A 57,671-nucleotide genomic window follows, 5' to 3' on the forward strand; every position below is an offset into this window, starting at 1 on the left:
AACCTTTGGGGGAGGGGCCGTACTTTTGGTTCTTTTTCTATTTATACATATTAATCAAGGAAGTGTAGAGCTTGCACCTTCTGTTATAGTGGATGCGATTTTTCAACCACAAGATATTTTGCAGCACCATACCGTTCGTTATTTACGATTACCTCGGGCAGTTATAGGGATGTTAGCTGGCGGAGCTCTAGCTGTTTCAGGGGTAATTTTACAAACAATAGCTAAGAACCCATTAGCTTCAGCAAGTACACTTGGCATTCATTCTGGTTCTTATTTTGCGGTAGTATTATCAACAGTTTTTATCCCATCTACTGTAACTTATAATGGCTTAATTATAGCCTTTTTAGGTGGAATACTTACTGCTGGTATTGCATATGTACTAGCTGGGACAGCTTCAGGTAATCAAGTGAAACTAGTACTTGCTGGTATGGTTATTACCATGATGTTTTCTGCATTCACTTCATTGCTACAATTGTTTTATGAAAATGAAACAGCAGGATTGTTTTTATGGGGATCAGGAACGTTAGTACAAAACAATTGGGATGGTGTTCAATTTGCCTTTCCGTTTATTCTTATAGGACTCTTATTTGCATTATTATTAGCGAAGTCTTTGGATATTTTTCGACTTGGTGAAGACGTTGCAAAATCGCTAGGTCAACGTGTTACAGGTATTCGATTAGCTGCTTTAATTATATCGGTATTTTTAACTGCTGTAACGGTAAGTGTGGTTGGACCAATTGGTTTTGTTGGCTTGATTGCACCACATTTAATTAAATTATTAGGCTATCAAAATCATTTCCTGCTAATCATTGGATCATTTATTTGGGGGGCTAATGTATTATTAGGTGCTGACATACTTGCGCGTATCATTGATCCTTCTTTTTCTGAATTACCAGTTGGGGCAATTACAGCGTTCATTGGCGCACCGTGGTTAATATGGCTTGTTTTACAGAAAAGAAAAGATACAATAGGAAACGATAAAACAAGTGCAATGTTAGTTGGTAAAATGAAGATACCTTTCTCACCAATGTTTATTCTTCTTTTTCTTGTTACTTGTTTAATTATCTTAATTACCATTGGTATGTCAACAGGCAATAATGGTATCCAACTAATGGAAAGTTTCCGCGCTCTAACAGGAGTTGAAAATACATTTATTAAGAATATCATTATAAATTTGCGGTTACCAAGGTTATTAGTAGCAGCTGTTAGTGGCGCACTCTTAGCAATTAGTGGCTTTATTTTTCAAGGTGTATTACGTAATCCTTTAGCAGACCCGTCCGTAATAGGAATTACTTCAGGAGCGGGGGTTGGTGCATTACTCGTACTTTACGTTTCAGGAATATCAGCAGTTTTTGTTCCGCTTGGAGCGTTCGGTGGGGCTCTACTAGCATTTTTAATTGTTATGTTGTTATCTTACCGGGCGAAATTCCAACCGACATTACTTGCTTTATTAGGAATAGGTGTTTCAGCTTTTGGTTCAGCTATTATTCAAATGTTAGTGGTAAATGCTGATATGGGTGTTGCTTCTGCCTTAACATGGTTAGCAGGGAGTACTTATGCCAAGAGTTGGTCAGAGTTATTCACTTATTTAGTTGGACCATTTCTATTGGTCATACCTATTTTACTTATTCAGATGAGGCAAATGGCTACATTGGCTTTAGGGGATGATACTGCAAAAGGGTTAGGAATGAGAGTAACACAAACAAGATTTTTATTAGCATTATGGGCCTCATTATTAGCTGCAGCAAGTGTAGCAGCAGTTGGATCTATTGGCTTTGTAGGGCTAATAGCACCTCATTTAGCTCGTATTGTATTAGGGCCTAATCAAAAGTATTTATTGCCGATTGTAGCCCTATTAGGAGCTGTAGTATTAATGTTTGCTGATATTTTAAGCAGAACATTGTTTGTACCTAAAGAAATCCCTTCTGGTATACTTGTTGCGTTAATTGGTGCACCGTATTTTTTATTTTTAATGTACCGTTCCAATCGCATTCGAGGGGCATAATCAAATTCGTTGGATTTCATATAGTGCAATTTAAAGAATTAAAAAAGGCTTCATTTCTAAAAATATAGAAGTGAAGCCTTTTTGTTATTATTGATTTGTTTTTTCGCGAATAAATGATTCTACTTCATCAGCTGTGTTCATGCTAAGTAATTGATCTTTGTATGATGCAAGTTCCTCTTTTGATAGGTCCTTGATTTGTGTGCGTGCTGGTAAAATAGATGTTGCACTCATACTGAATTCATCTAATCCAAGTCCAAGAAGAATTGGAATAGCAATGGAGTCTCCAGCCATTTCTCCACACATACCAGCCCATTTACCTTCAGCGTGTGCTGCTTCAATCACATTGTTTACAAGGTTTAAAATAGCAGGGTGGTATGGTTGATATAAGTATGATACTCGTTCGTTCATACGGTCAGCCGCCATCGTATATTGAATTAAATCATTTGTACCAATACTGAAGAAGTCAACTTCTTTAGCAAATTGACGAGCAATAACTGCTGTTGAAGGAATTTCTACCATGATACCAACTTCGATATCGTCAGAAACTTCTATGCCTTCTTTTTGCAGGTTGTCTTTTTCTTCAAGTAAAATTGCTTTTGCTTCACGGAATTCATTCAGTGTTGCAATCATTGGGAACATAATTTTTAAGTTACCATACGTACTTGCACGTAATAAGGCACGTAGTTGAACACGGAAAATATCATCACGCTCTAAGCAAAGACGAATTGCACGGAATCCTAAAAATGGATTCATTTCTTTTGGCAAGTCAAGATAGCTTAACTCTTTATCTCCACCAATATCTAATGTACGAACAACAACAGGTTTGTCCCCCATTTGTTCTAGTACAGACTTATAAGCTTCAAACTGCTCTTCTTCTGTCGGTAATTCACTTTTACCCATGTAAAGAAACTCTGTACGATATAATCCGACACCTTCACCACCATTATTGATCACACCAGTAACATCTTCAGGTGTACCAATATTGGCAACTAATTCCACATGTGAGCCTTCAGACGAAACGGTTGGCTCATCTTTTAATTGTGCCCATATTTCTTTTTGTTTCTCAAAGTCAGCTTGTTTTTGTTCATATTGCTTAATAACATCATCAGTAGGGTTAATAATTACTTGTCCATCAATACCATCTACAATCACAACATCATTTTCTTTAGCATCATTTGTAATTGTTTTTGTACCTACAACAGCAGGAATCTCCAGTGACCGGGCCATAATAGCAGAGTGAGATGTGCGGCCACCAATGTTTGTTGTAAAGCCTTTTACAAATTGCTTGTTTAATTGAGCTGTGTCAGATGGCGTTAAGTCTTCCGCAATAACAACAACTTCTTCATCAATAAGTGCTGGGTCAGGGAACGATACATTTAAAAGATGTGCCATTACACGCTTGGTTACATCTTGAATATCAGCAGCACGTTCACGCATATATTCGTTATCCATTGATTTAAACATATTGACAAACATGGTTGCTGTTTCATTTAAAGCAGATTCAGCATTTACTTTATCTGTTTTAATTTTTTCTTCAATTGGATTGATTAATTCTGGATCACCTAATACTAGCAAGTGAGCTGAGAAGATTTCAGCATGCTCATCACCTAAGGTTTTACGCGCATTTTCTTTAATTATTTCTAGTTCCTTTTTAGAAATGTCAAGCGCATCATTTAAGCGTTTTACTTCTGCTTCTACATCATCAACGACCTTTTCTTCAAACGAAAGGTCAGGAGCTTCTAACTTATATGCTTTGGCAATAGCAACTCCATTTGATGCTGCAATCCCTTTAATAGTAGTCATTAAAAATTACTCCCCTAGTCCTTCTTTTTTAATTACTTCATAAATAGCATCAATTGCTTCTTGTTCATCAGAGCCTTCTGCAATAATTTTAATTTCTGCATCTTTAGGAATACCGAGTGACATAACACCCATAATTGATTTTAAGTTAACTGATTTACCGTTGTATTCAACGTTAACATCTGAGGAAAAACTACCTGCTTTGTTAACTAGCACTGTTGCTGGTCGTGCATGAACACCTGTTGAATCTGTAATTGTAACAACTTTTTCTGCTGCCATAAAAAAAACCTCCTAAATGAATATAATTTTTATAGGTATACACTTCAGTACAATTTTACTCTGTTTTAAGGTGTAATTTCAAGAATTACACGAAAAACGATACATAATTGTACGATTTCATAAAAAGAAGGGATCATAGTTGCCTTTCTTTACATTATACCGCTACTACAATACCATTATATTAAGATGAAGTCTACTTCCATTTCATGAACAAAATAGTACAAATAGTTTTTAGTATAATCTTATTTATCTCTATTAGTTTAAGCATGTATATGTATATTTATTCTCATGTTATTCCATGGACATATCACTCATTGTTTTTGATGGTAAAAAAATTTGGTTGTATCCGTTGTCATAACTTTTAAAATAAACTTGCGTAGTAATGGGTATTTATGCTACATTATCTTTATGTATTAGTGCGTCTTAGGAGGTGTGCGCAACCATGCAAGGAGTTGCGATTACGTTATTAATTGTTGATGCAGTAGCACTTATTGTTTTAGTTTTATTACAATCAGGAAAAAGTGCCGGTTTGTCAGGTGCAATCTCTGGTGGTGCAGAACAACTATTTGGTAAACAAAAGGCACGTGGAATTGATGCAGTATTGCACCGTGCAACAGTTGTTACAGGAGTATTATTATTCCTATTAACATTTGCAGTTGCTTATATTTTATAATGTATGCAAAAACCCTCTTATTATTAAAATAATAAGAGGGTTTTTGATATATTTGAGAACAGAGTTTCCAATTCAGATATTAGGAGTGTATCCTTATTTTTGATAAGATATATAAATAAATTAATGGTAGAATTGGTAAGTTAGAAAGGAAGAACTAATAATGAAAATAAAAAAACCCCAGCCTTTTACGTTTGAAGAAGGTGAAAGAGCGGTATTATTATTACATGGATTTACTGGGCATACGGCAGATGTTCGTATATTAGCAAGATTTTTACAAAAAAAAGGTTATACCACACATGCACCTATCTATCGTGGACATGGCGGTTCTCCTGAAGATTTAATACATGTTCAAGCTTCTGAGTGGTGGGAGGATGTGAAAACAGCATATACCCATTTAAAAGAGTTAGGCTATAAAAAAATTGCTGTAGCAGGTCTCTCACTAGGCGGTGTACTTGGACTGAAGCTTTCTTATTCGGAACCGATTACAGGTGTTGTTCCAATGTGTGCACCGATGTTTTTTGATCATACATCTCAACTTACTAAAGGGTTTCAATTATATGCAAGACAGTATAAACAAGCAGAAGGGAAGGATCATCAAACAATTGATACGGAAATTAAACAATTATTAGATCAATCCAGTATGTTATTCCAAGAACTAGGCGAGACAATCACAGAGGTACAGAAACATGTAGATCAAATCTATACACCAACATTTGTTGTACAAGCTGAAGATGATCAAATGATTAATACAGATAGTGCACATTACATTTATGAGAATGTAGAATGTGATCAAAAATCAATTAAATGGTATCAAGATGCTGGACATGCGATTACATTAGGACAGAAAAAAGATGAAGTTCATGAAGATATTTATCAATTTTTAGAATCATTAGATTGGTCTTAATCCATAATATAATTAGACCTGTCTAGTAGAAAGAAGGTGAAAGAATGGAATTAAAAGAAATGCAACAAGCATTAATCGATTATTTTAAAACAGAAGCAACAAAGCCATTAACCGTACAGGAGCTTGAAGAAGGCTTACCGTTAGAAAACGCTGATGAGTTTAAAATGCTAATGAAGGTACTTAATGAATTGGAGGAAAAAGGGGAGTTAGTGCGCACGCGTAAAAATCGTTATGGCTTACCTGAACGAATGAATCTAATTCGAGGACGTATTCAAATGCATGCAAAAGGTTTTGCATTTTTAATCCCGGATGATGAGGAGCAAGATGATGTGTATATTAATCATTCTGACTTACAATCAGCGATGAATAATGATATCGTTCTTGTGCGTGTTGATGGGAGAGATGAATTAGGCCGTCGTCCAGAAGGTGTTGTTATTCGTATCGTTGAACGTGCGACAACACGTATTATTGGTACCTATGAAGATAATGGTAACTTTGGTTTTGTCATTGCAGACGATAAACGTATTCCAAATGATATTTTTATACCAAAAAATGCGTCAAATGGTGCGGTTACGGGACATAAGGTTATTGTCGATATAACTAAATTTCCAGAAGAACGAATGAGTGCTGAAGGTGAAGTATTAGAGATACTTGGTCACAAAAATGATCCGGGTATGGACATTATATCAATCATTTACAAGCATGGCATTCAAGTGGATTTTCCTGAAGATGTATTAGAACATGCAAAACAGATACCTGATCAAATTCATCCGTCCGAATTAAACAATAGACGTGATTTACGTGATGAAATGATTGTGACGATTGATGGTGCGGATGCTAAAGATTTAGATGATGCTGTAACCGTAAAAAAATTACCTAACGGAAATTATAAGCTTGGTGTGTATATTGCAGATGTCTCTTATTATGTCGAAGAAAATTCACCAATTGATAAGGAAGCTATTGATCGGGCAACGAGTGTTTATTTAGTAGACCGTGTGATTCCAATGATTCCGCATCGTTTATCTAATGGGATTTGTTCTTTAAATCCACAAGTAGATCGATTGACTTTAGGGTGTGAAATGGAAATTGACAAGAGCGGTGAAGTCGTACATCATGATATTTTTCAAAGTGTTATTCGTACAAATGAGCGAATGACTTATTCGGATGTAAATAGCATACTTGTCGATCAAGATGAAGCGTTAAGAGATCGTTATCGAGAGCTTGTTCCAATGTTTGAGGAAATGGAAGAATTGGCAGAAGTATTACGTAGAAAACGTTTCGGACGTGGAGCCATTGATTTTGATTTTAAAGAAGCACAAGTATTAGTGGATGCTAACGGGAAAGCGGAGGATGTGGTTATTAGAGAACGTTCGGTTGCTGAGCGACTAATTGAAGAATTTATGCTCGCAGCAAATGAAACAGTAGCTGAACATTTTCATTGGATGGACGTGCCATTTATTCATCGTATTCACGAGGATCCAGATCCTGATAAATTACAAAAGTTCTTTGAATTTATTGGTCAGTTAGGATACTCGGTAAAAGGAACAGCGAATGAGATTCATCCACAATCCCTACAAAAAGTGCTTGAAATGGTTCAAGGTGAACAAGAAGAAATGATCATTTCTAAATTAATGTTACGTTCCATGAAACAAGCAAAATATGATCCGCAAAGCATTGGACATTTTGGATTAGCGACAAATTTCTATACACATTTTACATCTCCGATACGACGTTATCCTGACTTAATTGTGCATCGGCTAATTCGAACATATTTAGTTAACAAGCAAATGGATGAAAAAACACAACATCACTGGAAAGACCGAATGCCAGAGATTGCAAAGCATGCTTCGGAGAAAGAACGTGCAGCAGTCGATGCAGAACGAGAAACAGACGACTTGAAAAAGGCAGAATACATGCAAGATAAAATCGGGGAAGAATTTGATGGTGTGATTAGCTCAGTAACAAATTTTGGTTTGTTTGTTGAACTGCCAAATACAGTAGAAGGGCTTGTTCATGTCAGCTATTTAACGGATGATTATTATCATTTTGATGAACGTGCATATGCGATGATTGGGGAGAGAACAGGAAACATTTTCCGTATTGGTGATGAAATTACTGTTAAAGTAGCAAATGTAAATATTGAAGAGCGTGCAGTGGACTTTGAAATTGTTGGGATGAAGCCTAGACGTGTTCGTTCAGCAGGAAATAATGAAACTTCTAATAGAGAAGAGAGAAGAAAAAAAGACAAACCTGCTAAGGAAAGAAAGAACAAGGGAAAAATGAAACCACCAAAAGCATCTAAAAAGAAAAAAGCTAAAAAGAAAAAGTAATAAAAATAGGAATGCACAATCAACGTGTTGTGCATTCTTTTCGTGTAAGACGTATTCGACCTAGCAATATTTCGTTATCTTAAAGTTGAACATTAATCCATTTACCATATAGGATCCATCCATCTGAGACATCAAACAGTTTTATATTGGGAATATTAGCTACACCTTCTTTTGAAAAGTCGAACCAAGGTCGAGGGTGTAGTCCGTCATGATTCACATGATGATTTATAGTATTCCAAAAGCCAGCTTGCTCAAAATGGTCATTCCAAAAATATTTCACGTGAGCGAACCATTCTCTTTTTTGATCATTTTTAATAATCATGAAACGGTCGTTTGTCGGATTAAGATAAAAAGTAGAGTGTGCTAATTCTTCATCCGTAAGCAATGCATCAGAGTATGGCATTGGATAGTAACATTCAAACGGATAAACGTGTAGTGCATTTTCTATCTTTAATTGCTTTATTAACTTGCGCTTGTCTGTTAAAGAAGTTATTTTCGTCCAAATCTCTCCTTCTTTACCTTTTATAATAGTGTTAGCTTTTACAGGAAAGGAATAAAGTGTGGTGAGCTCATCTAAATGGAGTTTTTTCAATACTTTTCTAGCTCTGTAATTATGTATATTAGTATTGGCGCCAATCCAATTCACACTAGAAGTATGTATAAGCATGTCAATTATATATGCAAGAAGACTTGTTGCATGTCCATTTTCACGAAATCGAATATCGCTACGCAAGCGACCTAACATAGCATATCCACCTGGGAATATCGAATAACCAGCAATCGATACTAATCTATTCTTATCAAACCAGCCAAATAAAGCTTGGGTTTTTGATTGGATTAAATCGGGGAAAATGTGTAGTACATAATCATCTTGTATACCTGTTTGCATATTTCTTACTAAATCATAATCATCTATGGTTAATGGACGGAAAGGTAATAATGGTTCATTCATTGTCTATACCTCCTAAGAAATCATGCATATAGTATATTTTCTATCATCGCATATAGAAAACTTTATTGTCTATGAATAAGCGTTGTCACTTTAGATTGAACCTGTTAGAATAAATGTCATGTAGGAAGAGGAGGAAGTTGCTTATGCCAAAAGGTCAAGGACAACTGATAGCTCAGAACAAGAAAGCAAGTCATGACTTTTTTATTGAAGATACGTTTGAAGCTGGCCTTGTTTTACAAGGAACAGAAATAAAATCGATTCGTGCCCGCAGAGTAAATATGAAGGATAGTTTTGCGCGTATAGATTATAAGGGAGAAGCTTACTTGCATAATATGCATATTTCTCCTTATGAACAAGGAAATCGTTACAATCATGAACCAACAAGAGCAAGAAAGTTATTGTTACACCGAAAAGAAATTGATAAATTGATTGGTGAAACACAACAAGCTGGTTACTCGCTTGTCCCATTAAAAATTTATATTAAAAATGGTGTGGCAAAAGTACTTATTGGATTAGGTAAAGGGAAGAAAAAATACGATAAAAGAGAAGACTTGAAACGAAAGCAAGCAAAACGTGATATGGATCGAGCAATTAAAAATAATTATTAGATCTGTCGTTTGGGGAGATGAATATTTCATCCCCCATAGTGCCACCAATTGCAGTCATAACAGCGCCAATCGCTTGGATCCAACTCCCGAGCGTATTTATTAATGTAGCATTTGTTTTACTTTGTGAAGAAAGGGCTTGTAGACTGTTACCAATTACTTGTAATAAGTTTCCGATCCCATTGTACAATACATCCCGACTATTTTTTTCTTTCCAATTTTCCGAAAAACAAACAGCCCCTCCAAGTGCTTGTAGTAGATTTCCTTTTGTATCTAATCCCTCTTTAGTAGTTTGATCAACAGGTAGGAGGAAGGATGCAACTACTGTAGTGTTTCCTATAGCTTGTATTTCGTTTCCGATACTATTAAGGTCTTCAAGGGTGATTGTTTCAACTTGGATTGCGTTTCCAGTTGCTTGAAGTACATTTCCAATTAGATCAAAATCTTCCTTTATTTTAGATGGAATAGGGATGTTAGGAGTATTACCTAATGCTGATAGGACTGTACCGATTGCTTGCACCCATCCACCAAAAACGATATTCTCTTGTTTGCTCATAAAGTAATCACATCCAACAACTATTTAATTAGTATAGTTTATGAAGAAAGTGTGTATTACGCGTTGGCGGTTATTCTATGGGATAATTTAACACGGCTCATTTACTTGAAATTAGAAATAGATTTGTTATAATAAATAATGTAATAGTAAAACAAACAATTTTATATGATATAGGCTTTTTCTAGCCATATCCGTTTGTTCCTTTATTTTATGGGGACGTTACGGATTCGACAGGGGTAGATTGAGCTCAGGTTGCGTGTCGAGGTTACGTCTCGTTAAACGTTACACGCCAATAATAACTGGCAAAGAAAACAATTTCTCTTTAGCAGCTGCGTAAGTAGCACTAAAGGATCCTTCCTACCATCGCCCGTGTGGTAGATTGAAGGGTCTCAACTGAAGCGGGATACGCTGGCGTCCACCGTCTGAGGATGTCCAGAAGAGATGAATCAGACTAGCTTCTAGGAAGCCTGTTGGTAGGCTGAATAGTTAGTGAATTAGAGTATACCAACTACGCATGTAGACGCCTGAGTGGCGATATCTCTGGACGTGGGTTCGATTCCCACCGTCTCCACCAATACATACTTGGTGGTTTTTTATTTTAGTGATAATATTTTTATTGAATTGAATAGAACCATGTAAGTTTTGAAGTTGCCTCCAAATCTGGAGTGCGGCTTTTTTTTATGGAATTTCACATTAATTGTTAGGCTTATATTCGCCTTTTTTTATACCTAATCTATAACTTGTAGGTCAGTGTAATTATTCAATAACTCACGATGCTCGAATCATAGATAATATTGTTTTATTAAAGGTAGATTAATTGTTGAGATTAGGTATTCTTTTAATCAACAAACACAAATGGAGGTTGCAAAAAGAACCGTTACTTATGCAGTATGTGTTTTTTTATTCTCAAAAAGCTAATATTCAGCAGATTGAAATCGAATAAGAGAATACATTTAGTTTCATATTGGGCATGCATGCCATAAGCTATATTTGACATAATTTTTAAATTATGTTAATTTACTCTACGTTGGAAAATGTATGTAATTTAAGAAAAAATATTAAAGAAAGAGGTGAAATATAATATAATTATAAGTTTATTAGATTTTAGTGGCGAGAGGCTAGAGTCTAGCGTCCAGATACCCACTTAGTTTATAGTATGTGTACGCAAAAAAATGATAGAGGGAGAGTATTAACTTGAGAAAAATTACAGTAAGTATTTTGTCATTCTTAATGATTTTTTCCACATTAGCAATTCCGATTTCCGCAAATGAGTCAAATGAAACGAATGAGGAATTAGCTAGTCTAGCATTACCAATTGTTCAATCCTACGAAACTACCTCAAACGCTTCAACATGGGAAATGGGTGAATCAACTAGATTTGTCATACCAACTACAGATGAATACATAAATAATCCAAGGCTTAAAGAAGTTGTGGAGCTTGTAGCGGCAGAATTTTTAGAGAAAGAAATTCCAACAGCATCAGAAATTGAAAAAGTATATGCCGATGAATCTCAAACAACCTCTAAAGATATCGTTGTCACTTTAGAAAAAAATAAATCGATTACAGAGGAAAGTAATAGTGAAGACGCCTATAAAATTGAAATTGGATCGGATGGAATAAACATTGTTGCTGCATCAGAAAATGCTGTGCTTTATGCATTACGTACCATACAACATTTCATGATTACAAACAATAATCAATTAGTTTATGGAACGATTATTGATTATCCTGATTTAGCAGAACGTCGTGTTCACGTGGATACAGGTAGGAAGTATTTTACAAAAGAATGGATTATTCAACATATAAGAGAATTATCTTATTTGAAGATGAACACTTTACAGCTTCATTTTTCAGAAAATTTAGGATTTAGAATTGAAAGTGATTTTGACCAAGAAATAGTTTCTCAAGATGGCTATTTGAAGAAGTCAGAAGTAAAGGAAATTTTAGCTGAAGCTAAGAAATATGGCATTAATGTTATACCTTCTTTAGATACTCCTGGACATGTAGAGCATATTTTAAAAGTTCATCCAGAATATGGTCAAGTAGATGTGAATGGTAATAAAAGTGATATTGCATTAGATGTCACAAACCCTGAAGCGGTAGAATATATCAAAGGGCTTTATAGTGAATACATGGAATTGTTTGAAGGTTCTACTGATTTTCACATTGGTGGAGACGAATATATGGAGTTCGATAGAGACCCATTTATCTCTGATTATAAGCCCGTATTAAATGATTATGCAAAAGAAGCACTTGGCGAAGAATATATATGGAAAGATGTATTGGCAAATTATATTAATGAGATAGCAGCTCATGTATATGAAGGCGGATTCAAACCAAGAATTTGGAACGATGGTATTTATTATGGAGAAACAAATAAAAATTCATGGGAGCCAGTGGAACCAAAGCAAAAAATAGTCATGCATGATTATATTGGAATAGATTTCTGGTCACAAATGGGCTGGAATAAAAGTATTGCAAGACTTGATACATTTGTAGAGAAGGGTCACAAAGATATTTACAATGTAAATGCCAGTTTCTTTTATTATGTATTAAGGCCTACTAAGCCAGATGATGGAAGAGAGCAACATTCATTTGATTATTTAAATCAAGATGAGCGAATCTATAATGACTGGACACCGGGAACATTCCAAGATAATACTGTCCCTGATGATTCAGATTATATTAGAGGTGCATCTTTAGCTATCTGGAACGATAAACCAGACTTAGTAGGAGAAGATGTGATCACTCAAGATATCGCAAAAGAATTACGTTCTCTAGCATCTAAATCTTGGAATACCGCAAGTGCTGATTTAGCTAAATATGATGTATTTAAAAATAACTATGAAATGCTTGGTAATGTTGCTGGTTTTGCAAAAGGTAGCGAGTTACCTAATGTTCAACCAGTAAAACAGTTAGAGACAAATGAAGATGTTGATAAATCAAAGTTAGAGCAGGCCATTTCAAATGCAAATAATAAAGAAGAATCAAATTTCACCAAAGACAGTTGGAAAGATTTCTCTGAAGCACTAAAGCATGCGAAAAAATTGGTTGATAATGAAAAAGCAACACAAGAAGAAGTAAATCAAGCAGTTGATACCCTAAAAGAAGCGACTAAGCATCTAGTAGAAATTCCAGCAAAAGCCGTAGATAAATCAGAGTTAGAACAGGTTATATCAAAAGCTGATAAAAAGACTAAGGATGATTATACAGTTGAAAGTTGGAAAGCTTTCACAAAAGTCCTGAAAGATTCAAAAAAAGTTTATGAAAACGAATTAGTTTCTCAAAAAGAAGTAGATGAAGCAGTGAAGAATCTTAATAAAGCAGAAGAAGCATTAGAACGTTTGGCAGATAGGCATGAATTGCCAAATACGGCTACTAGTATGTTTAACTTTTTACTAATAGGTTCCTTATTGATTCTATCTGGCGTTTTCGTATTTATTCTTAAACGCAAAAAAACAAAAATGCTTTAATATCATATAGTGAGCGACCTTGCTAATACATGCAAGGTCGTTTATTTTATTTCTTTTTCAAGTGCCTGAGATAGGCCATTGATGAGGCAAATGCTGCTGTTCTTGCAGGGACGCCTTTTTTCATCAGGTTCTCTGTCGTTTCTTCAATTTTTTCGCCAGCGCCTTTGATTTTCAAATTAAGACCTCCTTTCCTTCTTATTATGTGTGGGGAAAGATATATCAATACGGCTTAAGCCTTTACTTAAGTAGTGGGGGGGGGACCGCTTGAGAAAGTTGACCTAATATCCTTTTCAATCAACTTTTATTCCTATCCATAAGCAGAACTTTAATACTAACATCACTGATCGCATTTCTAATATAAAAAGGTCATACATATGATAAATCCTTTATGGGAAAAATATAGTCTCGTGATAAAGGAGTGAACTTGAATGGGAAATGGAAAATTATCTTTTGATAATCTTAGTATTATTGTAACTGCTATCATCATGGGGACTTTTAGCTAGGGTATGTTTATTAAAAGAAAATTAATTGTCATTGCAAGCTGATGTTGTTCAATTGACAAATGGAGACTATATGATCATAAGAATTTAAACATTTATTCTTTTATCTTTTTGTTAGAAACAATATATATCATCTATAAGAGGATAGTGATATAATAATGACAGAATTTTTAAACAAAGGATTGGGGTAAATTGAAACGAATTATTCGAGTGAAGAACATTATTATCGGTCAAGGTAAACCAAAGATCTGTGTACCTATTGTAGGAAAAACAAGAGAAGAGATAGATGAAGCGGTGGAAGCGATAAAAGAGCATGAAGTTGATCTAGTAGAATGGCGAGTTGATTACTTTGAAGAGGTAACATCCATTCCTACTGTTATTCATGTGCTAAAACAAATTAGAAAAAAATTAGAACAAATCCCTATTATTTTTACCTTTCGAACAGTAAATGAAGGTGGAAATAAACCACTCGATCTACATACATATAAAGCATTGTATCAAGCTGTGATAAACACAAAGGATATTGACCTAATTGATGTCGAATTGTTTATAGGAGATAACACTCGAAATGATTTGATGGAAGAGGCAAAGCAAAATAATCTCATCGTTATTTTATCTAATCATGATTTTCATAAAACACCTTCTAAACAAGAAATTATTAACAGATTAACATCAGCTCAACAGTCTGGTGCGGATATTGCTAAAATTGCAGTAATGCCAAAAACTCCGAAAGACGTTTTGGTCCTACTAGATGCAACTTATACAATGATAGAAACAGATGCGAAAATCCCTATTATTACGATGGCAATGGATCAACTAGGTATATTAACACGAACGTCTGGAGAGATATTTGGTTCGTCCGTCACATTTGCTTCTGTTACCGAAGCATCGGCTCCTGGTCAAGTGAATATAACACAATTAAAAAAAATACTAACACTTTTTCATTAAATAATAGACAAGTGGGAAGATAATTTACTCGCTTGTCTTTTTTTAATAAGGTGTGTAATATATTCAATTAGGCAAAACAGAGATTATAAAATTAATCTATTCTACCTAATTTTTAAAATATATTGTAAGAGAATATGAAAACGAATTCAATGTTACACTATTTGAAATATAATTGTAATATTGATATAACACAATTGTTATCTATAGATGTTATACTATCCTTGTTGGAAAAAAGTACAGGTACTTTATTCCTACAAGATTTCTATTAGTTTATAACTGACACTATAATACTAACCTTATTCCTAAAAAATTAGATAATTATATACATAGAAAGAGAGTGTGGAAGCGAGTGAACAGTAAAAAAGTCTTAGCGGGTATAACAATTGCATTCGGATTAATGGTAAGTTCCCCATTAGCTAAAGAAATGGTACACGCCGAAACACAGACAGAAGTGACAGCAGAACGTTCTGAAATTCAAACCGAATTACAAAGTAAGAAACAAGAACTACAATCTATTCAAGCAGAGTTAATTCAATTAAATAATGATATTGAACGTGTTGACGAAGCAATTAAAGCAAATGAAGAAAAAATGGAAGAAACAAAAGAACAAATTAAAAAAGAAGAAAACGAAGTACATAAACTAGAAAAAGAAGTTAAAGCGTTAGAAAAGGACATTTCAAAGCGTTATGAAATTTTAAGAAATCGAGCTTCATCCTTACAAAAAAATGGAGGGTCGATTCAATATTTAGATGTTTTATTTGGTTCAACTAGTTTTAGTGACTTTATTGATCGAGTTGCAATTATTACTAAAATTGCGAAAGCTGATAATAGCTTAATAGAACAATATGAAGCAGACAAAAAAGAGGTTGAAGAACAAAAAGAAGTGATTGAGAAAAAACTAACAGAGTTAAATACGATGCAAGCAGAACTTGAAGCAATGCAGGATGATATTTTACTACAAAAGGAACAAAATGAAGCGAAAAAAGAAGAACTAGAAGAAAAAGAATCAGAAAGTTTAGCAATGATCAGTGAACTTGAGTTGGAAGATTTTGAATTAGCACAACTAGAAACGAATGCCCAGGCTCAAGTAGAATCAAATAATGAAGAGACAATTAAAGAGCATAGTGAACAAATTGATTCAGAACTGTTTAGTGGTGATGCTAAAAAGATTATTTCTGCAGGGTATAAATATATCGGGAATTCTAGTTATAAATGGGGAGGCGGACGTTCGGCTTCTGATATAGCGAGAGGATTATTTGACTGTTCAGGATATGTTTCATGGGCTTTCAAACAAAACGGTATATATTTACCACCAAGTACAAGATCCCTAGTTAATGTTGGAGAAAGAATATCACCAAGTCAAATGAAACCGGGTGATTTAGTGTTTTTTAACACGAATAGAGTGAATGGCCATGTTGGAATTTATGTAGGTGGGAATAAATTTATCGGTTCACAAAGCTCTTCAGGTGTTGATATTGCAAATATGGCAAGCGGCTATTGGGCACGCAATTTTACCGGACATGTACGTCGCGTCCTAAATTAATACGATAGTACTGCATTCACTTTTGCTTTAAATTTTAAATATTTGTTATAAAGAGATAACATAAAGGAGTTTGGATAACCAACCAAGCTCCTTTTTATGTTAAAAAAACCGTTCTACGTCAAATGACGTTGGTGAGTCTGAATAGTCAACTGAATAATTTTTGTTCACGTCCTAAAGTAGCTAAGCTGCTTTAGGACGTGTTTTGCTTTTCGTTCTACTGGTTTGAATTTAAAGTGCACCAGTATTCGGTTCTTGTAATTGGTGAAATTCGATAGCCATATGCGACTCGATTTAACACTTTTAGTTTATTAATCATTGTTAGAGGTTTTAAACTGATTCATGATCATGACGCGTGTTTTATTCATTGCTCTGGAAATGAGCTGGACAAGATGAAAGCGATCAATGATAATCTCCGCATTGGGAAATAGCTCTTTGATGACAGTAACGTAGCCAGCGTTCATCCTTCTTTTTCGATATGACAATGCGGACAATGTACTGCTTCATACGTTAATGTAGCGTGGATAAACTTACAGGTACGCCCTTTATATTCGTCAATCATGATGCCTTCTCCGTCGATATGAATATTTTCATCTTAAATATCTAACAGTTTTCTTGTAAAGTTTGTAATAGACAAGTGCATTCTTATAGCAAACATTTAAAAATGAAAGGCGCAGAGCGGAGGAAATAGGCGCGACTCCTGCAGGAACAGCGCGAGCTGAAGATCCACTCCTTTTACTTAAAAGGAATGTTAGACTAAGATCGTCACGTCCTGTGACAACGTCTAACTGACCCACTTCATGTGGCCCCGAAGCCGTGCCTGCGGAAAGCAAGCTTATTTCCGCAGCGCAACAAACATTATTCCTCGTCTTTTATAGATGTTCAAATAAAAATGACACCATCACTTAAAAGATAAATTTAAAAATGACGTTCGTGAGTTTTTTTGCTCACCAACGTCATTTATTGTACAACCAAAAAAACGGCTTGAATCAATCGATTTAAGCCGTTTTTTAATGTGCGCCCGGCATGGGTTATAACTTGGTGGTGAAAGTCCACTACAGGCTTGGCAGTAGGAACTGTTAGCCAATGGCAAGGGTGTCTATCGTGAGATAGAATCTGAAGGAAGTCGGAGGCAAAATCCCGAACTGACGAACAGAAATTGCATATAAGGCTGGCTTGGAACGGACGAGTTTGCATTACATAACGAAGTCCAATACTGCACGAATTCCATACAGTAAATGCAGCAGTTACATGGGAGGAAGGTTATAGCCCTTACCCGGGGAGGTCTTACAAGGGTCCCCGACAAGAGGAAAGGAACTTTCCACAGGGACAATCATGGCAGTGATGTTGTGATGAATTGTAAGAAGTCAGCAGAAGCCATAGTAGTCCTAAATGGATGAAGGGCTGAACAATAGTAATCTTGGAAACAGTGGAGGTGTGAGAAATGCAAAAACCACAGACAACGTTTAAAGACGGCTGCCCACAAGAGAATAGGATGGAATCCAAAGGTATAGTGGAAGTGTGCAGTATTTCTTGCGGTGAAACTGATAGAAGAGATGGTGTGTACAATCTTATTCATAAAATCGTTGGTCAAAATAATCTAAATAGAGCTTACAAGAAAGTAAAAGCCAACAAAGGTTCAGCAGGTGTTGATGGAATGGAAGTTGAAGAATTATACTCTTACTTAGTCCTAAATAAGGAGTTACTCATTTCCCGAATTACTAATGGCTCATACGAGCCACAACCTGTTAAACGTGTGGAGATAGACAAAGATGATGGTTCTAAAAGGAAATTAGGTATACCAACGGTTATTGACCGTTTTGTCCAACAAGCAATCCTCCAAGTTATAGAAGTAGATATTGACCCATCGTTCTCAGAATCTAGCTTCGGTTTTAGACCAAATCGTAGTGCACACGATGCAATGAAACAGGCAAAGCAACTCTACGAAAATGGCTACCGCACTGTAGTGGATATTGATATGAAACAATACTTCGACACCGTCAATCACGATAAACTTATGTATCACGTTGAAGAACATATCAAGGACTCAAAAGTCCTCCGTCTCATCAGAAAATTCTTGATGAGTGGAGTCTCCATCAATGGAGAAGTTTACCCAACGGAAGTGGGATGCCCTCAAGGTGGAAACCTTTCACCAATTTTGAGTAACATCTACCTTGACCAGCTGGATAAAGAACTAGAGAAGCGAGGGCACAGATTCATTCGTTATGCGGATGATTGTAATATCTATGTAAAAACGAGGAAGGCAGGAAATCGAGTGATGAATAGTATCACAAATTTCCTTGAAAATAGCCTAAAGCTGGTAGTGAACCGACAGAAGAGTGAAGTGGGAAGTCCAACGAAACGGAAGTTCCTGGGGTTTTGCATACATTCAACAAAAGCAGGTGTAGGCTTCCGACCACATCATAAATCTAAGAATAAATTTAAGAAGAAACTTAAACAATTAACCAAACGAAACCGTAGTGGTAGTATTCGTCAAATCATTAAAGAAATTAATGAAGTAACCACTGGATGGATTAACTACTATGGTATCAGCTATATGAAAGGCTATATCCAAAGCATCAATAAATGGATTAAGCGAAGAATTAGACAAATCATATGGAAGCGATGGAAGAAAGTTAGGACACGATACAAAAGTCTTATCAAATTAAAAATTCCCAAACAGAAAGCTTGGGAATGGGCTAACACACGAAAGGGATACTGGCACATAGCTTGTAGCCATATCCTACACAGAGCTATCAAGAATGAAATTCTCGAGAAAGTTGGCTTGAAAGACCTTAACCAACTCCTCGAGAAAACACACTCAAACTATTGAACCGCCGTGTACGGAACCGTACGCACGGTGGTGTGAGAGGTCGGATAATCAACTAATGATTATCCTCCTACTCGATTGTTCCTTTGAAAAGCTAGAAACATGAAAAGTAGTCATGATTATTCAATTCTATATTGCCTGAAATCCTTTCATTACATTATTCTTAATTGACTCTAAGTCAAATCCTTCAATTTCTTCTCTTGGAATGAAATGAGCTACTTTATCACCTGATAAAATGGCAATAGAAGGAGAAGAGGCTTCGATTCCTACAAAGTATTCACGCATCTTTTCTGTAGCTTCACGATCTTGTCCGGCAAATACTGTGACGAGATGATCTGGTTTTACCCCTTCTTCTAATGCAGCCAAAACGGCAGGTCTAGCTAATCCAGCTGCACAGCCACAGACTGAGTTCACTACTACTAAAGAGGTCCCTTCTATATTTGTCATAAAAGCTTCTGCTTCTTCTGCAGTTGTTAATTCCTTAAAGCCGGCACTAGTTAATTCATCCCGCATTGGTTGACTCATTTCCTTCATATATGCTTGAAATGGATTCATACGTTAAACTCCTTTATATTGAAGATTTCAATTAATCATTACCATAATCACACCATAATATAAATGGGGTTGTCAAGTATTGCTGATATCTTAAGAAAGTTTATAAAACATTAAATAAAAAATACTTCATTATTTCTTTATTTTGTCGAAAATAAAAGTAGTAATAAAGATGTGTTTTAAGATGCAGCTTATTGAATGGTTTATTAGCATAAAGATGTTACAACAGGAAGGATGAACCGTCATGCAGACAAAGAATATGAATGAAATAATTAAAGAGGTTTATAATGGCACCATTTTGACAGTGAAGAAGGTCATTCCTCTTAGCCCAAATATAGGTTCACCAGAACTTATTTCTCCTCCTCTGACAGTCAGCTTTGGAGTTTTAATTGGATTTACAGGAGATCTAAAGGGAGAATTAGTATTACAAGCAGACTCTTTTGTTTTTAATCATATTGGAGAGAAAATGTTTGGAATGCCACTATCAGAGGATATGTTAGATTCTTTTGCAGGAGAGTTGGGAAATATGATGGCTGGTAGTTTATCAACTTACTTGGCTAGTATTAAAATTAAAACAGATATAACTTATCCAACGGTATTAAAGGGAGACGCTCAGTTAACAGGATTTAAACGTTCTTTCTTCGTGACTATTCAATATGACACAGTAGGAAATCTAGATGTATATTTATTATTAAATCAATAATTATTCATTCATCTATTCTATTTATCTAGTAAGTAAAAAGCCTTCGATTATTTTGATGAAACATGGTATTATTTTCATAGGAAACATTATGCATATTAAATGAATAAAGGAGATAGCTGATGAGTATCGAAAAGTATATTGTATTTCAATTAAAAGGACAAGCTTATGCTGCCAGTATTCAACAAATTATTTCTATTGAATTGTTGCAAGAAGTAGTGGCATTGCCACAGGCTTCTGACTTTATTGATGGTATTACAACACTTCGTGGTGAAGTGGTTCCAATAATTGATTTAAAAACTCGAATGGGCCTATCCCGGTCGCAAAAAACAGATCAAACTAGAATACTACTATCCCATGTTAATAATGTGCAAGTTGGATTTGTAGTTGACGAAGCTAATGATGTGATTGATATCGATGCTTCTACTATTGAAGAAGCACCTACAACAATAAAAGGAGTAAATGGTGATTTCTTGAAAGGAGTTGCTAAATTTACTGATCGTTTATTACTGATTCTAGATTTAGAACACGTATTAAATTATGAAGAAGTAAGTAAAGTAAAACAGGTAATAGAAAAGTAATAGTAAAGGGAAGTGTTATTCATGGCAAGGATTTTAATTACAGATGATGCAGCGTTTATGCGTATGCAATTAAAAAATATCTTTACTTCATTAGGGCATGAAGTAGTGGGAGAAGCTGAAAATGGTAAGGTAGCTATTGATCTATATAATGAATTAAAACCTGATTTAGTTTCCATGGATATTACCATGCCAGAAATGAATGGTGTGGATGCAGTAAAAGCAATAAAAAAGAATGATCCTAATGCAACCATTGTCATGTGTTCTGCAATGGGGCAACAACAAATGGTACTGGAAGCGATTCAGTCTGGAGCGAAGGACTTTATTGTAAAACCATTTGATCAAGAGCGTATTCAACAAGCATTAAGTAAAATTTTTTCATAAATAAGAAAAGAATTCTTACTTTTCTTTCCTCAAATAATTTGTTATTAAGTTAATTTATATCTTTTTGTTCTTCTAAGAATAATTAAATAAAAGATGGAGTGGTACATATGAAGTTAAGAATAAATTTGTTTTTTAGCTTTCTACTCGTTGTTGTGTTACATAGTCTAGTAATGGTTTATACGATGTTTCAATTAAATAGTTTTTCTGTTCCAATTATTATAGGTCTATCGTTAGCGATAATTCTTAGTTTAACCATCGCACATTTTACCGCTCGCAGAATAGTTAAACAAGTTAGCCAATTAAAAAATAGATTAGAAATGATATCAAAAGATAATAGTACAGTACTACCAGAAGCTTATACAAAAAACAAAGAATTTTTTCAAATAAACGAACTAATTGATACGACATATGAAAAAGCACAACAAAAGCGTACATTTGTATCAAACGTATCTGATCAGATAGATAGTCAAAGTAAGTCCTTAGATCAAAGCAGAGATGTCTTAGAAAGAGACAGCCACAATATTACAACAATCTTGCATGAAATCTCTAGTGGTTCTGAAGAACAAGCCAACTCTGCTTCCTCATTAACAGAAACAATGCAGCAATTTACCAATACAATTATGAATGTTGTTCTAAATGGCGAAAATATTAAAGAGGAATCTAAATCAATGTTATCCATTACTGATGAAGGGACAAACTTAATGCATCAGTCCGTCGAAAAAATGGAGGTCATTGATCAAACCATTAAACAATCTTTGGATAAAGTAAAAGGATTAGACAGTATGACTGAAAAGATTACTAGCTTAGTAACAGTTATCCAGGGCATTGCAGAACAAACGAATATCTTAGCTCTGAATGCAGCGATTGAAGCAGCTCGTGCAGGGGAGCATGGACAGAGTTTTGCTGTCGTTGCAGATGAAGTCAGAAAACTAGCTGAACAAGTTAGTCATTCTATTACGGATATCACATACACAACAAATGGTATACAAGAAGAATCAAAGGCAGCAGTAGGGGTGTTAGAAAAAGGATATCAAGCAGTAAATGAAGGTTCATCCCAGCTTCAAACGACTGGATCTACGTTTGACCAACTCAAAAAGATTATTACGAATATAGGAACGGAAATTGAAGATATTTCTAACAATCTTTATGATGTGTTAGATAATACGAAAGTTATTAATGATTCCATTACGAATATAGCTTCTGTATCAGAAGAGTCAGCTGCTGGAATTGAGGAAGCTACAACATCTTCAGAGAACTTATCAAAATCAGTTAATAATATTAGAATTAGCCAACAAGAACTAGATAAAAAAATAAGCGAATTACTCTCACATTTTTAACGTGAAAGGCAGTCATTACCCATTGCTAATGACTGCCTTTTCGCTTTCTTTTCTGTTCAATTAATATGCATTGTAATCATATAAAACATGGTAATAACCTTCCCTCTCTTACATAAAGTTAAGAAGGGAGGGTGTATCTATGGAAAGAATTATTCAGCCAAAGCAGGTATATACGTATGAACAAATGTGTCTAGATTGTAATCGACTAATGGATAGGTATCCAAGTCTAATCTCTATGAAAACCATTGGCTATTCAGTCGGAAAACGAAAGCTCATTGCAATTAAACTCGGGAAGGGAGAAGATAAGATATTCATTAATGGTGCCCATCATGCTAGAGAATGGCTAACAACAACATTATTAATGGATATAATAGAAACATATGCAGAAGCAACTAATTCAACTTCCGCTTTTGAAACAGATAAAATTAAAGAAATACTGAATCAATGTTCTTTTTGGTTTGTTCCAATGGTAAACCCAGATGGCGTTACACTTGCTCAAAGTGGTTATCGATCTTTTAAACATAAAGATTTGTTAATCGAATGGAATAAAGGGTCCTATGATTTCTCCTCTTGGAAAGCAAATATAAGAGGTGTGGATTTAAATCGGCAATATCCCGCCGATTGGGAAACCATTCAGTCTGATCCAGGAATTCGATCTTGTGAAAATTTCAAAGGATATGAACCTTTATCTGAACCTGAGAGCTTAGCGATTTATCAATTTGTACAATCCCAATCAATTAAGCTAGCAGCCGCCTATCATTCATCGGGAGAAGAAATTTTTTGGAAATATAAAAGTGAAACTGAATTAGAAAAACGGTCTAAAGAGATTGCTCTACAACTAGCAAATGTAACTGGTTATAAGCTGATATATCCAAGTGAAAATCCAAGTGGTGGTGGTTTTACGGATTGGTTTATTAGCTATTATCAACGACCAAGCTTTACGATTGAAATCGCCCCTTATATTGGACCGAACCCTGTTCCATTGGATTATTACGCGTCTATTTATCAGCAAAATAAATATGTGCCGTTATTATTAGCTGAGAATAGAAATCTCTAGTTTTAAAAAATAAAGAAATGATTTTAAGCTGATCAAATATATTTGATTTCAGCTTTTTTTATATGTGTAAAATACATGATCATCTAATAATTGTCTTCATTTCTTTTATTAATTGATAACAAATAATAAATAACAATAGTTTCATTTTGCGTAGTATTTAATTGAAAAACAGCGATATTAAGAGAAAATAACGAATGACTGACGCTTACATGCGATTTTGTATTTTTTGTGACATATGGTATCATCCAATCTGTTCACAACGGTCCCGACTTTTATGAGAGTTAAAAGTCATAAAAAAATTAGAGAGAGGTGTCTTATTGACTATTTCAAACATAAAACAGGAATGGTTTAGTAATGTAAAAGGCGATATATTAGCAGGTATGGTTGTAGCTCTTGCTTTAATTCCAGAAGCAATAGCTTTCTCCATTATAGCTGGTGTGGATCCAATGGTAGGCTTATACGCTTCATTTTGTATAGCTGTTGTCATCGCATTTACTGGAGGAAGGCCAGGAATGATTTCAGCTGCTACAGCTGCAATGGCTTTACTAATGGGTACATTAGTAGCTGATCATGGTATACAATATTTATTTGCAACAACAATTTTAACTGGAATTATTCAATTTTTGCTAGGCATCGGTGGCGTAGCACGATTTATGAAGTTTATTCCACGATCCGTGATGATGGGTTTTGTTAATGCGTTAGCTATCTTAATTTTTGTTGCTCAGTTACAACACTTTGTAGGTGAAACATGGGTGATGTATGCAATGGTTGCAGGTGCATTGGGGATTATTTATATTCTACCGAGGCTTACTACTATTGTACCTTCACCATTAATCGCAATTATTGTTATTAGTGCAATTGCAATTTTTACAGGTAGTGGTGTTCGTACAGTTGGTGATATGGGAGAAGTAACACAAACATTACCGATGTTCTTGATACCTGATATACCTTTAACCTTTGGAACCTTGTCAATTATTTTCCCGTATGCTTTAGCGTTAGCAATTGTTGGTCTATTAGAATCGTTTTTAACTGCGCAAATTGTGGACGATATGACAGATACAAATAGTAACAAAAATAAAGAGGCAAAAGGGCAAGGATTTGCCAATGTGATTACAGGATTTTTCGGTGGAATGGCTGGTTGTGCTATGATTGGACAATCTGTTATTAATGTAAAATCCGGTGGGAAGGGAAGATTATCGTCTTTAACTGCTGGTATATTTTTAATGATACTCATTTTAGTATTTAATGATCTACTGCTTCAAATTCCTATGGCAGCACTTGTAGGTGTGATGATTATGGTATCCATTGGAACATTTGATTGGAGCTCATTGATCACGATACACAAGATGCCAGTAACCGATGCAGTAGTAATGGTTGTAACTGTTGGGACGGTTGTTTATACACATAATTTAGCTATAGGTGTATTAGCTGGGGTTGTATTAAGTGCTATTTTCTTTGCGGCAAAAATTTCAAAAGTACATGTCAATGCGATGATGGTTGAAGGTGGTAAGAAAAAAATCTATAAAATATCTGGACAACTTTTCTTTGCATCTGTTACAGAGTTGGTTGAACAATTCGATTTCAAGGAGAGTGTCGAATACATTGAATTAGATTTAAGTCAAACGCACCTTTGGGATGATTCTGCTGTTGGTGCTATTGATAAAATTGTTCTGAAATACAAAGAGAATGGCCAAAAAGTAAACATCGTTGGTTTAAATCAGGAAAGTAATGCATTAGTCGAAAGGCGTGCAATATTTGATAAAGTGAATGCGAAAGTAGCAAATCATTAAAGATATGATAGCTCAGTTTTTATTTGCAATAGTTATGCAATAAAAGCTGGGCTGTTTCTGTTGAAATTTAAACGGATAGATTGTCTTCTTTTTAGTACGAAGTAACAAATGGTAAAAGAAACAATGATATAAAAATGGATCAACGGAGAAGGAAGGCAAAGACGATAAAACATGTTATAATTAGAGAAAATAAAAAGCGGATTGGAGAATGTGAGATGTATAATCATATCTTATTAGCTTCTGATGGTTCGGAACACGCTATTCGTGCATGTGAAAATGCAATTATGTTAGCCGGCAAGAATCCAAATGCAACAATTACTATTGTTTATGTAGTAGATGGAGCTACTTCAAAGACAGATGTATTACATCATTGGAATGCAATTGACCTTGATCAAAGCAGAAAAGAGAAATTAACAATCACAGAACGAAAATTAAAACAACAAAACATTCCATATGAGATAAAGATTTTACATGGAGAACCGGGGCCAGCAATTGTTAAGTTTGCCAATGAAAACAAAGTAGATATTTGTGTGATTGGTAGCCGAGGATTAAATAGTCTTCAAGAAATGGTATTAGGAAGTGTTAGTCATAAAGTAGCTAAGCGCGTAGAGTGTCCTGTTTTAATTGTAAAATAATCATTTCTCAAAGGGAGATGAAAAAGCGTGATGTGCAATTAATTGTACGTCACGCTTTTTCATCTGTTTATGATCTAGTAAAAACCATAAATTTCATTAATAAGAAACTCGTAGCTGAAGACAAAAACATTGCAGCTCCTTTAGCAATATTTTGTATAATAAATTTAGAAAACGGCATTAGAGTTTGATCTTCTAATAATTCGAAAACCCCTAAAAATACTAAATTACTTACACCAAGTGCAATAATTGCTTGGGTAATAAATAAAATTAATTCTTTTCTACTAAAAAATGCGCGGTGTCGAAAGGTGTACTTCGTATTCCATATATAACTATTTAAGATAGCTAATACATAAGAAATCGTATTAAATAATAATAAAATGGTATGGTTAGTGGATGGCCAAATAGCTAATAGAATATTAAGTGAAATAATATCTACTATCGCATTACTTCCCCCAATCGCACTAAATTGAATTACTTGCCATTTAAGTTTTTTTGCCATTGCTTCTGTCGTCCTTCATTAATTGGATTGGATAGAAAGAGGTTTGACTAATCTGCATTTAGGATACACTTTACTAAGTAAGATTTCAAATCCATTCTAAAGGAGGACTTATAAAGCATGCAAATAAATAAACAGTGGAACAAATTGCAAGCATTGGAGTTAACGAAGCCAGATAGTGTGTTGACGATGTATGTAAACACAGATCCGGCTGATCCAGACCAACAAGGTGGAGAATGGAAGATCCAGTTAAAAAACGGATTGAATAGTTTTGAAAATTACTTAAAACAAGATAAAGACAAAGACGAATTGAAAAAATACCAGGTCATTCGTGAAAAAATAGAAGCGTTCTTTGATGAGAATCAAAAAGAGTTAAAAAAAGGTGTCGTTATAATTGCTGCATCAGATAACTCTTTTTGGTTAGCGGAAATATTGCAAGTACCTGTTGAAACTAATTTTTATTGGCAAGAGACACCAGTTATTGACCAATTAGAGCACATATATAGTAAATATCCAAGATCAGGTATTGTCTTAGTACAGCAAAATCAAGTAAAGACAATAGAAACAGAGTTAGGGGAAGTTAGAGAGATTAAACAATTTGAATTGGATCTTGATACGGAAGATTGGCGTCCATATGCTGGCCCACATCGTGCAGATGCAAGCATGGGCAAAGGCGGTAGAAATACACAAACAGATCAATTTCAAAAAAGGTTTAAGGCAAATCAAAAACGATGGTATAAAAGCATTGCTCCATCATTAGATAAACAAGCAAAAGATAAACAATGGGAAAAAATATTTATTGCTGGTGAGAAAGAAGAAGCAAATGATCTTGCTGAATATATGCAAAAGAATATTGAAAAAGTATCCCATCAAAATATCTTAGACCATGAGGAACATCATGTAATAGAAAAAATCGTTGGATGAAGACAAAAAGAGGCTGGGACAATATAACATTTCTCTTTTTAAAACACGAACAATTAAGTTCTGCAACAAAACGAACACCGCTGTGGAAATAAGCTCCCTTTCCGCAGGCACGGCTTCAGCTAACTCCTTAAAGCACAAAACGCTTTAAGGAGTGGATCTTCAGCTCGTGCTGTTCCTGCAGGAGTGTCGCATATTTCCACAGCTAATCATTAATTCTACCTAAATTAACGAACCTTAATTCACGTCTTCAGAGTTAAGGTTCGTTTTTTTGATAATCACTATTTAGTTTTGTCCCAAGCTCTTTTAATTTAAAAGAAGAATAATAGAAACAGCAACAAGGCTTACACCAATAGAACTTAAACAGTAGAAAGAGGCTTGCAAATATTTTTTTTCTATTAGCATGGATAATATCTCTGTACCAAAGGTAGAAAACGTAGTAAAGGCTCCACAAAATCCAGTACCAAATAATAACCATATGGAAGGAGAAATCATATGGTTCTCCAAAAAGATAAATAAGATACCTAAAAGGAAGGAACCCGTAATGTTGGCAATCCAAGTGCCAAATGGACGCAATGGATTCACTCGATTAAGAGCAACTCCTAAAAAATACCGAGCATTAGCACCAATGAATCCTCCACAAGCAATATATAAAAGGTTCATTCGACCGTCTCCTTACTGGAATCCATACGACTTGCTAGCAAATAACCAATAAAGCATGCAATGAGTCCAAAGATAATACTCCCGAACATATAAGCCACACCAATAAGTAAATGATCAGTAAGTAGAACAAGCGATTCCACAGTAAAAGTAGAGAATGTTGTAAAAGAACCAATTACCCCTGTATGGATAGCTAATATCATATATTTTGGTAGCTTCTTTTTAATAAGGGTATGATTAGATAGGAAAGCGAGTAAAAAGCACCCCAAGATGTTAACTAAAATCGTTCCAAACGGAAGAGAATTATTTGGGAACAACTGTGCTACACCGTATCGTGCTATCGATCCAATTGCTCCACCAAAACCGATAAAAATGATTACTATATACGTGCTTGTTCTTGACAATCTGGACACATCCCATAGATTTCAAACTTATGATCATCAATCATACAGTCCTTAAGTTCATCTTGAATATCGTCCATTGGACATTGATGAATTTCCTTTGTGATACCACAATTTTTGCAAATGAAATGATGGTGATGGTGATGGTCACACTTCATTCGGAAATGTTTCTCACCATTTAATTCTGTAGACTCCAAAATATCTAATTGATTAAATAAATGTAAGTTGCGATAAATAGTATCAAAACTAATTCCTTCAAAATTTGGCTCCATATGTTTTAATAAATCTTTTGCAGTACGATATCGATCTTCATTACAAAAAAATGACAAGATCACTTCTCTTTTATCTGTATATTTATATCCTTTTTCTTTAAGGACAGCTAAAGCCTCTTCTAATTTCATTTGATCACCGTCCTTCTAGTAAAGTAATTCCAGACCTTTTTTCCGAAAATAGTTAGAATTAAAATGAAGATAGAAGTCATTACAATGGTACCACCTGGTGGTATTTCAAAGTAATATCCAGTTATTAAACCAATAATAACAGATATTTCACCAAAGATAACAGAAAAAAGAATGGTTTGTTTAAATCCTCTTGCTATTCTAATGCTTGCTGCTACTGGAAGTGTCATTAATGCAGAGACAAGTAAAACGCCAACGATCCGAATCGAAGCAGATATAACTAGTGCAGTTAATACAATAAATAAAAAATGGATTCGCTTTGCATGGATTCCCGAAACAACTGCATGTTCTTCATCGAATGATAGCATAAAAAGTTCTTTATAAAATGAAAAAAGTACAGTTAAGACAATAATGGTTATAATAACGATACTCCATAAATCATTTCGACTAACAGCGGAAACAGATCCAAATAAATAATTATATAAATCTGTATTAAAGCCATTGGCTAATGAAATAAAAATAACGCTAAGGCCAACACCACCAGATAAAATAATGGGGATTGCTAATTCTTGATATGCCTTATATACACTGCGCAATCGTTCAATAAATACCGAACCGATAACGGAAAAGCCCATTCCTGTATAAAAAGGGGTTAAAAAAAACAAGCCGTATTTTTTCTCCATAAATAAACCAAATGCAATCCCACCAAGTGTGACATGCGATAAGGCATCCGCAATGAGTGAAAGCCTTCTAACAACAACAAATGTTCCTAATAATGGCCCGATTAAACCAATTAATAATCCGGTATAGAATGTATTTTGTAAAAATTCATAAGTGAAAAATTGATTAAGCATTTCTGACACTTCCTTTATTATTCGTGCTGATGAGTCACCACTTGTAGTGGATGCCCATAAAAATTTGATAATTGATTCTCTGATAGATTTGCAAACGAATGCGTGTCTCCATGAAAATGTAACTCTTTATTCAAGCAAGCAATCCCATTTGCATGCTTTGTCATGGTTCCGATATCATGAGAAACAAGTAACAAACTAATATTATTTTCTTCATTTAATTGATGGAGCAAATCATAGAATTTTTGTACGTTTTCCGTATCAATTCCGACCGTTGGTTCATCAAGAATAAGTAATGCAGGATTGCTAACTAATGAACGAGCAATAAATATACGTTGTTGTTGTCCACCAGAAAGTGAGCCAATATTTGTATTTAAATAGTCTTTCATCCCAACCAAATCTACTGCATATTCGACTTTTTGTTTATGTTGTTTAGTGAAAAATCGAAAATACCCAATGTTAGGGGTTAATCCAGTAGAAACCACTTCTTTAACTGTAGCTGGAAATCCACGATTGAATGAATTGGCTTTTTGTGAAACAAAACCAATTTTATTCCAATTTTTAAAATGCTCGATTCTTTCACCAAATAACTCAATGGATCCTTTTTGCGGTTTTAATAATCCAAGTAGTAATTTTATCAGTGTGGTTTTCCCACCACCATTTGGTCCAACAAGTCCTAAAAATGCACCAGTTGGTATCTCAAGGTTAATATCGTGTAATGCGTGTTTTGACTCATATGCATAGCTTACATGCTGCATACGAACAATAGGGGATGTCATAAAGTACACCAATCTTTCTGTGTTAAATTTCCTTCATCATTGTACCCTAATAAAATTTTTTTGTAAATAAGAATAATTACGTTTTAAAATCGGATATAAGAGTTGACATATAATACTATACAGGGGTATAGTATAGTTAAAGATTACAAAAGGATGTGTGTGGATATGGAACATATAGACGATATAGCATTAAATCCTGACCATAAAGTGCATCATCGAACAGATGAACAAAAGCAACAAGTAATGAATCGGCTTAAACGAATTGAAGGCCAGGTTCGAGGTATTCAAAAAATGGTTGAGGAAGATCGATATTGTGTAGATGTACTTGTTCAAATTTCAGCCATTGATGCTGCGTTGAAAAAGGTTGGGTTTTCTTTAATGGAAGACCATACAAAGCACTGTGTTACAAATGCGATTCAATCAGGTAAGGGTGAAGCATCCATTGAAGAATTGATGAAAGTGATTAAACAGTTTACAAAATAAGGAGTGTTTCTATGCCTGAAAATAAAACAATCCATGTTGATATTACCGGGATGACTTGTGCTTCATGCTCCTCTAGAATAGAGAAAGTTTTAAATAAATCGGAAGACATTGATGCTAAAGTCAATCTGGCATTAGAAAGTGCAAGTATTCAATATAATTCTTCTAATATAGAACCAGATCAAATCTTTGGAAAAATTCAGAAACTCGGTTATGGTGTTACACCAAAAAAAGTAGCGTTTGATGTCACAGGAATGACCTGTGCTGCTTGTTCTAATCGAATAGAAAAAGTGTTGAATAAAATGGATGGTGTAGCTGAAGCATCCGTTAATTTAACCAGTGAAGTTGCAAATATTTCATATTATCCAGGTTTAGTAAATGAAGACCAAATGATTAAGCGAATCGATCAACTGGGTTACGGTGCGAAGAAAAAAGTCGATCGAAATCAAAAACAAGACGACAAACAAAAACAAATTAAAAAAATGAAGTGGAAACTAATCATATCTGCCCTCTTATCGTTTCCTTTACTTTTCACAATGGGGGTACATTTGTTTAACTTACCAATGCCAGATATCCTTATGAATCCTTGGTTTCAAATGGCACTTGCAACTCCGGTACAATTTATTATTGGTTGGCAATTCTATGTAGGTTCTTATAAAAATTTAAGAAATCGCTCAGCTAATATGGATGTGTTAGTGGCATTAGGAACAAGCGCTGCTTATTTTTATAGTGTATATGAAGCTTTTCAAACAATTGGAAATGCTAACTATGAGCCACATCTATATTTCGAAACAAGTGCTATATTAATTACATTAATTTTACTTGGAAAGTATTTCGAAACATTAGCTAAAGGGAGAACAACGCAGGCGCTCTCTAAATTATTAGATCTACAAGCGAAAGAAGCTAGAGTTATAACAAATGGCGAAGAAAAAATGGTGCCTGTGGGTCAAGTGCAAGTAGGTGATCTACTAGTTGTTAAACCTGGGGAAAAGATACCTGTAGACGGTGTGATTACCAAAGGAACTACTGCATTGGACGAATCGATGATTACTGGTGAGTCGATCCCTGTTGAGAAAAAAGTGGATGATGCTGTTATTGGGGCGACAATTAACAAAAATGGAACCATTCAATTTGAAGCTACAAAAGTAGGAAAAGATACCGCATTATCAAACATCGTAAAAATAGTTGAAGAAGCCCAAGGTTCCAAAGCACCAATTCAACGAATGGCTGATGTTATTTCAGGAATATTCGTTCCTATTGTTGTAGGAATTGCTATTCTAACATTTATTGTTTGGATTACTTTGGTCAATCCTGGAGTGATTGCTGATGCATTAGTTGCAGCTATTGCAGTTTTAGTCATTGCTTGTCCTTGTGCGCTTGGTCTAGCTACACCAACATCTATTATGGTTGGGACAGGAAAAGCGGCAGAAGCTGGTATTCTATTTAAAGGTGGGGAACACTTAGAACAAACAGGGAAAATTGATACCATTATTTTGGATAAAACTGGGACGATCACAAAAGGGCAACCATCTGTAACTAATTATGTAGGAGATAAAGATGTGCTATCTTTTGTAGTTAGTGCAGAAAATAGTTCTGAGCATCCACTGGCAGAGGCGATTGTCAGCTATGGTAAACAAGAGCAAGTTGATATAAAAGAGACAGAAAAATTTGAAGCAATACCCGGATATGGTATTAAAGCGGTAATTGATGGGCACCAAGTATTAGTTGGTACAAAGAAACTATTAGAAAAACATCATATTTTTGACTCTGATTTTCTTCAAGATATGAACAAACTAGAGCAAGAAGGAAAAACGGTCATGCTTATAGCAATTGATGAGAACTATCAAGGTATGATTGCTGTAGCCGATACAGTAAAACCAACAGCAAAAGCTGCATTAAAGCAGTTAAGAGATGTAGGGATAGAGTTAGTGATGCTAACTGGCGATAACCCGACAACAGCAAAAGCAATAGCTAGTGAAGTGGGAATTGACAAGGTAATCGCAGAAGTAATCCCTGAACAAAAAGCAGATCAAGTGAAGAAAATACAAGAAGAAGGAAAAAAGGTTGCTATGGTCGGAGATGGCATTAATGATGCTCCAGCATTAGTAGTTGCGGATATTGGTATTGCTATCGGTACTGGAACCGATGTAGCAATTGAAGCGGCGGATGTTACGATTCTTGGCGGAGAGCTAACTTTACTTCCAAAAGCTTTAAAAATGAGTAAAGCTACAATGAGAAATATTAGACAGAATTTATTCTGGGCTTTAGCTTATAATAGTGCAGGAATTCCAATTGCCGCGGTTGGACTACTTGCACCATGGGTTGCAGGAGCGGCTATGGCATTTAGTTCTGTAAGTGTAGTCTCTAATGCATTACGATTAAAAAGAGTAAAGCTATAAATGGCTTTAACTATAAATATGAAAGGTGAGATAAAATGAAGGAATTAACATTAGAAGTAACAGGAATGTCATGCGGACATTGCAAAGCAAGTGTAGAAGGTGCACTGAATGAATTGAAAGCTGTAACGGAAGCAACAGTGAATTTAGACGAAGGAATGGTTAAGATAACCTTCGATGAGGATCAAGTAACGAAATCTCAATTAATAGAAGCTATTGAAGAACAAGGTTATGACGTTGCATCATAAATAAGAAAAAGGCGTACATTTTTATAAATGGTACGCCTTTTTTTGATATCTGCTATTTATGAAGGATATAATAATCATTTTACTAAAGAAGTTAATGATATTAGTGTACAGGAAATTGATTGGTGTAGCCACTAAATTGCTGATTCGTTTGCTGAATATTATTTTGATCAGCTTTATCTAGACTATACCAGCCATTCTTAAACATTAAATTATACATGGTACGTTGCATGTTTTGTGTTTCATTAAAGATTGCTAATAAATCTTGGTAAAACGCTTGATTACTTGCTTCATTAAGCGCAGTACTATAAGACTGTGTCATATATTTTTCAGTTGACAGCATATCATTAAGAAAGTCACGATCATTCATTTCTGGTGTTTTTTGTACTTGCGTTTCTGGATTTTGTACTTTTTGCTGATTCATTGAAAGGTTTCCTCCTTTTACTGTAGCATGCCGTTTTGTTGGACACTTGTGTGTTGCAATATTTTTTGATAATGTTTTTGGTGCATTTGGCAAGCTTGTTCTAAAGCAGATTTAATTTCAGGAATGTTGCATTGATTAGCAAAAAAATGTGCTTTCTTTGTAGCATTTAAATTCCATGACATCATATCAGTTAGGTATAATAAATCTTTTGAACTTACCATCGTTGGTGGTTGTTGCATGACTTGATTGGCTTGATTCATTTTTCCGGTATTTATTTGCTGTTGCATAAAAAAACCTCCTTAAAATAGGCTACAGGTGTAATTTGTGCAACTTTTGTAATACTATACGTAATTAACGCTTAAACATGCAAAAGACTAGTCAAACATATGTCAAATTCTATATACTAGAAGATAGTATTTGGAATGCAAGTTACAATGATGTAAAATAATAAAGGAGGGGTACTTCAATGCGTTTAACTTTTTATGCTTATCCGAAATGTGGCACTTGTCAAAAAGCAAAAAAATGGTTAGATCAAAATGAAATACACTATGAAGCGATACATATTGTTGAAAATCCACCAACAAAAGATGAATTAGAACATCTTATACAACGCAGTGGATTACCAATAAAAAAATTTTTTAATACAAGTGGAAAGAAATATCGTGAACTTGGTTTGAAAGATAAGCTACCAGAAGCTACAGATGAAGAAAAGTTGAACTGGCTAGCATCTGATGGTATGTTGATCAAGCGACCAATTACTACGGATGGAAAACTTGTAACGATAGGATTTAAAGAAGAATTATTTGAACAAACTTGGCAATAAGTTTTAGTAATTTTAATTGAATTCATTTTTCAGGAGGTCTACAGATGAATATTCCAAAGGATTTACATTACTCAAAAGAACATGAATGGGTGAAGGTAGAAGGAGATACCGTTCGAATTGGTATAACCGAACATGCACAAGATGAACTAGGTGATATTGTTTTTGTTGAATTGCCGGAAGCAGGAGATACGATTGAAGAAGATGAACCATTTGGAAGTGTAGAGTCAGTAAAAACTGTTTCTGAATTATATGCTCCACTTTCAGGCAAAGTATTAGAAGTGAATGAAGAATTAGATGATAGTCCAGAGTTTGTCAATGATTCTCCTTATGAAAAAGCATGGATGATTGTTGTTGAACCGGATAATACTAGTGCTATTGAAAAACTAATGACTGCCGAACAATATCAAAAAATGATTGAAGAAGAGGAATAAAAAAAGCCATCCCTTGTACAGTTTTGTAACAAGGGATGTGTTGTATGTATTACCTATGGGGATATAGATGTTTACGTTTCAGTAAAAAGGTGGAATCCTAATGAATAATGACTCAATTGCATTGGAGCGTGTGTTAATTGTTGAGGGTCTAACAGATAAGAAGCAAATTAAAAAGATCGTTAATGACTCGATAACAATCATTTGTACAAATGGTACATTGGGTGTTGAAAAAATGGAACAATTAATTAATGATTACGAGTTAGATCATTGTGATGTGTTTATCTTAGTGGATGAGGATGAAGCTGGTCATAAGCTTCGAAAACAGTTATCCATTGAACTCCCACATGCCAAGCATATTTATATAGACAGAACATTTCGCGAAGTTGCTGCAACCCCAGAAGTAGAGCTTGCAACTGCATTAGTTAGTAAGCACATTAAAGTAAACCCTATTTACCTTATTTAAAGGAGTAACAAATGAAACAAATAACGAAAGAGAATATGGAGATTATTAATCAATCTAAACAATTGATTTTTATTTATAGTCCGTTTTGTAGATCTTGTCAATTAGCTAGAAGCATGCTTCAGAAAATAGAATATCAAAAAAATCATCTTCTTTTCTATGAAATGAATGCCGGGCTATTTCCAACATTCATGCAAAAAAATAAAGTTGAAAGTGTCCCATGTTTATACATCCAGTTACCTGGTGGAGACAATGAAAAAATTTACTCTTTAAAGAACATGGAGAAAACAGCTAACTTATGGACGGAGCACTTTTCCAAATTATAATATAGCTCCTATCGCTTCAATAATCTCCATAATTGTATCTTTTTCACCAAATGTACGAACTATTTCACCATGTTGATTAATGATCACAGTAGTTGGAACCCCTTCACATTGAAAAAAATCGTAAACTTCTCTACCATTATCTTTTAAAGTAGGTTGAGATAGAAATTTTGCAGTATAATTCTCTGCGTCAGTATGACTACGCTCTCTCTCGGTCACATTTATTGTTACCATTTCTATATTATTGTCATTCATTGAGCGATATATCTGTTCTTTTTTAGGCAAATCCGTACTACAATCCGGACACCAAGATACCCAAAAGGTAAGAATAATAATCTTTCCCTTATAGTCAGAGAGGGTAAAAGTACCTGGTTGATTAATGTAGGGTAAAACAAAATTAGCTGATTGCAATAACATACACCTTCCTTGTTTATATATACTTGTATATCGGTAATTTTTTAAAAGCACACCTTATATCACATTATATTGTAAAGGATAATCCTTTCTATTCTCAACAAATAAAACAATTGACACGTTATGGATATCATGCTAACATGTCAATTAATAAAAAATAAAAAATACGTATTGAATCTCTTATCAAGAGAGGTGGAGGGACTGGCCCGATGAAGCCCGGCAACCGTTAAACAGTTTTTGTTTAAAATGGTGCCAATTCCTGCAGAGCATTAATTGCTTTGGCAGATGAGAGAACAGATAATATAGACCAAGTGTCTTTCTGTTCTCTTTAACAGAAAGACACTTTTTGTTTTATAGGAGAGGATAAATAGATTAGCACAAACTTTTCGAAACACACTATTCAAGTAAGATACTACGAAAAATTAGTTTTTAAAAGAAAGTGGGATTAGAATGATTAAAATTAAACAGCTTTCAAAAGTGTTTCAAACGAATAGCACGGCGATTCAGGCTGTTAATGCCCTCGACTTATCAATTGATAAAGGAGAAATATTCGGTGTTATTGGTTACAGTGGAGCTGGTAAAAGTACCTTTATTCGTTTGATCAATCGCTTAGAGGAACCTACGTCAGGGCAGGTAACAATTGATAATCAAGAAATTACAGCTTTATCAAAAAATGAACTACGTCTATCTAGGCAGGAAATAGGTATGATTTTTCAGCATTTTAATTTATTATGGTCACGCACTGTAAGAGAAAATATTATGTTTCCATTAGAGATAGCTGGAATTTCTAAACCAGAACGATTGGAACGAGTAGATGAATTAATACGTCTTGTTGGATTAACTGGTCGAGAAGATGCTTATCCTTCCCAATTAAGTGGAGGTCAAAAGCAACGTGTCGGTATTGCAAGGGCTTTAGCAAATAATCCAAAAGTTCTTTTATGTGATGAAGCGACCTCAGCGTTAGACCCTGAAACAACAGATTCGATTCTTTCATTACTTGTGGATATTAATGAAAAATTAGGTTTAACCATCATTTTAATTACGCATGAAATGCATGTCATCCAAAAAATCTGTCATCGTGTTGCAGTCATGGAGGATGGTCGTGTTGTTGAACAAGGAAATGTGATGGATGTATTCTCACATCCACAACAAGCGGTTACGAAAAAGTTTGTAGAGCAAGTAATGGGTAAACCTGATGATGAACTGACAGATGAAACCATACTTAAGCAAATTGATCAAGGGAAAATTTTACGTTTGCATTTTGTAGGTGAGATAGCAAATCAGGCCACCATCAGTCAAGTGGCAAAAAAATATGATGTGGAACTGAACATCTTACACGGCAATGTAAAACAAACACAGTCTGGTGCGTATGGGACATTATTTGTTCAAATTACAGGAGATGATGAGGAAATAAAAAAAGCGATCGACTTTATTACCTCTACATCTGTTCAAGTGGAGGTGAAAGAGCATGTTTAATCAACTTTTTGCAAATGTGGAATGGTCAGATATGTTAGTAGCAACGATTGAAACATTTTATATGACCTTACTAGCATTAGTAGGAACATTTATTTTTGGTATTATTCTAGGATTATTATTGTATCTAACGTCACCAGGTGGTATTTGGCAAAATAAAGGTATTAATTTTGTTGTAGCTACAATTGTTAATGTATTTCGCGCGATTCCATTCGTTATTTTAATATTATTGTTATTCCCATTTACTGATTTCTTAATTGGAACCCTTCGTGGACCAAATGCAGCAATACCTGCATTGATTATCGGATCTGCACCATTTTATGGTAGGTTGGTAGAAATTGGTTTGAGAGAAGTGAATAAAGGAGTAATTGAAGCAGCTAAGTCAATGGGTGCAAAAACATCTACCATTATTTTCAAAGTGCTTTTAAAAGAATCAACACCAGCGTTGGTATCCGGTTTGACTGTAACCGCAATTGCTCTAATTGGTTATACAGCGGTTGCTGGAATCATTGGTGCCGGTGGATTGGGTGATTATGCTTACTACTATGGATTCCAACGTCGAGCAAATGATGTCGTACTTATGTGTACCATTTTAATTGTAATTATTGTTTTTGTATTCCAATTTATTGGTGACGCACTTACGAATAAATTGGATAAAAGATAATATTTAATCTTGTTCAAAACAAGAAAAAATATAAAAAATTATAACTTAAAGGGGAGAATCGAAATGAAAAAAGTATTGCTATTATTGTTTATCGGATTTTTTGCTGTCGTGTTAGCTGCTTGTGGAACAGAAGATAGTGATTCAGCAGCTGAAGGGGAAGGGAATACAACGATTAAAGTTGGAGCAACTAGTGTTCCGCATGCTGAGGTATTAGAACAAGCAAAGCCATTATTAGCAGAGAAAGATATTGACTTAATTATTTCAGAATATCAAGATTTTATTTTACCAAATGAAGATTTATCAAATGGCGAGCTAGATGCCAATTATTTTCAACATATTCCTTATTTTGAATCACAAGTAGAAGATTTTGATTATGATTTTGTAAACTTAGGTGGCATTCATATTGAGCCGATGGCTGTTTATTCTAAAAATATTACATCGGTGGATGCTATTCCTGAAGGAACAGAAGTCATTATCAGTCGATCTGTACCTGACCACGGACGTATTTTAGCCTTATTTGAAGCGCAAGGTCTAATAAAATTAGATGAAAACGTAAATAAAGCAAAAGCAACAATTGATGATATCGTGGAAAATCCCTTAGATTTAACATTCTCTGCTGATGTTGATGCAGCCGTTCTACCGGAAATGTACGAAAGAGAAGAAGATGCATTAGTCGCAATTAATACAAACTATGCAATTGAAGCAGGACTATCTCCAATTGATGATTCTTTATTTGTGGAGGGATCAGATTCTCCTTACGTAAATATTGTTGCGGCACGTGCTGAAGATGAAAATAATGAAGCATTATTGGCTTTGGTTGAAGTACTTCAATCAGATGTAATTAAAAACTTTATTACAGAAACATATAATGGTGAAGTTGTACCAGTGAATGCTCAATAAGCATAATTGTAGCAATAGCTAAAAAACAATAGAAAATAGAAAGTATTATCTCTATGCTTATTTTATTTACTACATTTGAATATAAGTGAATCCAAATCCTTTCGTATGATTTGTCATGTCTTTTGTTAGATTTTTTCTTAAGTGATACAATAATATTGTCAAATCAAGAAAGGAAGGGTTTATTTTAAACCATGGACAATTTAGCTTTAAATTATACGCCTGAAATGGAAAAAGCAATGCAGCAGAATCACGGAGTGGGTTATGCTGAATATGGAAGGAATTTAGAAAAACGATTAGAAATTGAGCGTAAAAGAGAAAAAAGCCATAGAAAGGGCTTAAAAATAGTAACAGAAATGGAACAACAAACACATCGTTAAAAAATGAATAACATAAATGATATTTCCCTCGTAGCAATAAGTTACGGGGGATTTTTTCACTTTTGTTAGCACATAACGATTTTAGATAAAATGAAACAAGAGCATGCAAAACACTTACTATTCATTATCGTCTGGTTGTTTTGGTACAGAACGAGCTATGAACAGTAAACAGATAAATATCATAGGGATTAGAAAAAGGATGGTTGTAAACAAAAGCCTGGGTGCTAGTAAAGAACCAATACTTGCTCCGATAAGTAAAACGAAAGAGTATAGTGATACTGCAGTCGATTGATAAATTTGGGCATGCTTTCCTATCAATAAGACCATCATTGGAATGCTTAAAGAGGTAGACGCAATCATAGCAAATGAAGCAATAATAATAGTGATAACATTTAAATGAATACTTGCTGGAATAAAACCAAGCACCATAATCCATAACTGTACTTGCAGCACGTATTTTGCTCCGAATCGATTAAGAAAAAAACTAGAGAAAAATGCAGGTAAAATACCAATTAAGCTGATGGAACGAAGCAGCTGTAGCGAATAAGGGAAATCGGACCACTCATGATATAAATATATTTCAAATGAACCATAAAAGAGGATAATCGTTAATAATAGAAAAAAAGTAATACTGTATAGCTTTTGCAATGTAAAATCACGACAACATGCCATCAATATAGGAAAAAAATTTTTAGTAAGCTTCTTTTTAATAAAACGGTTAGATTCTAATGTAAGAGATAAACCAATAAAACAACTTAAGTAAAATAAAAAAAAGGCAAAAAATACGCCTGAATAGCTATATGATTGACTCAAAAATACAGATAGCAACTGTCCAAATACACCAGCAAACAAAAAACCTGTATTAAGCATGGCGATCGCAAAAGCTTGTCGTGTACCTGTGAAGTATTTGAAGCAATAGGAAAATGTTACTGGTGCGAAGCTTGCTGCAAAAAAACCTTGAAACACACGTAAAATAAATATATATTCCAGTGAATGATTGAAAGCTAGTAAGCCTGTAGTTATCGTCAACAACGCCATTCCTATTAATAAAATGTTTCGTAATGGATAATGATCTGCTATTAGACCAAAAAATACTAATCCAAATGCGTAAGGAAAGACAAAAAGTGTGCTGGATAGCGAGGCAATTTGTAGGGATACATCAAATTTTTCTGCTAGTAGTGGTTGGAGAGGGATTAATACATAAATACTACTAGCAACGAAAACGGAACAATAGATTAATACAATAACTGTTGAAGTAGTTTTAGCCATATATTGTCACCTCGGTATTGAATAGACTATTGTACTATATGCAGTTAATAATCAAGAAGTGTCAAGTACTTCGTTATGGTCTTTTCTTTCCAATGATATAAAGAATTATTGCCTATTAATATGTTGACGATATTGTGTTTATAGGTAGCTAATCATGATTGTAAAAGTATATTATAGCATTTAATTTATGGTACGATTCATACATAGCAATTTTATAAACAAATAAGTTTGTAAATACATTAGAAGAATGGCTGAAATTGTTGAATATAGATTCGAAATAGTATAAGATTGTAATGAGAATAAACTGATAATGACCAATGTTATTTACTCAGTTTCCTATAAATTTAAATGTTGGAGGTATCAAAATGGCTGGATCAACTTTAGAAATTAAAGATCTTCATGTTGAAATTGAAGGTCAAGAAATATTAAAAGGTGTAAACCTAACAATTAAAGGTGGAGAGTTCCATGCAGTAATGGGACCAAACGGAACAGGTAAGTCTACATTGGCTTCGGCGATTATGGGTCATCCAAAATACGAAGTAACAAGTGGAAGTATTCTTCTAGATGGTGAAGACGTACTAGAAATGGAAGTAGATGAACGTGCCAAAGCAGGTCTATTTTTAGCAATGCAATACCCTAGTGAAATTAGTGGGGTAACTACATCTGACTTCTTACGTTCTTCCATTAATTCTCGCCGAGAAGAAGGCGATGAGATTCCATTGATGAAATTCATCAAAGAAATGGACCAGGCAATGGATTATTTAGAAATGGATAAAAATATGGCACAACGTTATTTGAATGAAGGTTTCTCTGGCGGTGAGAAAAAACGTAATGAAATTCTTCAATTAATGTTGCTGAAACCGGCAATTGGTATCTTAGACGAAATTGATTCTGGCTTAGATATTGATGCATTAAAAGTGGTATCCAAAGGAATCAATAAATTACGTAATGAATCATTTGGTTGCTTAATTATTACACACTACCAGCGTTTATTAGATTATATTACACCAGATTATGTGCATGTCATGATGCAAGGACGTGTGGTGAAATCTGGAGGTCCAGAACTAGCTCAACGTTTAGAGGCAGAAGGTTATGACTGGATTAAAAAAGAGTTAGGTATTGAAGAAGAAACAGTTGGAAACAACGCGTAACAGTACAGTAAGGAGGGATTAGATGGCTGTGCAAACAAAAATACCATATGAAAAAGAGTATGTTGAAGCTTTTTCTACAAAAAAGAACGAACCGGAATGGATGAAGCAGTTTCGACTGCAAGCTTTAGAATTGACTGAAACATTAGAAATGCCAAAACCAGATAAGACGAATATAACAAAGTGGAATTTTTCTACTTTTAATCATGAAGCAAATGGAGAATTTATTGATTCACTTGAAGATTTGCCTGAGGATATAAAAGTGTTTGTTGAAAAAGAAAAAGAAAGTAATATCGTTATTTTAAAAAATCAATCAACAGCATATCAACGTCTTTCACAGGATTTAATAGATAAAGGGGTTATCCTTACCGATATGTTTTCTGCGTTAGAAAAGTATCCTGATCTTGTGCAACGTTATTATATGAAAGATGCTGTTTCATTTGATGAGCATCGTTTAACTGCATTACATGCTGCATTAATGAACGGTGGCGTGTTTGTGTATGTACCAAAAAATGTAGTGATTGAAGAACCATTACAAGCGATTTTTTGGCAAGAGGATCCGAGCTTAGGATTATTTAATCATGTTATTGTTGTAGCGGAAGAGAATAGTTCATTAACATATGTCGAAAACTATATCTCTCATAATAAAGATGACCAAACCGTTGCAAATGTTGTAGCAGAAGTTATTGCTTATAATAATGCTTCAATTTCATATGGTTCTGTTGATAACTTTTCACAGGGTACAACAGTTTACATGAATCGACGTGGTGTAGCTTATCGTGATGCTAAGATCGATTGGGCTTTAGGCCAAATGAATGATGGTAATACTGTATCGGAAAATATTACTCATTTAGTTGGGGACCATTCATCTTCCTATGCAAAAGCAGTTTCTGTAGGTCGTGGTGATCAGACACAGAATTTCACTGCGAAAATTGTGAATTATGGTAAACAATCGAACGGACTTATTTTACAACATGGTGTAATGAAAGACAGTGCGTCTGCTATCTTTAATGGTATTGGTAAAATTGAGCATGGTGGTACAAAAGCAAATGCCGAACAAGAATCTCGTGTATTAATGTTAAGTAAACATGCTCGAGGAGATGCAAATCCAATTCTGTTAATTGATGAAGATGATGTAACTGCTGGCCACGCTGCATCTGTTGGCAGAGTGGATCCAATTCAATTATATTATCTTATGAGTAGAGGTATCTCCAAGCAAGAAGCAGAGCGTTTAATCATTCATGGTTTCTTAGCGCCTGTTGTAAATGAGATTCCAATTAAAGCCGTAAGAGAACAATTAACAGATGTCATTGAGAGGAAAGTCTACTAATGGATATAAAAGCAATCCGTTCGGAATTCCCAATCTTAGATCAACAGGTAAATGGAAAGCCTTTAGTTTATTTGGACTCATCAGCAACTTCGCAAAAACCTACTCCGGTAATAGAAGCGGTCAACTCCTATTACCGACTGAATAATTCAAACGTTCATCGTGGTGTTCATACTTTAGGTACACGCGCAACGGATCAGTATGAGGGTGCGAGAGAAAAAGTCAGAGCATTTGTTCATGCTCAATCAACAGAAGAAATTATTTTCACGCGAGGCACAACGACCGCTATTAATACGATTGCATATAGTTATGGGAATGCGAATCTTTCTGATGGTGATGAAATTGTTTTAACACCAATGGAGCATCATAGTAATATCATCCCGTGGCAACAAGTTGCAAAAACAACTGGTGCAACATTAAAATACATCCCATTACAGTCGGATGGAACGATTACAATGGAAGATGTTCAAGCAACGATTACATCCAATACAAAAATTGTAGCAATGACTCATGTTTCAAACGTATTAGGAACCATTAATCCAATCAAAGAAGTGGCAAAAATTGCCCATGATCATGGAGCGATTATGGTTGTTGATGGTGCACAAGCGGTTCCTCATATGAAAGTTGATGTGCAAGCATTAGATTGTGACTTTTATGCTTTTTCTGGACACAAAATGTGTGCACCTACTGGCATAGGTGTACTCTATGGAAAGAAAGCATTATTAGAAGAAATGGAACCTGTTGAATTTGGTGGAGAGATGATTGATTTCGTAGATTTATATGATTCTACTTGGAAAGAGCTCCCTTGGAAATTTGAAGGTGGAACACCAATTATAGCAGGAGCTATCGGCTTAGGAGCGGCCATTGATTTTCTAAATACCATTGGAATGGATAACATTACGGAACATGAATCAAAACTTGTTACCTATGCTATGCAACAATTAGCGACTATTGATGGAATAGATATATATGGCCCAGAAAAACGTGCAGGATTAATCACATTTAATTTAGTAGATGTACATCCTCATGATACAGCAACTGTACTTGATGCCGAAGGTGTTGCAGTTCGAGCTGGACACCATTGTGCTCAACCGTTAATGAAATGGTTACAAGTTACTGCAACAGCAAGAGCAAGTTTCTATCTATATAATACAACAGATGATGTTGATCGATTAATATCGGCTTTACAAAGAGCAAAGGAGTTTTTTGGTGATGTCTTTTGATAACTTAGATACACTATATAGACAGGTAATTATGGATCATTACAAAAATCCACGCAACCGAGGCTCTTTTGATGAAGAATCGCTAACGATTGATATGAACAATCCCACTTGTGGGGATCGAATTCAGCTTCATTTATTAGTAGATGATGACATCGTAAAAGATGCAAAATTTGAAGGAGAAGGTTGTTCAATTAGCCTGTCATCTGCTTCTATGATGACACAAGCGGTAAAGGGCAAATCAACAAAAGAAGCGTTGAAAATGTCCGAAACTTTTTCTGACATGATGTTAGGAAAAGAGGTAGACACAAGTGATATGGAGTTAGGAGATATAGAGGCATTACAGGGTGTAGCGAAATTTCCTGCTAGAATCAAATGTGCAACCTTATCTTGGAAAGCAATGGAAAAAGGGATAGATAAAGAATAATTAAATAGGAGGGATTGGAGAATGGCTAAAAAGGCACCTGAAGTTGGAGAATATAAATATGGCTTTCATGACCGTGATGTTTCTGTTTTTCGTACAGAAAAAGGACTAACGAAAAAAGTAGTAGAAGAAATTTCACATATGAAAGAAGAGCCCCAATGGATGCTTGATTATCGTTTGAAGGCATTAGAGCAGTTTTATAAACAACCAATGCCACAGTGGGGCGGCGATCTTTCAGAATTAGATTTTGATGAGATCACCTATTATGTTAAGCCATCTGAACGTTCAGAGCGTTCTTGGGATGAAGTACCAGATGAAATCAAACAAACGTTTGATAAATTAGGTATACCAGAAGCAGAACAAAAATATTTAGCTGGTGTTTCTGCTCAGTATGAATCTGAAGTGGTATATCATAATTTAAAGGAAGATTTAGAGAAATTAGGTATTGTCTTTAAAGATACAGATACTGCATTAAAGGAAAATGAAGATTTATTTAAGCAGTATTTTGGTAAAGTTATTCCATCAGCTGATAATAAATTTGCAGCATTAAACTCTGCGGTTTGGTCTGGTGGATCATTTATCTATGTTCCAAAAGGGGTAAAAGCAGATACACCATTGCAAGCATATTTCAGAATTAACTCAGAGAATATGGGGCAGTTTGAACGTACGTTGATCATTGTTGATGAGGGTGCGTCAGTGCATTATGTTGAAGGGTGTACAGCTCCAACGTATACAACGAATTCATTACACAGTGCGGTTGTTGAGATTTTCGTAAAGAAAGATGCATATTGTCGTTATACAACCATTCAGAATTGGGCGAACAATGTGTATAACCTTGTAACCAAGCGTGCAACTTGTGAAGCCAATGCAACAATGGAGTGGATTGATGGGAACATAGGTTCAAAACTAACGATGAAGTATCCTTCTGTTATCCTAAAAGGCGAAGGTGCACGAGGTATGACCTTATCCATTGCACTAGCAGGTAAAGGACAACATCAAGATGCCGGTGCTAAAATGTACCATCTAGCACCAAATACGTCTTCTACGATTGTTTCAAAATCTATTTCCAAACATGGTGGTAAAGTAACTTATCGTGGAATTGTTCATTTTGGACGTAAAGCAGATGGAGCACGTTCAAATATAGAGTGTGATACGTTAATTATGGATAACAAATCAACTTCAGATACCATACCATACAATGAAATTTACAATGAAAATATTTCATTGGAGCATGAAGCAAAAGTTTCTAAAGTCTCAGAAGAGCAATTGTTCTATCTAATGAGTCGTGGTATTTCTGAGGAAGAAGCAACTGAGATGATTGTAATGGGATTCATTGAACCATTTACAAAAGAACTTCCAATGGAGTATGCAGTAGAAATGAACCGTCTAATTAGCTTTGAAATGGAAGGTTCTATCGGTTAATAAATTATAATGAGCAATTGAGCCCGATCATCATCGGGCTCTTTTCTTTCTAGTAAATCATGCGGAATACTTTTTCGTTTTCGAGAGAAAAAGTGTTAAAATATAATGATAATTAGCGCATTTTAGTTGTTTTAGAAAGTGGATCTATCAAAGGGGTTTTAATAAATGGAAGAACAGTTATTTCTATATTATACAAGTGATTTACATAGCTATTTTAATAATTGGCCAAAAATTGTTTCTTTTTTAAAAGAAAAACAAGCACAACGATTGAGAGACAATCAACACATGATTTTATTAGATAATGGTGACCATATTGATCGCGTACACCCCGTATCTGAAGCATTGTTAGGGCAAGGGAATGTAGCTTTACTTAATGAAGCAAATTATGATGTAGTTACAATAGGAAATAATGAAGGCATTACACTAGATCATGATAGCCTATATCATCTATATGATGATGCTAATTTTTCAGTTGTTTGTGCAAATATTCATAGTAGTGATGGGAATAATCCTAATTGGCTCCATTCTACAACCTATCGCGAGACAAATTCTGGATTGACGATTGGGATAATTGGCCTAACTGCCCCATTTTACGCATTTTATGAACCGCTTCATTGGACAATAGAAGACCCATTTGCCGCATTAGATCGAGAAATAGAACAACTAACCCAAAAAGCGGATATTATTGTATTATTGTCTCACCTTGGAATAAATGATGATGAACGAATAGCAACCTCTTATCCAATGATTGATGTGATTATTGGTGGACATACGCATCATTTGTTTCGAAATGGTGAAATAATAAATAAATCTATCTTAACTGCTGCTGGGAAATATGGTCATTATGTTGGAGAGGTTATTCTGACATGGGATCATGATCAAAATAAACTGATCAATAAACAAGCATATGCAACGCAGATTGATCACTTTTCAGAGGATAAGGAATCAAAGCAACTAATTAGCGAACAAACAAAACGTTCTACTACATTATTAAATCAGCCAATAGCAACTCTGGCGAACTCGCTAAACATCGAGTGGTATAAAACTTCACTAATCATGCAGCAGTTGACGGATATACTACTTGATTGGACAAAAGCTGATTTTGCAATGTTAAACGCGGGTTTGTTACTTAATTCTTTACCAAAAGGTGTAGTTAACTATGCTGATATTCATCGAATTTGTCCTCATCCGATTAATCCATGTGTTGTGACAATCACTGGCCAGGAATTATTGGAAGTTATTCGAGAAGTCTTAACTAAGCGGTTTATGAATTTAGAAGTTCAAGGCTATGGATTTCGTGGAAAAGTTATTGGAAAAATGGTCTTTTCAGGACTAGAGATTAAATCAAATAGAGACAGTGATGGAAATGAACAAGTGACGTCTGTGATGCATAATCAACAACCACTTATTATGAATAAAATCTATTATTTGGCAACAGCAGATATGTTTACTTTTGGGCATCTTTCACCACAAATCGCTCGATCAACATCAAAACAATTTTTTATGCCAGAATTTATTCGAGATCTCTTAATCAAAACATTAGTAAAATATTACTGTACTGATTAAAAAGTCACAGATTATCCAGAAAAATTGTAGATAATTGTAGAAAAATTTGTTACTATTTGTGATAGTTGAGTTAGATCATAGCTTTGAGTTAGGAGAACATTATGAGATTAGTCGCAACAAAATCGATTAAAGAAGGCTCAGAATTAGCTAAACCAATATACAATGACAAAGGAAAAGCATTAATACAAAAGAATGTAAATTTAACGGATGGAATGATTCGTCGTTTACAGGATATGGGTATTACCTATGTTTATATAAAAGATGAAGTGACAGAGGATATTCTTGTTCCTTCTCCAATTTCAGATGAATTACGCATTGAAGCGATTCAAACAGTAAAACAGTCATTTGCAACTTATCAACATAATGGTTTTGGTAAAAAAGTATATCTGATAGACAAAACGAATGAGAGCATGGCAAAAGTTGTCGATTCGATGATCCATCAATTAAAAGATGACCAAGAGGTTTTAACCGTCATGTCTCATATCTTAATTAGCGATGATTATGTATTTTCTCATTCGGTTAATGTAACTATGTATGCATTAGCGCTCGCTACAGAATTGAAGCTTTCTGCTAAACAAATTCGCCAATTAGGTTTAGGTGCAATGTTACATGATGTTGGCAAAATGTTTATATCAGAAGAAATTTTAAATAAAACCGGAAAATTAAATGACCAGGAGTTTGAAATGGTTAAAAAACATACTGAAAAAGGGTTTGATTACCTACGACAGTCTACTAATTTTCCATTATTAGTGGCGCATTGTGCTTATCAGCATCATGAAAGGTTAGATGGATCAGGGTATCCAAGAGGAATTACCCATAAAGATATTCATCCGTTTGGGAAAATCTTAGCAGTTGCTGATGTGTTTGATGCTGTAACAAGTAATCGTGTTTATCGTGACGCGATGCTTCCTCATGAAGGCTTAGAATTATTGTATGCAGGAAGCGGTTCACTTTTTGATCCAGAACTAGTACGTACATTTAAAAATACAATTGCGGTCTTTCCAAATGGATCAACCATATGTCTAAGTGACAACCGAATTGCCATTGTAGTAAAACAAAATCATCAATTATATGAAAGACCTATCGTTCGTGTAATAAAAGAGCAAGGTGAAAGTGTTACACCATATGATCTCGATTTGGCGAAAGAACTTGATCTTACAGTCGTTGATTATGCTCTCTAAATTAAGTTTAAAATGACTACCTCTCTAATATAGTGCATATGCTCTAATAGGGGGGATTTTTGTGTGGAAAAAAACACGGATAAAACGTTATCGAAAACCACCTGCTATTCGTCAATTATTTTTTTTAACGGCTATACTGTTTGTCATCATTACATTCGTTAGTCTAATTATTGTAAATCGAGGAATCAAGCCTGTATTGCTAGAAATTGCTGAAACAAAAAATAAACAATATGCAAATATGGCAATGGGCATTGCTGTCAATAAAAAATTAAATGAAGATTTACAAGTAGAGGAATTAATTGAGTTTCAATATGATAATGACGGACGAGTAGTTAGCTATCACATTAATGCAGCCATGGAGAACCGTGTACAGCGGAATATTCAATATCGTGTAGAGAATTTTATTCATCAATTAGAGCAAGGGATTGTCCCAGATACAAGTGCTCCTTTAGATGTAGATATTGAAGAGCAAGAGCAAACCAATTTAGAAACGATTCAGCAAAAATCAAATCTAATTGAAATTCCCTTGGGTCAAGTGCTTAATTTGCCGTTATTAGCAAACCTAGGTCCTAAGATACCTGTTAATCTTGAACTAGTAGGCTATGTTAGCACAGAAGTGGAGACAAAAGTGACCGGAGTAAAAATAAATAGTGTACACATAGAGCCGACTGTCCACATTGAAGTAGAAATAAGAACCATTATACCTTTTGGTACGAAAACAGCACATATTCAGCAAAATATTCCAATAGGTAGTGGTGGATATAATGGTGATGTGCCACAGTATTATCCTAATAGTGAATCAGAACCAAATTTGTCCATCCCGTTAAACCCCTTGCAATAATCCATTGATCTTGGTAAAATGTTTGAGAAAAAAGAATAAGTAACCTTATCGGATCGATGAGATAGAGGCGCAATATAAAAATAGTACACTATTGGAGTTGACTACGCAGATAATAGTGGAAAGGGTTATATTGCCGAAGTGGGTTTCAGCGTTTGTCAGCGCTTCCTTACTGGTATATCTTTGAATAAGAGATATACTGTCATGTCTTTCACGTGATGAGCTGTTGATCGAATCAAGGATAATTTAACGAACTACCATTTGTTATAAATTATGCAAAAACAGTAATAGGTTTATTTCTATTACTGTTTTTTTATGTACAAACAGAAAAACAGATTAATAGGGGGATGTTCTTTTTAATACATTTGAGGAGGTAACACTGTGGAAGCAACAATTTATTCATTAATTCCTGCTATTCTAATGCTTATTCTTGTACTATTAACAAGGAAAATCCTCTTATCATTAGGTACGGGTATTATTGTTGGTGCACTTTTATTACATGAATTTAATATATTTGCTAGTTTAAAGCAAATATGGATTGTTTTCCGGGATATCTTTTATGTCATTGATGAGGGTTGGAATTTCAGTAATTTGTACTTATTAGGATTTTTATTGTTATTGGGTATTACAACAGCATTTATGACAGCGTCCGGTGGCAGTAAAGCATTTGGAGAGTGGGCGATACGTCGTGTGAAGACTAGAAGAGGCGCACAACTGATTCCATCTGTACTAGGTATTCTTATATTTATCGATGACTATTTTAATAGTTTAGCAGTGGGACAGGTAGCACGACCGGTGACCGATCGTTTTAAAATATCACGTGCAAAATTGGCGTATATTATTGATTCAACCTCAGCACCTATTACGGTTATTACTCCAATTTCGAGTTGGGGTGCCTATATTATTGGAACATTAGGATCTATTTTTGCTGCAGCTGAAATAACAGCATTTCAACCACTTGAAGCATTTGTTCGAATGGTTCCTCTTAACTTTTATGCATTTGCAGCCATTATATCTGTTTTTATAGTTGCTCTGTTCAACTTTAATTTTGGTCTAATGCGAAAACATGAAGAGACAGCTATTTCTACAGGTGAATTGTATGATAAGACGAAAGGAAATATTGCTGGAGATTTACAATCTGAATTAACTCCACATAAGAATGGTAAGATGCGTCATTTGTTATTACCTATAGGTACGTTAGTACTTATAACAGTTATTGTAATGTTAATAACTGGTTATCTTGCTACAGAAGGTCAGGTAACTATTTTTACCTTGTTTGCGAATACAGATGTAAATCTATCTTTATTTATAGGTGGATTAGCAGCTGTGCTTATTTCTCTATGTCTTAGCTTAATGCAAGGTAGTTCAAGTTCAACTACTTTATTAATATTTAAAGAAGGTATAAAATCCATGCTACCGGCTATATATATATTAATTCTTGCATGGATGATTGGATCTATTATTGATTTGATCGGTACTGGTGCTTATTTAGCTGAAGTTGTTGAGCGTCTGTCATTTAATACAGATTATTTAGCCTTACTGTTATTTCTTGTTGCTGGGTTTATGGCTTTATCTACAGGAACCTCTTGGGGAACATTTGGTATTATGCTGCCTATAGCGGCACAAATTGCTTTTGCTTACGATATTGATTTAGTGCTACCTGCAATGGCTGCTGTTTTGGCTGGATCTGTTTTTGGTGATCATTGTTCACCAATTTCTGATACATCGATTCTTTCTTCCACGGGTGCTGGTTCTAATCATATTGATCACGTATTAACACAAATACCATATGCATTGTTAAGTGCTCTAGCAGCAGGGATAGGTTATGTTATTTATGGTTTTACTCATCAAACTTTTGTTGCACTACTAGCTACTATTATTACTATGGTAGTCTTGTTATTCACACTTGGATCTATTGTTAAAAAGAAACGAACATAGGAAAATGGGCTGTCCGAAACAAGTATTTTGGACAGCTTATTTAGTTTCTTAAAAATATGCACAAAATAGTCACAATTAACCCTTTGACATGTGTAGACGGTCTCGTTATAATCAATAAATATCAGAAAAAAATAAAAATTTAAAACATTCCATGTAGTTTTCTGTTTACAATTATTTTCAGAAAATTTAAAACAATTAATATTTTTAGGGATGTAGTAGTTGAAAGGGGAGTTATTTATGGAAAATCGTTCACAATGGGGAACGCGTATAGGGTTCTTACTTGCGGCGATGGGGTCTGCTATTGGTTTAGGAAATATTTGGCGGTTCCCAGCTACAGCTTATGAAAATGGTGGAGGTGCTTTTTTCCTTCCATATTTATTTGCACTAATAACAGCAGGGATACCGTTATTAATTATGGAATATACAATTGGGCACAAATATCGTAGTTCAGCCCCACGTTCGTTTAAACGAATAAGTAAAGGAATGGAGTGGCTTGGTTGGTGGCAAGTTGCTATTTCGTTTATTATATCAACCTATTATCCAATTATTGTTGCTTGGGCAGCAATGTATGCATACTTTTCATTTAGTCAGAGTTGGGGAGATGATCCAACAGGATTTTTCGTGGGTGACTTTTTACAAGTCTCTGAAGCTGGAACATTTGGTTCCATGGTTCCATCTGTTCTGTTTCCACTATTGGCGATTTGGCTAATTGTTTTTGTCATTCTTGGTTTAGGAGTTAAAAAAGGAATCGAAGCAGCAAATAAAATCTTTATTCCGTTATTAGCTATTATATTTATTATTATTGTTATACGTGCTGTAACACTTCCAGGGGCATTAGATGGTTTAGAGGCATTCTTTGCACCTGATTGGTCTACCATTTGGGATGGATCGGTTTGGGTAGCGGCTTACGGACAAATATTCTTTAGCTTATCTATTGCATTCGCGATTATGATTACTTATTCATCTTATTTACCTAAGAAATCTGATATTACAAATAATGCGTTTATTACTGGTTTAGCAAACTCATCATTTGAATTACTAGCTGGAATTGGTATTTTTGCAGCATTAGGATTTATGGCATCACAAACAGATCAAGCAGTAGCTGATGTGGCTGATAGTGGCGTTGGTCTAGCATTTATGGTATTTCCTGAGATTATTAGTCAAATGCCTGCTTCAGGACTATTTGGCGTATTATTCTTTTCAACCTTGTTGTTAGCTGGATTATCTTCATTGATTTCTATTTCAGAAACATATATTGCAGGTATTCAAGAGAAATTTAATGTATCTCGTGGTGTTGCTGTTACAATCGGTGGCGGACTTGCAGCAATTGTATCTTTGTTTTATGCAAATCAAGGTGGACTTAACTTGTTAGATACAGTTGATTATTATATTAATAATTATGGTGTTGCTTTAGCTGGATTGTTTGAAGTAGTAGCTATTGCATGGTTTGCACGTTCATTAAAGGATTTGCAAAGCTATGCGAATGATGTTTCTGATATAAAGTTAGGAACATGGTGGAGATTTTGTCTAAGTTTCATTACACCACTGGTATTAGGCTTTATGATGCTACAAAATTTAAGTACTGATTTAGAAGAAAATTATGCAGGTTATCCATATGAATTTTTATTTAACTTTGGTTGGTTAGTTGCTTTAGGTGCCATGTTCTTTGGTGCATTGATGACAATGAAGAGGTGGCCGAATAAAAAAGACAATGAGTAGATGAAAGGTGTGAATATGACATGTCAAGTGCTGCAATTGCGATGTTTATTATAGGAGCAGTTATTATTTGGGGAGGATTAGCTGCAAGCATTACCTATGCAGTGATTAAATCCAAATAAATAAAAAAATATACAGTTGGTGCCGGCTGCGATAAGTGAAATAATGTGCCGGCTCGGTAGTAAAATAGGAATGAAATATCCGAACGATTATTCAAATCAATCGTTCGGATATTTTTATGAACTAATTAGTTTTGGCTTCGCTTCTCTATTTATTTTTTGCCTTTTGTTCCCATCTTTTTAAGTAGGGATAAGGATCAAAAGCCCATTCACTATATCCATTATCTTTATACATGCCATAATGTAAGTGTGGTGGGAATTTTCCAGAAGTTCCAGGCGGTCCATATCCGGATGCACCAACGGAACCTATAACATCTCCTGGTTTTACCACATCACCTACGGATAGTCCATCTTTAAAACCATTTAAATGAGCATAATAATGATAATTATTATAAATGTCTCTAATCCCAATTCGCCAACCACCAAATCGATTCCAACCTACAATTTCAACAACACCATAACGACTCGCTTTTATTGGCGTGCCGTAATTGGCAAAAATGTCTGTTCCTTCATGAATTCTTCTCCCACCAAATCCTCGCGCATCTCCCCACGTACTTCTATAGCTATAGTTATGTTGTAATGGAATAGGAAAGTCACTATCTTCGAGATTGATTGTACCAAAGGTTTTATATACGTCAGCAATTTGTTCAATCGATTGAACAGTAAGTGCCCGTTTATAGTAGTTCCACAATGCAATTTTGATATCCTGTTCTATTACTCCATAACGTTTTATATAGTTTGCCATACTGTAAAGCACATCTTCATCATTAGTAGGATCAGCTAGTCCGTCCCCATTTCCGTCTTCTCCGATCCCATTACTAATCTGAATGATATTCGTATTTGTAATATGGTTAGGGTTGCTAACGCCAAACCAAAGCTTCTCTGGGATATTAATCGAAATCAATCTATTTTCAGAGGCATTCTTTTCTATGTTTGATTCATATTGGTTAATTGCCGCTAGGTAATACCAAGGTATTTGTGTTAGAGCTTCTGTTTTTTTATATAGAGCCATTTCATCTGTATGAGCTTGTGGTTCTTTTTCTTTAGCTATTGCCTGGGAAATAAAAATAGTGAAGATGACACAAAATATAAGTATTATTTTTTTAAACATACTTATCACCTCCTAATACAAATCAATATATTGGTTAGTGTGTACAAGAAGAAAAAAATGATAAATGTTAAAAAAATCCATTATTCTTATTGTCATGTTGTGTTGGAAGAACTTTGATCATTCATCTAGTTTTTCAAGTCATTGTTATGATAAACTAATGATAATACATGTATTTATCATTTGATGCTTTAAAGGAGAAGAATGGTATATGATTGAAGTGCAAGGAAGAACATACGAAATAATTGAAGAGAACAAATCAGGCTTTGATGAAAATGTGTTTGAAGAGCGATATAGTGATATATTAACAAAATATGATTTTATTGTAGGAGATTGGGGATATGAACAGCTTCGCTTAAAAGGATTTTACGACGATCAAAATCCAAAAGCTACTTTCGACACAAAGTTTAGTACAGTAGATGATTATTTATATGAATACTGTAACTTTGGTTGTGCCTATTTTATAGCTAAACGCATCGATAAATAATCGATGTGTTTTTTTTATGGGTTTTTATGTTATATATCATTTTACCTTTGCTACATTAAGAAAAATGAACTTACTTTCCAAGTTACAGCCTCTAAAAAAAGAACTTCAAGTGCTCAATTATTTAGTATTGAGATTAACCACTCTTTTGATGATCGATGGTACCACTAAATCGGTGTGACATACTTCACACCTTAGGGTTATAAGCGATGTTTTAATAAAAATATAAGTAATTACGTAGATCATATGTAAAAAGTAGCGCATTATTTTGCATAGTAAGACTTTATATGGAGGGAAAAAGATGAAGAAAAAAGCATCTCCACTTTGGCAACGATTAAACTATTTGAAACCGAAGGAAACGTACAGTAATAATCATAGTCAATTACAAGAAGGTGATCGTGATTGGGAAAATGTTTATCGTAGAAGATGGCAACACGACAAAGTTATTCGATCGACGCATGGTGTGAATTGTACTGGATCGTGTAGTTGGAATATCTTTGTGAAAGACGGCATTGTTACTTGGGAAGGACAGAGTATTGATTACCCAACAACAGGTCCAGATATGCCTGAATTCGAGCCGCGTGGATGTCCTAGAGGTGCCAGTTTTTCTTGGTATTTATATAGCCCATTAAGAGTGAAGTATCCGTATATTCGAAAAAAGTTACTCCATTTGTGGCGCGAAGCTAAAAATGAATATGATACTCCGTTAGAGGCTTGGAAAAGTATTGTAGAGAACAAAGAAAAAGCTAATTATTATAAACGTGCAAGAGGAAAAGGTGGATTAGTTCGTGCAGATTGGGATGAAGTTTCCGAAATTGTGGCTGCTTCCGTTTTATATACTACAATAACTTACGGATCAGATCGAAATGTTGGTTTCTCACCTATTCCAGCCATGTCAATGGTAAGTCATGCAGCTGGTAGCAGATTCATGTCATTAATTGGTGGACCAATGTTAAGCTTTTATGATTGGTATGCCGATTTGCCACCAGCTTCACCACAAATTTGGGGCGATCAAACCGATGTGCCTGAAAGTTCAGATTGGTTTAATGCAGGTTACATTATGACTTGGGGTTCCAATGTGCCATTAACACGTACGCCTGATGCTCACTTTTTAGCTGAAGCAAGATATAAAGGAACAAAAGTTGTATCTGTTAGTCCCGATTATGCAGAATCAACGAAATTTTCTGATGACTGGATGGCAGTTAAACAAGGAACAGACGGTGCGGTAGCGATGGCAATGGGTCATGTTATTTTAAATGAATTTTATCAAAAAAATAAGACACCATACTTTGAAGCTTATGCAAAAGAATACACGGATTTCCCTTTTACCGTGCGATTGAAAAAAGTTGGGTCTACTTATCAAGCAGATCGTTTTATTCATGCTAAGGATTTAGGGATTTCAGGTGAGAATAATGAATGGAAGCCAGCAATGTTTAATGAACGGACAAACGATTTTGCCATTCCACAAGGAACGATAGGATCTCGCTGGGATAAAGAAGGAAAATGGAATCTTCATTTGCAAGATGAATTTACGGGGGAAACGATTGAACCACGACTAGGTTTCCT

The 57,671-nt window shown here is 34.8% G+C and carries 58 protein-coding genes, 1 other RNA gene, 1 pseudogene and 2 riboswitches (2 of these 62 running past the window's edge); of the genes and pseudogenes, 42 read left to right on the forward strand and 18 right to left on the reverse strand.

The window, feature by feature from the left end; all coding sequences use genetic code 11:
- Positions 1-2,005, forward strand: the 3' portion of a protein-coding gene (locus BN1058_RS03625) for an iron ABC transporter permease (protein ID WP_090852999.1). It extends 41 nt beyond the left edge of the window; the window shows 2,005 of its 2,046 coding nt (coding positions 42-2,046); its start codon lies off the left edge, out of view; its stop codon occupies positions 2,003-2,005.
- An 87-nt stretch (positions 2,006-2,092) separates the two neighbouring features.
- Here the strand turns inward: BN1058_RS03625 and ptsP are convergent, their stop codons facing one another.
- Entirely contained in the window at positions 2,093-3,808 is a 1,716-nt protein-coding gene (ptsP, locus tag BN1058_RS03630) for a phosphoenolpyruvate--protein phosphotransferase (RefSeq protein ID WP_090853003.1), read from the reverse strand.
- A gap of 6 nt (positions 3,809-3,814) precedes the next feature.
- Positions 3,815-4,084: a phosphocarrier protein HPr gene (locus BN1058_RS03635; RefSeq protein WP_090853006.1), complete on the reverse strand. Its 270-nt coding sequence runs from the start codon at positions 4,082-4,084 to the stop codon at positions 3,815-3,817.
- Between the two features lie 442 nt (positions 4,085-4,526).
- Between BN1058_RS03635 and secG the strand changes: the two genes are divergently transcribed.
- From secG to rnr, 3 genes are all read left to right on the forward strand, one after another.
- A complete protein-coding gene (secG, locus tag BN1058_RS03640) occupies positions 4,527-4,757 on the forward strand; it encodes a preprotein translocase subunit SecG (protein WP_090853009.1) in 231 nt (76 codons plus the stop codon).
- A 160-nt stretch (positions 4,758-4,917) separates the two neighbouring features.
- A complete protein-coding gene (locus BN1058_RS03645; protein ID WP_090853012.1) occupies positions 4,918-5,661 on the forward strand; it encodes an alpha/beta hydrolase in 744 nt (247 codons plus the stop codon).
- 59 nt (positions 5,662-5,720) lie between these two features.
- Positions 5,721-7,991 (forward strand): ribonuclease R, encoded by a 2,271-nt coding sequence (gene rnr / locus BN1058_RS03650; RefSeq protein ID WP_090855957.1) that lies wholly within the window; start codon positions 5,721-5,723, stop codon positions 7,989-7,991.
- A gap of 79 nt (positions 7,992-8,070) precedes the next feature.
- Here rnr and BN1058_RS03655 read toward each other — a convergent pair whose 3' ends face one another.
- Positions 8,071-8,943, reverse strand: coding sequence for a hypothetical protein (locus tag BN1058_RS03655; RefSeq protein ID WP_090853015.1), 873 nt, complete (start codon positions 8,941-8,943; stop codon positions 8,071-8,073).
- Positions 8,944-9,086: 143 nt separating this feature from the next.
- Between BN1058_RS03655 and smpB the strand changes: the two genes are divergently transcribed.
- Complete coding sequence (gene smpB / locus BN1058_RS03660; protein ID WP_090853018.1) at positions 9,087-9,551, forward strand: SsrA-binding protein SmpB; 465 nt, start codon at positions 9,087-9,089, stop codon at positions 9,549-9,551.
- Here smpB and BN1058_RS03665 read toward each other — a convergent pair.
- Positions 9,535-10,104: a DUF6944 family repetitive protein gene (locus tag BN1058_RS03665; RefSeq protein WP_090853021.1), complete on the reverse strand. Its 570-nt coding sequence runs from the start codon at positions 10,102-10,104 to the stop codon at positions 9,535-9,537. The two genes, smpB and BN1058_RS03665, sit on opposite strands and share 17 nt — an antisense overlap.
- Before the next feature lie 212 nt (positions 10,105-10,316).
- Here BN1058_RS03665 and ssrA point away from each other — a divergent pair.
- Positions 10,317-10,678, forward strand: a transfer-messenger RNA (tmRNA) gene (gene ssrA, locus BN1058_RS03670).
- A gap of 620 nt (positions 10,679-11,298) precedes the next feature.
- Entirely contained in the window at positions 11,299-13,578 is a 2,280-nt protein-coding gene (locus BN1058_RS03675; RefSeq protein ID WP_090853023.1) for a family 20 glycosylhydrolase, read from the forward strand.
- A gap of 46 nt (positions 13,579-13,624) precedes the next feature.
- Here the strand turns inward: BN1058_RS03675 and BN1058_RS14470 are convergent, their stop codons facing one another.
- Positions 13,625-13,753, reverse strand: coding sequence for a hypothetical protein (locus BN1058_RS14470; protein ID WP_255306975.1), 129 nt, complete (start codon positions 13,751-13,753; stop codon positions 13,625-13,627).
- Positions 13,754-14,270: 517 nt separating this feature from the next.
- Between BN1058_RS14470 and aroD the strand changes: the two genes are divergently transcribed.
- Positions 14,271-15,026 carry a type I 3-dehydroquinate dehydratase gene (gene aroD / locus BN1058_RS03680; RefSeq protein WP_090853026.1) on the forward strand — a complete coding sequence of 252 codons (756 nt, stop codon included), beginning with the start codon at positions 14,271-14,273 and terminating at the stop codon, positions 15,024-15,026.
- Between the two features lie 349 nt (positions 15,027-15,375).
- Positions 15,376-16,569 carry a coiled-coil domain-containing protein gene (locus BN1058_RS03685; RefSeq protein ID WP_255306976.1) on the forward strand — a complete coding sequence of 398 codons (1,194 nt, stop codon included), beginning with the start codon at positions 15,376-15,378 and terminating at the stop codon, positions 16,567-16,569.
- A gap of 317 nt (positions 16,570-16,886) precedes the next feature.
- Here BN1058_RS03685 and BN1058_RS03690 read toward each other — a convergent pair.
- Positions 16,887-17,018: pseudogene (locus BN1058_RS03690) on the reverse strand (transposase); the annotation flags it as partial.
- 992 nt (positions 17,019-18,010) lie between these two features.
- On the opposite strand from BN1058_RS03690, the gene ltrA reads away from it, so the two are divergent.
- On the forward strand, positions 18,011-19,399 hold the full coding sequence (ltrA, locus tag BN1058_RS03695; protein WP_090853030.1) for a group II intron reverse transcriptase/maturase: 1,389 nt from the start codon (positions 18,011-18,013) through the stop codon (positions 19,397-19,399).
- A gap of 126 nt (positions 19,400-19,525) precedes the next feature.
- Here the strand turns inward: ltrA and BN1058_RS03700 are convergent, their stop codons facing one another.
- The gene (locus BN1058_RS03700; RefSeq protein ID WP_090853033.1) at positions 19,526-19,951 is read right to left on the reverse strand and encodes a BrxA/BrxB family bacilliredoxin; all 426 of its coding nucleotides are present in this window, start codon (positions 19,949-19,951) and stop codon (positions 19,526-19,528) included.
- Positions 19,952-20,192: 241 nt separating this feature from the next.
- Here BN1058_RS03700 and BN1058_RS03705 point away from each other — a divergent pair, with 241 nt between their 5' ends.
- From BN1058_RS03705 to BN1058_RS03735, 7 genes are all read left to right on the forward strand, one after another.
- The gene (locus tag BN1058_RS03705; RefSeq protein ID WP_090853036.1) at positions 20,193-20,651 is read left to right on the forward strand and encodes a chemotaxis protein CheX; all 459 of its coding nucleotides are present in this window, start codon (positions 20,193-20,195) and stop codon (positions 20,649-20,651) included.
- Between the two features lie 119 nt (positions 20,652-20,770).
- Positions 20,771-21,229, forward strand: coding sequence for a chemotaxis protein CheW (locus tag BN1058_RS03710; RefSeq protein ID WP_090853038.1), 459 nt, complete (start codon positions 20,771-20,773; stop codon positions 21,227-21,229).
- A 21-nt stretch (positions 21,230-21,250) separates the two neighbouring features.
- Positions 21,251-21,610, forward strand: coding sequence for a response regulator (locus tag BN1058_RS03715; protein WP_090853041.1), 360 nt, complete (start codon positions 21,251-21,253; stop codon positions 21,608-21,610).
- Positions 21,611-21,717: 107 nt separating this feature from the next.
- The gene (locus BN1058_RS03720; protein WP_090853044.1) at positions 21,718-22,947 is read left to right on the forward strand and encodes a methyl-accepting chemotaxis protein; all 1,230 of its coding nucleotides are present in this window, start codon (positions 21,718-21,720) and stop codon (positions 22,945-22,947) included.
- A 139-nt stretch (positions 22,948-23,086) separates the two neighbouring features.
- Positions 23,087-24,004 carry a M14 family metallopeptidase gene (locus BN1058_RS03725; RefSeq protein WP_090853046.1) on the forward strand — a complete coding sequence of 306 codons (918 nt, stop codon included), beginning with the start codon at positions 23,087-23,089 and terminating at the stop codon, positions 24,002-24,004.
- A gap of 317 nt (positions 24,005-24,321) precedes the next feature.
- The gene (locus BN1058_RS03730; protein ID WP_090853049.1) at positions 24,322-25,794 is read left to right on the forward strand and encodes a SulP family inorganic anion transporter; all 1,473 of its coding nucleotides are present in this window, start codon (positions 24,322-24,324) and stop codon (positions 25,792-25,794) included.
- 215 nt (positions 25,795-26,009) lie between these two features.
- Positions 26,010-26,429 (forward strand): universal stress protein, encoded by a 420-nt coding sequence (locus BN1058_RS03735; protein WP_090853052.1) that lies wholly within the window; start codon positions 26,010-26,012, stop codon positions 26,427-26,429.
- A 67-nt stretch (positions 26,430-26,496) separates the two neighbouring features.
- On the opposite strand, the gene BN1058_RS03740 is transcribed toward BN1058_RS03735, so the two are convergent.
- Positions 26,497-26,928 carry a GtrA family protein gene (locus BN1058_RS03740; RefSeq protein WP_090853055.1) on the reverse strand — a complete coding sequence of 144 codons (432 nt, stop codon included), beginning with the start codon at positions 26,926-26,928 and terminating at the stop codon, positions 26,497-26,499.
- A 117-nt stretch (positions 26,929-27,045) separates the two neighbouring features.
- Between BN1058_RS03740 and BN1058_RS03745 the strand changes: the two genes are divergently transcribed.
- Complete coding sequence (locus BN1058_RS03745; protein ID WP_090853058.1) at positions 27,046-27,849, forward strand: VLRF1 family aeRF1-type release factor; 804 nt, start codon at positions 27,046-27,048, stop codon at positions 27,847-27,849.
- Positions 27,850-28,152: 303 nt separating this feature from the next.
- Here BN1058_RS03745 and crcB (BN1058_RS03750) read toward each other — a convergent pair whose 3' ends face one another.
- From crcB (BN1058_RS03750) to BN1058_RS03770, 5 genes are read right to left on the reverse strand one after another with little or no spacing between them, the layout of a single operon-like run.
- Positions 28,153-28,509 carry a fluoride efflux transporter CrcB gene (gene crcB, locus BN1058_RS03750; protein WP_090853061.1) on the reverse strand — a complete coding sequence of 119 codons (357 nt, stop codon included), beginning with the start codon at positions 28,507-28,509 and terminating at the stop codon, positions 28,153-28,155.
- On the reverse strand, positions 28,506-28,910 hold the full coding sequence (gene crcB / locus BN1058_RS03755; protein WP_176694436.1) for a fluoride efflux transporter CrcB: 405 nt from the start codon (positions 28,908-28,910) through the stop codon (positions 28,506-28,508). The genes crcB (BN1058_RS03750) and crcB (BN1058_RS03755) overlap by 4 nt, the downstream gene beginning before the upstream one ends.
- Positions 28,886-29,308, reverse strand: coding sequence for a Fur family transcriptional regulator (locus BN1058_RS03760; RefSeq protein WP_090853065.1), 423 nt, complete (start codon positions 29,306-29,308; stop codon positions 28,886-28,888). The genes crcB (BN1058_RS03755) and BN1058_RS03760 overlap by 25 nt, the downstream gene beginning before the upstream one ends.
- Positions 29,305-30,159 carry a metal ABC transporter permease gene (locus BN1058_RS03765; protein WP_090853068.1) on the reverse strand — a complete coding sequence of 285 codons (855 nt, stop codon included), beginning with the start codon at positions 30,157-30,159 and terminating at the stop codon, positions 29,305-29,307. Before BN1058_RS03765 ends, BN1058_RS03760 begins: the two co-directional genes overlap by 4 nt.
- Positions 30,160-30,176: 17 nt before the next feature.
- The gene (locus tag BN1058_RS03770) at positions 30,177-30,935 is read right to left on the reverse strand and encodes a metal ABC transporter ATP-binding protein (RefSeq protein WP_090853071.1); all 759 of its coding nucleotides are present in this window, start codon (positions 30,933-30,935) and stop codon (positions 30,177-30,179) included.
- 165 nt (positions 30,936-31,100) lie between these two features.
- On the opposite strand from BN1058_RS03770, the gene BN1058_RS03775 reads away from it, so the two are divergent.
- The 3 genes from BN1058_RS03775 to copZ are packed head-to-tail and all read left to right on the forward strand — an operon-like array spanning position 31,101 to position 34,059.
- On the forward strand, positions 31,101-31,418 hold the full coding sequence (locus tag BN1058_RS03775; protein WP_090853074.1) for a metal-sensing transcriptional repressor: 318 nt from the start codon (positions 31,101-31,103) through the stop codon (positions 31,416-31,418).
- 11 nt (positions 31,419-31,429) lie between these two features.
- On the forward strand, positions 31,430-33,814 hold the full coding sequence (locus BN1058_RS03780) for a heavy metal translocating P-type ATPase (RefSeq protein ID WP_090853077.1): 2,385 nt from the start codon (positions 31,430-31,432) through the stop codon (positions 33,812-33,814).
- Between the two features lie 35 nt (positions 33,815-33,849).
- Entirely contained in the window at positions 33,850-34,059 is a 210-nt protein-coding gene (gene copZ / locus BN1058_RS03785; RefSeq protein ID WP_090853080.1) for a copper chaperone CopZ, read from the forward strand.
- Positions 34,060-34,159: 100 nt separating this feature from the next.
- Here the strand turns inward: copZ and BN1058_RS03790 are convergent, their stop codons facing one another.
- Together BN1058_RS03790 and BN1058_RS03795 are read right to left on the reverse strand one after the other, a co-directional pair.
- Positions 34,160-34,480: a spore coat protein gene (locus BN1058_RS03790; protein ID WP_090853083.1), complete on the reverse strand. Its 321-nt coding sequence runs from the start codon at positions 34,478-34,480 to the stop codon at positions 34,160-34,162.
- A gap of 17 nt (positions 34,481-34,497) precedes the next feature.
- Positions 34,498-34,767 carry a hypothetical protein gene (locus tag BN1058_RS03795; protein WP_090853085.1) on the reverse strand — a complete coding sequence of 90 codons (270 nt, stop codon included), beginning with the start codon at positions 34,765-34,767 and terminating at the stop codon, positions 34,498-34,500.
- A gap of 179 nt (positions 34,768-34,946) precedes the next feature.
- On the opposite strand from BN1058_RS03795, the gene BN1058_RS03800 reads away from it, so the two are divergent.
- From BN1058_RS03800 to BN1058_RS03815, 4 genes are all read left to right on the forward strand, one after another.
- Entirely contained in the window at positions 34,947-35,303 is a 357-nt protein-coding gene (locus BN1058_RS03800; protein WP_090853088.1) for an arsenate reductase family protein, read from the forward strand.
- 44 nt (positions 35,304-35,347) lie between these two features.
- On the forward strand, positions 35,348-35,734 hold the full coding sequence (gene gcvH / locus BN1058_RS03805) for a glycine cleavage system protein GcvH (RefSeq protein WP_090853091.1): 387 nt from the start codon (positions 35,348-35,350) through the stop codon (positions 35,732-35,734).
- A gap of 100 nt (positions 35,735-35,834) precedes the next feature.
- On the forward strand, positions 35,835-36,197 hold the full coding sequence (locus tag BN1058_RS03810) for a toprim domain-containing protein (protein ID WP_176694437.1): 363 nt from the start codon (positions 35,835-35,837) through the stop codon (positions 36,195-36,197).
- Between the two features lie 11 nt (positions 36,198-36,208).
- Complete coding sequence (locus tag BN1058_RS03815) at positions 36,209-36,520, forward strand: thioredoxin family protein (protein WP_090853094.1); 312 nt, start codon at positions 36,209-36,211, stop codon at positions 36,518-36,520.
- On the opposite strand, the gene BN1058_RS03820 is transcribed toward BN1058_RS03815, so the two are convergent.
- Positions 36,515-36,928, reverse strand: a complete 414-nt coding sequence (locus BN1058_RS03820) for a TlpA disulfide reductase family protein (RefSeq protein WP_090855967.1) — start codon at positions 36,926-36,928, stop codon at positions 36,515-36,517. The two genes, BN1058_RS03815 and BN1058_RS03820, sit on opposite strands and share 6 nt — an antisense overlap.
- A 180-nt stretch (positions 36,929-37,108) precedes the next feature.
- Positions 37,109-37,223: riboswitch (SAM riboswitch) on the forward strand.
- A 158-nt stretch (positions 37,224-37,381) separates the two neighbouring features.
- On the opposite strand from BN1058_RS03820, the gene BN1058_RS03825 reads away from it, so the two are divergent.
- From BN1058_RS03825 to BN1058_RS03840, 4 genes are all read left to right on the forward strand, one after another.
- Positions 37,382-38,407, forward strand: a complete 1,026-nt coding sequence (locus BN1058_RS03825) for a methionine ABC transporter ATP-binding protein (protein ID WP_090853097.1) — start codon at positions 37,382-37,384, stop codon at positions 38,405-38,407.
- The gene (locus BN1058_RS03830; protein WP_090853100.1) at positions 38,400-39,068 is read left to right on the forward strand and encodes a methionine ABC transporter permease; all 669 of its coding nucleotides are present in this window, start codon (positions 38,400-38,402) and stop codon (positions 39,066-39,068) included. The genes BN1058_RS03825 and BN1058_RS03830 overlap by 8 nt, the downstream gene beginning before the upstream one ends.
- Before the next feature lie 63 nt (positions 39,069-39,131).
- A complete protein-coding gene (locus BN1058_RS03835) occupies positions 39,132-39,968 on the forward strand; it encodes a MetQ/NlpA family ABC transporter substrate-binding protein (protein ID WP_090853103.1) in 837 nt (278 codons plus the stop codon).
- A 191-nt stretch (positions 39,969-40,159) separates the two neighbouring features.
- A complete protein-coding gene (locus BN1058_RS03840) occupies positions 40,160-40,345 on the forward strand; it encodes a hypothetical protein (protein WP_090853106.1) in 186 nt (61 codons plus the stop codon).
- 117 nt (positions 40,346-40,462) lie between these two features.
- Here BN1058_RS03840 and BN1058_RS03845 read toward each other — a convergent pair whose 3' ends face one another.
- Positions 40,463-41,614 carry an MFS transporter gene (locus BN1058_RS03845; RefSeq protein ID WP_090853109.1) on the reverse strand — a complete coding sequence of 384 codons (1,152 nt, stop codon included), beginning with the start codon at positions 41,612-41,614 and terminating at the stop codon, positions 40,463-40,465.
- 365 nt (positions 41,615-41,979) lie between these two features.
- Between BN1058_RS03845 and sufC the strand changes: the two genes are divergently transcribed.
- From sufC to BN1058_RS14145, 11 genes are all read left to right on the forward strand, one after another.
- On the forward strand, positions 41,980-42,765 hold the full coding sequence (gene sufC, locus BN1058_RS03850; RefSeq protein ID WP_090853115.1) for a Fe-S cluster assembly ATPase SufC: 786 nt from the start codon (positions 41,980-41,982) through the stop codon (positions 42,763-42,765).
- Positions 42,766-42,787: 22 nt separating this feature from the next.
- Positions 42,788-44,092 carry a Fe-S cluster assembly protein SufD gene (gene sufD, locus BN1058_RS03855; protein WP_090853118.1) on the forward strand — a complete coding sequence of 435 codons (1,305 nt, stop codon included), beginning with the start codon at positions 42,788-42,790 and terminating at the stop codon, positions 44,090-44,092.
- Positions 44,092-45,312, forward strand: a complete 1,221-nt coding sequence (locus BN1058_RS03860) for a cysteine desulfurase (RefSeq protein ID WP_090853121.1) — start codon at positions 44,092-44,094, stop codon at positions 45,310-45,312. Before sufD ends, BN1058_RS03860 begins: the two co-directional genes overlap by 1 nt.
- Positions 45,302-45,736, forward strand: coding sequence for a Fe-S cluster assembly sulfur transfer protein SufU (sufU, locus tag BN1058_RS03865; protein WP_090853124.1), 435 nt, complete (start codon positions 45,302-45,304; stop codon positions 45,734-45,736). Before BN1058_RS03860 ends, sufU begins: the two co-directional genes overlap by 11 nt.
- A 21-nt stretch (positions 45,737-45,757) precedes the next feature.
- On the forward strand, positions 45,758-47,155 hold the full coding sequence (gene sufB, locus BN1058_RS03870) for a Fe-S cluster assembly protein SufB (protein ID WP_090853126.1): 1,398 nt from the start codon (positions 45,758-45,760) through the stop codon (positions 47,153-47,155).
- A gap of 165 nt (positions 47,156-47,320) precedes the next feature.
- Positions 47,321-48,721: a bifunctional metallophosphatase/5'-nucleotidase gene (locus BN1058_RS03875; RefSeq protein ID WP_090853129.1), complete on the forward strand. Its 1,401-nt coding sequence runs from the start codon at positions 47,321-47,323 to the stop codon at positions 48,719-48,721.
- Positions 48,722-48,822: 101 nt separating this feature from the next.
- Complete coding sequence (locus BN1058_RS03880; protein WP_090853132.1) at positions 48,823-49,902, forward strand: HD-GYP domain-containing protein; 1,080 nt, start codon at positions 48,823-48,825, stop codon at positions 49,900-49,902.
- 61 nt (positions 49,903-49,963) lie between these two features.
- On the forward strand, positions 49,964-50,743 hold the full coding sequence (yunB, locus tag BN1058_RS03885; RefSeq protein WP_255306980.1) for a sporulation protein YunB: 780 nt from the start codon (positions 49,964-49,966) through the stop codon (positions 50,741-50,743).
- 54 nt (positions 50,744-50,797) lie between these two features.
- Positions 50,798-50,974: riboswitch (Lysine riboswitch) on the forward strand.
- 147 nt (positions 50,975-51,121) lie between these two features.
- On the forward strand, positions 51,122-52,678 hold the full coding sequence (locus BN1058_RS03890; RefSeq protein ID WP_090853135.1) for a Na+/H+ antiporter NhaC family protein: 1,557 nt from the start codon (positions 51,122-51,124) through the stop codon (positions 52,676-52,678).
- A 237-nt stretch (positions 52,679-52,915) separates the two neighbouring features.
- On the forward strand, positions 52,916-54,397 hold the full coding sequence (locus BN1058_RS03895; protein WP_090853138.1) for a sodium-dependent transporter: 1,482 nt from the start codon (positions 52,916-52,918) through the stop codon (positions 54,395-54,397).
- 20 nt (positions 54,398-54,417) lie between these two features.
- The gene (locus tag BN1058_RS14145) at positions 54,418-54,516 is read left to right on the forward strand and encodes a MetS family NSS transporter small subunit (protein ID WP_141652112.1); all 99 of its coding nucleotides are present in this window, start codon (positions 54,418-54,420) and stop codon (positions 54,514-54,516) included.
- A gap of 145 nt (positions 54,517-54,661) precedes the next feature.
- On the opposite strand, the gene BN1058_RS03900 is transcribed toward BN1058_RS14145, so the two are convergent.
- Positions 54,662-55,624 carry a M23 family metallopeptidase gene (locus BN1058_RS03900; protein WP_090853141.1) on the reverse strand — a complete coding sequence of 321 codons (963 nt, stop codon included), beginning with the start codon at positions 55,622-55,624 and terminating at the stop codon, positions 54,662-54,664.
- 208 nt (positions 55,625-55,832) lie between these two features.
- On the opposite strand from BN1058_RS03900, the gene BN1058_RS03905 reads away from it, so the two are divergent.
- A complete protein-coding gene (locus BN1058_RS03905; RefSeq protein ID WP_090853144.1) occupies positions 55,833-56,108 on the forward strand; it encodes a YutD family protein in 276 nt (91 codons plus the stop codon).
- Positions 56,109-56,406: 298 nt separating this feature from the next.
- Positions 56,407-57,671, forward strand: partial view of a nitrate reductase subunit alpha gene (locus BN1058_RS03910; protein ID WP_090853147.1) — the 5' portion only. Its footprint extends 2,419 nt past the window's final position; only the first 1,265 of its 3,684 coding nucleotides appear in the window; its start codon is at positions 56,407-56,409; its stop codon lies beyond the right edge, outside the window.

Origin of the sequence: Paraliobacillus sp. PM-2, assembly GCF_001368815.1 — a bacterium.
In the GTDB taxonomy this organism is placed as follows: domain Bacteria; phylum Bacillota; class Bacilli; order Bacillales; family Amphibacillaceae; genus Paraliobacillus.

Coding starts and splice junctions, on each gene's coding strand:
- ptsP (WP_090853003.1), bottom strand. CDS start 3,808: ATGACTACTATTAAAGGGATTGCAGCATCAAATGGAGTTGCTATTGCC.
- BN1058_RS03635 (WP_090853006.1), bottom strand. CDS start 4,084: ATGGCAGCAGAAAAAGTTGTTACAATTACAGATTCAACAGGTGTTCAT.
- secG (WP_090853009.1), top strand. CDS start 4,527: ATGCAAGGAGTTGCGATTACGTTATTAATTGTTGATGCAGTAGCACTT.
- BN1058_RS03645 (WP_090853012.1), top strand. CDS start 4,918: ATGAAAATAAAAAAACCCCAGCCTTTTACGTTTGAAGAAGGTGAAAGA.
- rnr (WP_090855957.1), top strand. CDS start 5,721: ATGCAACAAGCATTAATCGATTATTTTAAAACAGAAGCAACAAAGCCA.
- BN1058_RS03655 (WP_090853015.1), bottom strand. CDS start 8,943: ATGAATGAACCATTATTACCTTTCCGTCCATTAACCATAGATGATTAT.
- smpB (WP_090853018.1), top strand. CDS start 9,087: ATGCCAAAAGGTCAAGGACAACTGATAGCTCAGAACAAGAAAGCAAGT.
- BN1058_RS03665 (WP_090853021.1), bottom strand. CDS start 10,104: ATGAGCAAACAAGAGAATATCGTTTTTGGTGGATGGGTGCAAGCAATC.
- ltrA (WP_090853030.1), top strand. CDS start 18,011: ATGCAAAAACCACAGACAACGTTTAAAGACGGCTGCCCACAAGAGAAT.
- BN1058_RS03700 (WP_090853033.1), bottom strand. CDS start 19,951: ATGAATCCATTTCAAGCATATATGAAGGAAATGAGTCAACCAATGCGG.
- BN1058_RS03705 (WP_090853036.1), top strand. CDS start 20,193: ATGCAGACAAAGAATATGAATGAAATAATTAAAGAGGTTTATAATGGC.
- BN1058_RS03710 (WP_090853038.1), top strand. CDS start 20,771: ATGAGTATCGAAAAGTATATTGTATTTCAATTAAAAGGACAAGCTTAT.
- BN1058_RS03715 (WP_090853041.1), top strand. CDS start 21,251: ATGGCAAGGATTTTAATTACAGATGATGCAGCGTTTATGCGTATGCAA.
- BN1058_RS03720 (WP_090853044.1), top strand. CDS start 21,718: ATGAAGTTAAGAATAAATTTGTTTTTTAGCTTTCTACTCGTTGTTGTG.
- BN1058_RS03725 (WP_090853046.1), top strand. CDS start 23,087: ATGGAAAGAATTATTCAGCCAAAGCAGGTATATACGTATGAACAAATG.
- BN1058_RS03735 (WP_090853052.1), top strand. CDS start 26,010: ATGTATAATCATATCTTATTAGCTTCTGATGGTTCGGAACACGCTATT.
- BN1058_RS03740 (WP_090853055.1), bottom strand. CDS start 26,928: ATGGCAAAAAAACTTAAATGGCAAGTAATTCAATTTAGTGCGATTGGG.
- BN1058_RS03745 (WP_090853058.1), top strand. CDS start 27,046: ATGCAAATAAATAAACAGTGGAACAAATTGCAAGCATTGGAGTTAACG.
- crcB (WP_090853061.1), bottom strand. CDS start 28,509: ATGAACCTTTTATATATTGCTTGTGGAGGATTCATTGGTGCTAATGCT.
- BN1058_RS03760 (WP_090853065.1), bottom strand. CDS start 29,308: ATGAAATTAGAAGAGGCTTTAGCTGTCCTTAAAGAAAAAGGATATAAA.
- BN1058_RS03765 (WP_090853068.1), bottom strand. CDS start 30,159: ATGCTTAATCAATTTTTCACTTATGAATTTTTACAAAATACATTCTAT.
- BN1058_RS03770 (WP_090853071.1), bottom strand. CDS start 30,935: ATGACATCCCCTATTGTTCGTATGCAGCATGTAAGCTATGCATATGAG.
- BN1058_RS03775 (WP_090853074.1), top strand. CDS start 31,101: ATGGAACATATAGACGATATAGCATTAAATCCTGACCATAAAGTGCAT.
- BN1058_RS03780 (WP_090853077.1), top strand. CDS start 31,430: ATGCCTGAAAATAAAACAATCCATGTTGATATTACCGGGATGACTTGT.
- copZ (WP_090853080.1), top strand. CDS start 33,850: ATGAAGGAATTAACATTAGAAGTAACAGGAATGTCATGCGGACATTGC.
- BN1058_RS03790 (WP_090853083.1), bottom strand. CDS start 34,480: ATGAATCAGCAAAAAGTACAAAATCCAGAAACGCAAGTACAAAAAACA.
- BN1058_RS03795 (WP_090853085.1), bottom strand. CDS start 34,767: ATGCAACAGCAAATAAATACCGGAAAAATGAATCAAGCCAATCAAGTC.
- BN1058_RS03800 (WP_090853088.1), top strand. CDS start 34,947: ATGCGTTTAACTTTTTATGCTTATCCGAAATGTGGCACTTGTCAAAAA.
- gcvH (WP_090853091.1), top strand. CDS start 35,348: ATGAATATTCCAAAGGATTTACATTACTCAAAAGAACATGAATGGGTG.
- BN1058_RS03810 (WP_176694437.1), top strand. CDS start 35,835: ATGAATAATGACTCAATTGCATTGGAGCGTGTGTTAATTGTTGAGGGT.
- BN1058_RS03815 (WP_090853094.1), top strand. CDS start 36,209: ATGAAACAAATAACGAAAGAGAATATGGAGATTATTAATCAATCTAAA.
- BN1058_RS03825 (WP_090853097.1), top strand. CDS start 37,382: ATGATTAAAATTAAACAGCTTTCAAAAGTGTTTCAAACGAATAGCACG.
- BN1058_RS03830 (WP_090853100.1), top strand. CDS start 38,400: ATGTTTAATCAACTTTTTGCAAATGTGGAATGGTCAGATATGTTAGTA.
- BN1058_RS03835 (WP_090853103.1), top strand. CDS start 39,132: ATGAAAAAAGTATTGCTATTATTGTTTATCGGATTTTTTGCTGTCGTG.
- BN1058_RS03840 (WP_090853106.1), top strand. CDS start 40,160: ATGGACAATTTAGCTTTAAATTATACGCCTGAAATGGAAAAAGCAATG.
- BN1058_RS03845 (WP_090853109.1), bottom strand. CDS start 41,614: ATGGCTAAAACTACTTCAACAGTTATTGTATTAATCTATTGTTCCGTT.
- sufC (WP_090853115.1), top strand. CDS start 41,980: ATGGCTGGATCAACTTTAGAAATTAAAGATCTTCATGTTGAAATTGAA.
- sufD (WP_090853118.1), top strand. CDS start 42,788: ATGGCTGTGCAAACAAAAATACCATATGAAAAAGAGTATGTTGAAGCT.
- BN1058_RS03860 (WP_090853121.1), top strand. CDS start 44,092: ATGGATATAAAAGCAATCCGTTCGGAATTCCCAATCTTAGATCAACAG.
- sufU (WP_090853124.1), top strand. CDS start 45,302: ATGTCTTTTGATAACTTAGATACACTATATAGACAGGTAATTATGGAT.
- sufB (WP_090853126.1), top strand. CDS start 45,758: ATGGCTAAAAAGGCACCTGAAGTTGGAGAATATAAATATGGCTTTCAT.
- BN1058_RS03875 (WP_090853129.1), top strand. CDS start 47,321: ATGGAAGAACAGTTATTTCTATATTATACAAGTGATTTACATAGCTAT.
- BN1058_RS03880 (WP_090853132.1), top strand. CDS start 48,823: ATGAGATTAGTCGCAACAAAATCGATTAAAGAAGGCTCAGAATTAGCT.
- BN1058_RS03895 (WP_090853138.1), top strand. CDS start 52,916: ATGGAAAATCGTTCACAATGGGGAACGCGTATAGGGTTCTTACTTGCG.
- BN1058_RS14145 (WP_141652112.1), top strand. CDS start 54,418: ATGTCAAGTGCTGCAATTGCGATGTTTATTATAGGAGCAGTTATTATT.
- BN1058_RS03900 (WP_090853141.1), bottom strand. CDS start 55,624: ATGTTTAAAAAAATAATACTTATATTTTGTGTCATCTTCACTATTTTT.
- BN1058_RS03905 (WP_090853144.1), top strand. CDS start 55,833: ATGATTGAAGTGCAAGGAAGAACATACGAAATAATTGAAGAGAACAAA.